We start from the raw sequence: 55,905 nt of genomic DNA, 5'->3' as shown, positions 1-55,905 counted from the left end.
GCCCGCATACATCACCAACACGTCATCAGCCACCTGACTGACCACACCTGCGGAATCCCCACCCGGCCCAACATGTCCACCGCCCGCGTCCGCGCCTCCCGCCGACCGGCCCTCGGATGATGCACCCGGTACGCCTCAGCGATCTGCCTACCCACCGAGTAGTACGGATGCAACGCCGACAACGGATCCTGGAAAACCATCGCCATGTCCCGGCCCCGCAGCCGCCGCACCTCCTCCTCACCCAACCCCACCAGCTGACGCCCACCGACGGAGATCTCCCCGGAGATGGTCGTCCGCTTCGCGTTGTGCAAACCCAGGATCGCCAGCGACGTCACGCTCTTACCGGAACCGGACTCCCCTACGATCCCGAGCGTGCGACCCCGCTCCACGGCGAACGACACACCGTCCACGGCCCGCACCACACCGTCCTCGGTGTCGAACCGCACCCGCAGGTCCCTGACCTGGAGATAGGGCCCGTCGCCGGAGCGCTGCTCCGGCACCTCCGGGCGGTCCGGCTCCCCGGACGGCACCGCCTCCGACCTGCCCATTGACCGCCTCCCCTTCGGTGATGAAGAGAACTTACAGGAAATCCCCAGAGGCGAAAATAAGCTACATCGAGCGGCCTGTCAGCGGCCTGAGCGTAACGACTGGGTTTCCGTCTCGCACCCCCGTCACCTGGGACATCCACGCCCGCGACTGGCCGTCGTCGCCTCGTCGCCGCACTTGTGGTGCGACGATGGTCCCGGCGACGAAGGGACGATTCCCGTCGGCACGAGGTGGAGGCGACGATGACCGCGGCGGTGTTCGGCCACGACGGCCCGTGGACCGAAGAGGAGTACCTCGCCCTCGGCGAGACGCGGCAACGCGTCGAACTCTTCGACGGGGGCCTGCACGTGACACCGGCACCGACCCCGCGGCACCAACGAATCCAGCGGAACCTCGGCAACCTGCTGGAGGCCGCGGCCCGGCACGTCGGCCTGGAACTGCTGGAGACGGTGAACGTCCGGCTCCGGCCAGGCCGCATACCGATTCCCGACCTGGTCGTCACCGAGCCGATCGACTTCGACCAGCCGATGATCGAGGCGCGGGACGTGCGGCTCGTGTGTGAGGTCATCTCACCGGGCAACGCGGCAACCGACAAGGTGCTCAAGATGCACTACTACGCCGCCGCGGGGATCGAGTGGTACCTGCTGGTGGAGCAGGAAACCGGCACGCTGCACCTGCACCGGCGGCAGGGTCGGCACTACCGCGAGGTGTCGGTGACCAAGCCCGGTTCCGCGCTGGAGCTGACCGAGCCCGTCCGGGCCACGATCCGGCCGGCGGATCTCGTCCCCTGACGGATGTCGGTGCGCTCGCCTAGGGTCGGGCGCATGAGCGAGCGTCGAGCGACCCATCAGGACAGCGCATGAGCGAGTTCGACGCGGCGACCGCCGCCGTCCAGGCCGCTCTCGACGCGGGCGCCCGCTACGCCGACGCCCGGGTCATGCACCGCCGCTACGAGTCGATGTCGGCCCGCAACGGCGACATCGAGGAGCTGAGCCAGGACGAGAGCATCGGGCTGGGCGTACGCGCGCTCGTCGGATCGGGGTGGGGCTTCCACGCCGTACCCGACCTGTCCGACGCCGCGGTCCGCGACGCCGGCCGGCGCGCCGCGGCGATCGCCACCGCGAGCGCGCGGGTTCCCGGTCCGCCGATCGACCTGGTGCCGGCCGAGGCGGCGGTGGCGAGCTGGGCCTCGGAGTGCGCCGTCGACCCGCTCGGGGTGCCACTGTCGGACAAGGGCGACCTGCTGGTCCGCGCCACGGCGACGATGCGCGAGCACGGCGCCGACCTGGCCGAGGGGCTCTACCAGATCTGGGACACCTCGAAGTGGTTCGTCTCCAGCGAGGGCCACCGGATCGACCAGCGCATCCGGGAGTGCGGCGGCGGCATCTCGGCCACCTCGATCGGTGACGGCGAGACCCAGCGGCGGTCCTACCCGAGCTACCGCGGGCAGTACGGCACCACCGGCTGGGAGCTGGTCACCTCGCTCGACCTGGCCGCGCACGCCGCGCGGATCGCCGAGGAGTCCCGCGAGCTGCTCACCGCGCCGCTCTGCCCAGCCGGCGAGACCGATCTGATCCTCGGCGGTGAGCAGCTCGCGTTGCAGATCCACGAGTCGGTCGGGCACGCCATCGAGCTGGACCGCATCCTCGGCTGGGAGGCGGCGTTCGCCGGCACGTCCTGGCTCGACCTGGCCCGCCTCGGCTCGCTGCACTACGGCTCCGAGCTGATGAACGTGACCATCGACCCGACCATCCCTGGCGCGCTGGGCAGCTTCGGCTACGACGACGAGGGCTCCCCGGCGGTCGCCCGGGACGCGGTCCGCGAGGGGCGGTGGGTCGGGGTGCTCGCCGGCCGGGACTCGGCCGCCGTCGCGGGCCTTGACTACGGCGGCAGCGTACGGGCCGACGGCTGGGCCCGGCTGCCGATGGTGCGGATGACGAACGTGGGCCTGGAACCCGGCCCGCACACGCTCGACGAGATCATCGCGGCCACCGACGACGGGGTGCTGATGGACATCAACCGGTCCTGGTCGATCGACGACAAGCGGCTCAACTTCCAGTTCGGCTGCGAGGTCGGCTGGGAGGTGAAGAAGGGCCGCCGGGGGCGGATGCTGCGCAACCCCACCTACACCGGCATCGGGCCGGTCTTCTGGCGCTCGATGGACATGCTCTCCTCGGAGACGGTCGCCTGGGGCACGCCCAACTGCGGGAAGGGGCAGCCCGGCCAGGTCGGGCACACCGGCCACCCGGCCGCGCCGGCCCGGTTCCGCGGCGTCCGGGTGGGGGTGCGGGCATGAGCGAGCGCGGCATGAACGCCGAGCTGGAGATCGCCGCCGGGGTGGTGGACCTGGTCCGGCACACGGCCGGTCCGGCCGCCGAGGCCGAGGTGCTGGTGACCCGCTCCGACCTGGCGCTGACCCGGTTCGCCAACTCGTTCATCCACCAGAACGTGTCCGAGACCGGTGTCGCCGTACACCTGCGGTTGCACGTGGACGGGCGGACCGCTACCGGCAGCGGCAGCCGGGTCGACGCCGACGGGCTGGCCGCCCTGGTCGAGCGGACCCGGGCCGCGGCCCGGCTCGCGCCGCCCGACCCGGCCTGGCCGGGACTCACCGCCCCGACGCCTGTGCCGTCCGGCCCGGCCGTCGACGAGGACACCGCGTTCGCCTCGCCCGACGAGCGGGCCGAGCGGGTACGCGCGTTCGTGGACGCGGTCGAAGGGCTGGAGGCGGCCGGCTACTGCCGGACCTCGTACCGGTCGGGGGCGTTCGCCAACTCGGCCGGGCACACGGCTGTGGGCCGGGCGGCCGAGGCGGCGATGGACGGCATCGCCCGCGCCGGCGGCGCCGACGGGGTGGCGCGGCTCTGCGCCGACCGGCTGGCCGATCTCGACGGCGCGGCGCTCGGCGCCCGCGCGGCGGCCAAGGCGCGCGCCGCTGCCGACCCGGTCGAGCTGCCGCCCGGGCACTACGAGGTGGTGCTCGAACCGGCGGCCGTCGCCGACCTGCTCCAGAACCTGGCCTGGTACGGCTTCAACGGCAAGCGGTACGCCGAACGGCAGTCCTTCGCCGAGCCGGGCACCGCCCAGTTCGACCCGGCGGTGACGGTGGTGGACGACCCGCTGCACGCCGGCACGCTGCCGTTCGACCTGGAGGGCACGCCCCGGCGGGCGTTGCCGCTGGTGGAGCACGGCACCACAGGAGCGGTGGCGTACGACAGGCGCGGCGGCGCCGAGGCGGGCGCCGGGTCCACCGGGCACGGCATGCCGGGTAGCGCGACCTTCGGCCCGATCCCGCACAACGTCCGCCTGCTGACGGGCACCGCGGGCGTGGCAGGCGCGGCCGTCGCCGCCGGACCGGTGAGCGCGGGCGTGACCGGGGCGGTGGGCGACCCGGACACCGCCGCGCTGGTGGCCGGGATGCGGCGCGGGCTGCTGGTCAGCGACTTCTGGTACACCCGCGTGCTGGACCCGAAGCAGCTGGTGGTCACCGGGTTGACCCGCAACGGGGTGTGGCTGGTCGAGGACGGCGTGCCGACCCGCGCGGTGCGCGACTTCCGGTTCACCGAGTCGTACCCCCGGGCGCTGGGGCCGGGCCGGGTGCTCGGCCTGGGCCGGACGGCGGTCCGCCAGCCTGCCCGCGTCGACGGCTCCTGGTACGAGACACCGGCGCTGCGGCTGTCCTCGTGGCACTTCACCGGCGGCGCGTCCGGGTGACCCGGCGCGCCGCCGGGCGCACCACGCCACCGGTCGGCGCACCGTTCGGCCGACCCGCCACATTGATCATGAACTGACTCTTTCCAAGCTGCGGGACACACGGGACACTGCGTTGCGCGGCCGGGCCGTGAAGATCGGCGTAACGTGTGTCACTTAGCCGCACCGGTTCGCCGGTGTGGCCTCGCGCGTGCGCAGGACGTGACAGTGACGTCAGGGAGATGACTCAGATGACAACTACGTCGGCCAGGACGCCGAGACCGCAGCCGCGGGGAGGGCGGGCACGCGCCGCCATCGCGGCGAAGACGTTGCGGACCGACAGATGGTGGATCGCCCCGCTGATCACAGTGGTGGGGCTCAGCGCGTGGGTCATCTACGCGACGGTCCGGGTCTTCATGCACAAGTGGTACTGGGTGGAGCAGTACCACTACCTGACGCCGTTCTACTCCCCCTGCGTCACCGACCGCTGTGTCGAGGGCTCCTCGCACTTCGGCCAGTTCCTGCCCGGCTGGTGGATCATCCCGGACGCGGCGCTCACCCTGCCGTTCCTGCTGCTGTTCCGGCTGACCTGCTACTACTACCGCAAGGCGTACTACCGGTCGTTCTGGCTGTCGCCGCCGGCCTGCGCGGTGCCGGACGGGCACCAGTCGTACAGCGGCGAGACGCGGTTCCCGCTGCTCGGGCAGAACCTGCACCGCTACTTCTTCTACGCCGCCGCGATCATCTCGCTGATCAACACCTGGGACGCGATCCTGGCCTTCCACTCCCCCGAGGGCTTCGGCTTCGGCCTGGGCAACATCATCCTGATCGGCAACGTGGTGATGCTGTGGGCGTACACGATCTCCTGCCACTCCTGCCGGCACATCATCGGCGGGCGGCTCAAGCACTTCTCCAAGCACCCGATGCGCTACAAGGCGTGGACCGGGGTGTCCTGGTTGAACGTCCGGCACATGCAGCTCGCCTGGATCACCCTCGGCACCCTGGCACTCACCGACTTCTACGTGATGGCGGTCGCCGCCGGCTGGATCAACGACCTGCGGTTCATCAACTGAGAGCCTGGACATGACTGAGACGCGAATCGAACGACACCACTACGACGTCGTCGTGATCGGGGCCGGTGGCGCCGGCCTGCGCGCGGCGATCGAGGCCCGGCTGGCCGGCAAGAAGACCGCGATCATCTCGAAGTCGCTGTTCGGCAAGGCGCACACGGTGATGGCCGAGGGCGGCGCCGCCGCCGCGATGGGCAACGTGAACTCGCGCGACAACTGGCAGGTGCACTTCCGGGACACCATGCGCGGCGGCAAGTTCCTCAACAACTTCCGGATGGCCGAGCTGCACGCCAAGGAGGCGCCGCAGCGGATCTGGGAGCTGGAGACGTACGGCGCGCTGTTCGACCGCACCAAGGACGGGAAGATCTCGCAGCGCAACTTCGGCGGCCACGAGTACCCGCGCCTGGCGCACGTCGGCGACCGGACCGGCCTGGAGCTGATCCGTACGCTTCAGCAGAAGATCGTCTCGCTCCAGCAGGAGGACAAGCAGGAGTTCGGCAGCTACGACGCGCGGATCCGGGTCTTCTCCGAGACCACGATCACCGAGCTGCTGCTCGACGGCGACCGCGTCGCCGGGGCGTTCGGCTACTACCGCGAGTCCGGCGAGTTCGTCCTGTTCGAGGCGCCCGCGGTGGTCCTGGCCACCGGCGGCGTCGGACGCTCCTACAAGGTCACCTCGAACTCGTGGGAGTACACCGGCGACGGCCACGCGCTGGCGCTGCGCGCCGGGGCCACGCTGATCAACATGGAGTTCCTCCAGTTCCACCCGACCGGCATGGTCTGGCCGCCCTCGGTGAAGGGCATCCTGGTCACCGAGTCGGTACGCGGCGACGGCGGCGTGCTGAAGAACTCCGAGGGCAAGCGGTTCATGTTCGACTACGTCCCCGACGTGTTCCGCAAGCAGTACGCGGAGACCGAGGAGGAGGCGGACCGCTGGTACACCGACCCGGACAACAACCGGCGTCCGCCGGAGCTGCTGCCCCGCGACGAGGTCGCACGCGCGATCAACAGCGAGGTCAAGGAGGGCCGGGGTACGCCGGCCGGGGGCGTCTACCTGGACATCGCCTCCCGCAAGTCGGCCGAGGAGATCCGCCGCCGCCTCCCGTCGATGTACCACCAGTTCAAGGAACTGGCCGACGTCGACATCACCAAGGAGCCGATGGAGGTCGGCCCGACCTGTCACTACGTGATGGGCGGCGTCGAGGTGGACCCGGACTCCGGCGCGGCGTACGGCACCGTGCGCGGGCTCTACGCCGCCGGTGAGGTGTCCGGCGGCATGCACGGCTCCAACCGGCTCGGCGGCAACTCCCTGTCCGACCTGCTGGTCTTCGGCAAGCGCGCGGGCGGGCACGCGGCCACGTACACCGATCAGCTCACCACCCGCCCGGCGGTGTCGGTGGCGGCGGTGGAGGCCGCCGTGGAGACGGCGCTGGCGCCGTTGCAGCGGGACACCGGTGAGAGCCCGTACCAGCTCCAGCAGGACCTCCAGGTGGTGATGGGCGACCTGGTCGGCATCATCCGGCGCGAGGGTGAGCTGGCCGACGCGCTCGCCCGGCTGGCCGAGCTGCGGGAGCGGGTGGCGAAGGTCAGCGCGGTCGGCGGCCGGCGCTACAACCCGGGCTGGCACCTGGCGCTGGACCTGCGCAACATGCTCGTGGTCTCGGAGTGCACCGCGAAGGCGGCGCTGGAGCGGCAGGAGTCGCGCGGCGGGCACACCCGGGAGGACTACCCGGCGATGGACCCGAAGTGGCGGAGCGTCAACCTGGTCTGCTCGCTGGACGGCGACACGGTCCGGCTGACCCACAAGCCGCTGCCGAAGATGCGGCCGGAGCTGATCGGACTGTTCGACCGGGCCGAGCTGGCCAAGTACCTGACCGACGAGGAACTCGCCGAGTTCGACGCCCTCACCGAGGAGGCGAACAACTGATGGGAAGTAAGCGCCAGTTCCGCATCTGGCGGGGCGACGAGACCGGCGGCGACCTGAAGGACTACACCGTCGAGGTGAACGAGGGCGAGGTGGTCCTCGACGTGATCCACCGGCTCCAGGCCACCGAGGCGCCGGACCTGGCGTGCCGGTGGAACTGCAAGGCCGGCAAGTGCGGCTCGTGCTCGATGGAGATCAACGGCAAGCCGCGGCTGGGCTGCATGACGCGGATGTCGACGTTCGAGGAGTCCGAGACCGTCACCGTCACCCCGCTGCGCACCTTCCCGGTGATCCGGGACCTGGTCACCGACGTCTCGTTCAACTACGAGAAGGCGCGGGAGACCCCGGCGTTCGCGCCGCCGTCCGACGTGGCGCCCGGTGACTACCGGATGCAGCAGGTCGACGTCGAGCGCTCGCAGGAGTTCCGCAAGTGCATCGAGTGCTTCCTGTGCCAGAACGTCTGCCACGTGATCCGTGACCACGAGGAGAACAAGCCGGCGTTCTCCGGTCCCCGGTTCTTCATCCGGGCGGCCGAGCTGGACATGCACCCGCTCGACGCGCGCACCGACCGCCGGGAGTACGCGCAGTCGGACATGGGACTCGGCTTCTGCAACATCACCAAGTGCTGCACCGAGGTCTGCCCCGAGCACATCAAGATCACCGACAACGGGATCATCCCCATGAAGGAACGGGTCGTCGACCGCAGGTACGATCCCCTTGTGTGGCTCGGTAACAAGATCTTCCGGAGGGGTCAGGTGCCTCAGACCAGCGCGACCAGCGGGCATTCGAGCGGTGCCGTCACGTCCGGAGGGGCGCAGGGCGGGGCGCACGCGCACGGCGGCGGTTCGCACGCCGGCGGGGTGCACTCGCACGCGGGCGGCTCGCACGACAGCGCCGCCGAGCGTCAGGCCCAGCAGGGCGTCAACTGGCACCGCGAGGTGCCGCACCCGACCGCCCCGGCGGTGGACGCCAACGGCAGGCTGCCGCTGACCGAACTGACGTTCAACAAGGCCGCCGCGCCGTCGCCGTTCGGCGACGACGTGACGTTCCCGCTGCCGCCGGAGCACCTCAACTTCGCTCACCCGCAGCAGGACGAGCCGAAGCACTGAACAGCAGCGCGACGATGACGGGGGCCGGCGGCACGAGCCGCGGGCCCTCGTCCCGTTTCCGGCCGGCTGTCCGGTTCACCGGACGGCCCGGCTCGCGCCGCCGTCGTTCAGGGGGCGTCGAGCAGCGGGCGCAGCGCGGCCACGATCGGCACATCGGCCGGCAGCCAGTCGACGCTGTCCAGCTCGGCGGCGGAGAGCCAGCGCAGCTCGGCGTGCTCCAGGGCCTCGGGCTCATCGCCGTGCAGCAGGCGGGCGGCGTAGACGCGCAGCACGGACCGGCCGTGCGCCATCCGTACGTCCCGGCCGACACGCGCGCCGACGGCCACCCGTACGCCCAGCTCCTCGGCACACTCCCGGGCCAGCGCGTCGGTCTCGGCCTCGCCCGGCTCGACCTTTCCGCCCGGGAACTCCCATCGCCCCGCCACCTCGGGGGGCGCGGAGCGCTCGCATGCCAGCACCCGGCCACCCTCGATGATCGCCGCCCCGACGACCACCCTCGGCTCCCGCCGGTCGGCCTGCCCGCTTCCGCTAACCCGTTCGGTCCGCACGGGCCACCAGCGTGCCAGATCAATCGGCGGTTTGGGTAGCTGCGTCGGCCGTCAGGTCAGCAGAACACGGAAGTGTGGGCGTGGACACACCATCTGAGCGGCGAGAGACTAGAGGGCGTCGACTGGGACACGGGATGGCGACGATTTGGCCACAAGCCGGCAACGACGCCTGGGAGGTGCGGTGATGCGCGTGCTGTTCAGCGGCCGGGCGAAGCACGACTACCTCAGCGACGCGCTAGCCCTGCTGTCCGGATGGACGCGCGAGGGCGAACAGATCCGCCGCACGATCGTCCTCGACGACACCCAGCACGCCGCGCTCACCGAGCGGGTGGCGGTGGTCGCCGACGCGCTGCGGCTGCGCCCCGAGATCAGCCGCCGGGCCGACCGTACCCAGATCAGACTCGGGCACGACGACGGCGAGCCACTCACCGAGGGTGAGGTTCTGCTCGCGGCGCGCATCGAGGACGCGGTCCGCGCGGTCACCGAGCCCTGATCGGCTGGCACGCCCCGCCTACCCTCGGGTGCATGTCTGGCCCCACGTACGACCGCAAGGAACAGTTCCAGCAGATCCAGAGCGGGTTGCTGCCCGGTGAGCAGATCATCGCCGTCTACGACGCGGTCGGCACCGGCACCGGCTTCATCGGCCTGACCGACCGGCGCGTGATCATCCAGGACCGCTCCTTCGTCGGCAAGCGGTACGCGATCACCAGCATCCCGTACTCGAAGATCACCAGCGTGAGCGTGGTGAGCAACAAGTCCTGGGGTGGTTCGTTCTTCTCCACCGGGTCCATCGCGGTGCACGTCGGCACGCACACCTACGAGGTCGAGTTCCGGGGCGCGCAGAAGAGCCACCACGTGCACAACGTGATCCTGCACCACATCTCCTGACCCGCCTGGCACAATCGCCGCCATGCGGGGGCTGAGGGCGCGATGGCGGGCCTGGCGGGGCGAGCATCGGCGGGCCGTACGCCTGCTCCGCCGCCTCCTGGTGCTCGCCACCGCCGCCGTGATGCTGCTCGGCGCCGCCACGGTCGCCAGCGCGACCTGGGTCCGCGGCGCCGCCGAGGGCCGCCTGTTCGACGCCGCGGACGTGCCGGACACACCGGTGGCCCTGGTGCTGGGCACCAAGGTGGAGCCGGACGGCACGCCGGCGCCGTTCCTCGCCGCCCGGCTGGAGATCGCCCGCCAGTTGTACGCCGCCGGCAAGGTCCAAGTGCTCCTGCTCTCCGGCGACCACATGGACTGGGACTACGACGAGCCGGACGCGATGCGGCGCTGGCTCGTCGAGCGTGGCGTCCCGGCGGAGAAGACGGTGCTGGACCACGCCGGATTCGACACGTACGACTCGTGCGTCCGCGCGCACCGCGTCTTCGGGGTCCGGCGGGCCACAGTGGTCACCCAGTCGTTCCACCTGCCGCGCGCGGTGGCGCTCTGCCGGGACGCCGGCATCGAGGCCGTCGGCGTCGGCGACGACACCGCCCGCCGGTACGCCGACCAGTGGCGGATCAGCTCCACCCGGGAGTACGGCGCGTGCGTGAAGGCCGCCGTGGACGTGCTCACCGGGCGTGACCCGGTGCACCTCGGCCGCCGGGAGACCGGAGTGGACGACGCGCTGCGGGCTTAATCGGGTTGTCTGCTCGGCACGGCTGCTGATCTGCTGAACCCCTCGAAGCCGACCGGAGGGAGCACCGCCATGCCGAACGCTGCGAAGCCCAGCCGACCCGTCGTCACCTCATCCGAATCGAGGCTTCGTCTTGTCGTACCCCATTCCGGCGGAGGTCACTGACCTCTCGCCGCGTCGCGTCCCTTCCGCCCGGCGGGAGGGCGCGTGATGTCCGTCTTCGACGACCCCGGCCTGTTCGGCCGGCTCTGGGCCGCCACCTACGACGGCCCCGGCAATCCCGACCCGGCCCCGGCCGTCGACTTCCTCGCGCCGCTGGCCGAGGGCGGCCCGGTGCTCGAACTGGCTGTGGGCACCGGCCGGGTGGCCCTGCCGCTGGCCGCCCGCGGCCTCGCCGTGGAGGGTGTCGAGGCGTCCCCGGAGATGGTGGCGCACCTGCGCGCCAAGCCGGGCGGCGCGGACATGCCCGTCACCATCGGCGACATGTCGGACGTCCCGGTCGCCGGGCCGTACCGTCTGGTCTTCCTGGTGTTCAACACGCTGTTCAACCTGGTCTCGGAGGAGCGCCAGGCGGCGTGCTTCCGCAACGTCGCCCGGGTGCTCGCGCCCGGCGGGGCGTTCGTCATCGAGACCTTCGTGCCCGACCCGGCGGACTTCGACCGGGACGAGCAGGTCCAGGTGCGGGAGGTGACCGAGGACTCGGCCACCATCCGCCTGCACCGGTACGACCGGGCGGCGCAGACGTTCGTGCGGCAGACCGTCACCTTCGACGCCTCCGGCGTGCACCTGAAGCCGTTCGCCATGCGGTACGCCTGGCCGGAACAGATCGACGAACTGGCGGAGCGGGCCGGGCTGCGGCTCACCGAGCGGTACGCCGACTGGGACCGGACGCCGTTCGAGGCGGACAGCCGCGCGCACATCTCCGTCTACCGGCGGCGGTAGCGCTCACGCCGAGGGGCCGGGCATCACGTCCCGGCCTCTCGGCGCGCGACTACGCTGACGACCGCCGGGCCCGGACAGGAGAGGCCGATGACAGTCACCGTCGCCGCCATGGACGACTCGCACGCCGACGCCGTACTGGAGATCTACCGCCTCGGCATCGCCGAGGGTAACGCCACGTTCGAGACCGAGCCGCCGGACTGGACGCGCTTCACCGCCGCTCGGCTGCCCGGCCACCGCTGGGTGGCGCTCGACGAGGCGGGCGCGGTGCTCGGCTGGGTGGCCTGCTCGGCGGTCTCCGACCGCTGCGTCTACACCGGGGTGGTCGAGCACTCCGTCTACGTGCACCCGAAGGGGCGGGGTCGCGGCGTCGGGCGGGCCCTGCTGGAGGCGCTGATCGCCTCCACCGAGGCGGCCGGGATCTGGACCATCCAGTCCGGCGTGTTCCCGGAGAACACCGCGAGTCTCGCGCTGCACGCGACGTGCGGATTCCGCGTCGTCGGCACCCGCGAGCGGGTAGGCCGCCACCACGGCACCTGGCGAGACGTGACCTTGATCGAACGCCGCAGCCCTAGGATCTGACCCCTCCCTCCTCCCGCGCCCTCGCCCCGGTGATCAAGGATTTTGTGTCCGGTCGGCGCGTTCCGGGTGACGTAAACCCGTTGATCACCGGGTTGGTCAGGTGCCGACCAGGTGGCGGCGTACCAGGGCGTCCCGCTCCAGGATCAGGTCGACCATCTGCCAGAACTCGGCGAGCCGGGGATGGGTCAGGCCCTCCTCGCGGCTGAGCTTGCGGCCGAAGATCGGGCTGTCCCCCGCGACCTCACCACCGTTGACGAGCGTCGCGGCCGGCCCCGGCGAGCCGCCCACCGGCCCGACCCGGCAGCCGAAGGTGACGTGGTCGTCGAAGTCGTCGCGGCCCCAGCTGCCCAGGATCGCGTCGATCCAGACCTCGTGCACGCCGTCGTGGTGGTAGCAGCCACGGCGCGAACCCTAGCGAGCCCGCGTGCCGGCGCGCGTACCCGAAGGCACTTGACGGTTCCGGCGCCCAGGTGCGACGGTTAGCTACATGAGTAATGAACCGAAGAACCGGGATGGATGACGGGCGGCCGATCTTCGTCCAGATCGCGGAGCTGATCGAAAACTCGATCATCGACGGGACGCTCGCGGAGGAGACCCAGGTGCCGTCGACGAACGAGCTGGCGGCGTTCCACCGGATCAACGCGGCGACCGCCGCCAAGGGGATCAACCGCCTGGTCGATGACGGGATTCTCTACAAACGCAGGGGGATCGGAATGTTCGTGGCAACGGGGGCCGTCGAAACACTCCGGGAACGCCGCCGGCGCGAGTTCTCCGACCAGTACGTGCGGCCCCTCATCGAGGAGGCACGCAAGTTGGGCATCGGCACCGAGGAGCTGAAGAAGCTCATCGAGACAGGGGAGGAACAGCGATGAGCGTCGTGGCGGCAGCCGGCCTCACGAAGCGGTTCGGTGAGGTGACCGCTCTCGACGACGTCACCTTCACGTTGACGGGCAACAAGATCTACGGCCTCCTCGGACGCAACGGCGCCGGCAAGACGACGCTGATGCAGCTGATCACCGGCCAGGACAACGGCATCAGCGGGGACCTCACGCTCTTCGGCGAGCGCCCGTACGAGAACGAGCGGGCACTGTCGCGGGTGGTCTTCATCAAGGAGAGCCAGACGTACCCCACGACCTACCAGGTCCGGCACGTCCTGAGCCTGGCCAGGCGGCTGTTCCCCAACTGGGACGAGGACTTCGCGCAGTCCCTCGTGGACGACTTCGACCTGCCGCGCAAGCGCAACGTGCGCAAGCTGTCCCGCGGCATGCTGTCCGCGCTGGGCGTGACGATCGGACTGGCCGCACGGGCGCCGCTGACCTTCTTCGACGAGCCGTACCTCGGTCTCGACGCGGTCGCCCGGCAGCTCTTCTACGACCGGCTCCTCGCCGACTACGCCGAGAATCCGCGCACTGTCGTGCTCTCCACACACCTCATCGACGAGGTGGCCGACCTGATCGAGCACGTGCTGCTGCTCGACCGCGGCAAGCTGCTGCTCGACGCGCCCAGCGACGAGTTGCGCGGCGAGGTGATGGAGGCGTCCGGCCCGGCCGGGGCGGTGGACGAGTTCGCCGCCGCACACCGGGTGCTGCACCGCGGGCAGCTCGGCGGCGCGGTCCGCGCGTCGCTGCGCGGGTCGTTCGACAACGCCGAACGGATGCGCGCCAGGAAGCTCGGCATCGACCTGGCACCGTTGTCGCTCCAGCAGGCCGTGGTGCGCCTGACGACGGAAAGGACGAACACCCGATGACCCGCATCCTCGACGTCGCCCGGATGCACACCATCGCCCGGGTCGGCCAGCTGGACTGGCCGTGGGGCATCATGGCCATCTCGCTCGGCGTCAACCTGCTGATCTTCGCCTCGGTCGACGAGGCGGCGCCGGGCAAGAACACCACAGGCGGTCTGCTCAGCCTCTACATCGTCTGCGCGATCATCGCCGCCGCCTCGATCAGCCAGGTGTTCCCGTTCGCGCTCGGCATGGGCGTCACCCGGCGCACCTTCTACCTCGCCACAGTGCTCGTCAACGTGGTGCAGGCGGTCGTCTACGGCGTCCTGCTCTACCTGCTCAACCTGATCGAGGGCGCCACCGGCGGCTTCGGGATCGAGCTCCGGTTCTTCCGGATCCCGTACATCGACGTCGACAACGGGCTGTTGCAGATCGCCGTCTACGCGGTGCCGTTCCTGTTCCTGAACTTCCTCTCCGTCTTCGTATCCGTCTGGTACGTCCGGTTCGGCATGAACGGCCTGCTCGGCGCCGGTGCGGCGCTGATCCTGGTGACCGGCCTGCTCGTCGCGTTGATCACCTGGCAGGGCTGGTTCGGCGCCATCTGGCAGTGGCTGAGCAGCCAGCACCAGATCAGCCTGCTGGTGGGATGGCCCGCCCTGGTGGCGGCGGCGGCCGCACTCGGGGGCATGGCGGCCATCCGCCGGGCCAACGCCTGACGGTTACGCACACGGCGACCGCCGGTCCGCAGGACGCGGGCCGGCGGTCGTTTGCGCATCGGTTGTCGACCTGCCCTGGTGGAGCGTCACCTCAGCGCCTGGTCTCGTACCTCGTCAGGGGCACACCACCCGGGAACGTCCGGGTCTCCATCAGGGCCAGGTTCACCCAGTTGTCCAGGGCCGTGAAGAACGGCTTGCCGTCACCCACCAGGACCGGGTGGGTGACGAGCACGTACTCGTCGATCAGCCCGCCCCGCATGGCCGCAGCGGCGAGTGTGGCGCCGCCGATGTCCATCGGGCCGCCGTCCTCGGCCTTGAGCCGGGTGATCTCGGTGACCGCGTCGCCGGTGACCAGGCGGGTGTTCCAGTCGACCGGCCTGGTCGTCGAGGAGAACACCACCTTCGGCATGTCCCGCCAGCGGCCGGCGAACTCGACCTGGGCCGGTGTGACGCCCGGCTGCTGGTCGGCGGTCGGCCAGTGGGAGCTCATCGCCTCCCACAGTCGCCGCCCGTAGAGCGCCGTGCCTGTCGCCCCCACCCGGTCGGACCACCACTGGAACAACTCGTCGCTCGGCGCACCCCAGCCGAGGTCGTCGCCGGGCGCGGCGACGTAGCCGTCCAGGCTCACGTTCATGCCGAAGGTCAGTTTGCGCATCGTGCCAGCCTCCCGTGGGTCGGTACTCGGCGTACAGACCAGCACGGCGCCGGCAAGACATCGGTCAGGCCACACCGAGGGCCGGCCCACGGGTGTTCCCGCGTCCGGGTGCGGGACCATGACCCCGTGGACGAGGAGACTGCGGGAGCGCCGTCGCGGTGCCTCGCCGGCACTGCTGTGGTGGCCGGGTAATTCCGATGACGGCCTTCGGGCGGGCAGCAAGGATGGTGCGTCGAGGGGGTGCGACCACGAAATGTCTCTTACGGACGGCAGGGACCAACAGCATCGACCCGTCGCCCTGGTGACCGGTGCCGGCCGCAGCGCCGGCATCGCTGCATCGGTGGTGGTGACGCTGGCTCGGACCGGCTGGGATGTCGGCTTCACCTACTGGACCCCGTACGACGAGCGGATGCCCTGGGGAGCCGATCCCGAGGCCATGACGCAGCTCAGCGGCCAGGCCGCCGAGCATGGGGCAAGAACTGTCGCAGTCGAGGCGAACCTCGCTGATCCTCACACCACGGCTGACATCTTCGAGGCCGTGGAGCGAGAGCTGGGCTCGGTCAGCGCGCTCGTCCTCGCCCACTGCGAGAGCGTGAAATCAGGCCTGCTCGACACCAGCATCGAGAGCTTCGACCGTCACTTCGCGGTCAACACCCGGGCGAGCTGGCTCCTGATTCGCGAGTACGCCCGACGGTTCCGAGGGTCACATGGCACGGGACGCATCGTCAGCCTCACCAGTGACGCTACCGTCGGCAACCTTCCCTACGGAGCCAGCAAAGGCGCTCTCGATCGGATCACCCTGGCCGCTGCTCAAGAACTGGCCCACCTCGGCGTGACCGCCAACGCCATCGATCCGGGTCCAACCGACACCGGCTGGATGACCGCAGAGATCAAGGATGCCATCCTACGGGCCACGCCGCTCGGTCGCCTCGGACGCCCGCGGGATTGTGCGAACCTCGTCGCGTTCCTGTGCTCACCCGACGGAGGCTGGATCAACGGCCAACTGTTACGCAGCGACGGCGGCATCTCCTGACCTGTGACAACAGACCGAACTCAGACGTTGAAGCGGAACTCCACCACGTCGCCGTCCTGCATGACGTACTCCTTGCCCTCGATCCGGACCTTGCCGGCGGCCTTGGCCGCCGCCATCGATCCGGCCTCGACCAGGTCGTTGTAGGAGACCACCTCGGCCTTGATGAAGCCGCGCTGGAAGTCGCTGTGGATCACCCCGGCGGCCTCCGGCGCGGTCGCGCCGACCGGGACGGTCCAGGCCCGCGCCTCCTTGGGGCCGGCCGTCAGGTACGTCTGGAGCCCGAGCGTCCGGAAGCCCACCCGGACGAGCTGGTTCAGGCCGGGCTCGGACTGCCCGATCGACTCCAGCAGCTCGCGGGCCTCGTCCTCGGGCAGGTCCACCAGCTCGGACTCGATCTTGGCGTCCATGAAGATCGCCTCGGCGGGGGCGACCAGGCCGCGCAGCTCGTCGAGGAACTCGTCGTTGCCCAGCTCGGCCTCGTCGACGTTGAAGACGTAGAGGAACGGCTTGGTGGTGAGCAGGTGCAGCTCACGCAGGTGTTCCAGCTCGACCTTCGCGGCGGCGGCGCCCGCGTACAGCGTCACGCCGTTGTCGAGGACCTCGACCGCCTTCTTCGCTGCCTCGACCGCGGCGGCCCGGTCCTTGCGGAGCTTGGCCTCCTTCTCCAGCCGGGGCAGCGCCTTCTCCAGCGTCTGGATGTCCGCGAGGATCAGCTCGGTGTTGATCGTCTCGATGTCGTCGGCCGGGGAGACCTTGCCGTCGACGTGCACCACGTTCGGGTCGGAGAAGGCGCGCACCACCTGGCAGATCGCCGAGGCGTCCCGGATGTTGGCGAGGAACGCGTTGCCCCGGCCCTGCCCCTTGGAGGCACCCCGGACCAGGCCGGCGATGTCGACGAACGAGACCGGCGCCGGCAGCACCTTCTGCGAGGAGAAGATCTCGGCCAGCTTGGCCAGCCGCTCGTCGGGCAGCCCGACCACGCCGACGTTCGGCTCGATGGTGGCGAACGGGTAGTTCGCGGCGAGCACGTCGTTCTTGGTCAGCGCGTTGAACAGGGTGCTCTTGCCCACGTTGGGCAGGCCGACGATGCCGATGGTGAGACTCACGACGAACCAGCTTACGCGCTTCGCCGGCCGCGCCGGGCAGGCAGGTCCGCGAAGCCTGTCACTCCGGCTCGGCGGACAGCAGGCGCGGCTCGATCCGGGTCTCCCGGGCGGTGCCGTCCTCGGCGCGGACCAGCTCGTACGCGGCCACGCCGGGACGGTCCGCCACCGCCTCGGCCAGCCGGGTGCCCCGGTAGATCAGCCCCACGCCGTCGTCGGTGCAGTGGCTCGCCGGCAGCGTGCCGTCGGCGACCAGCCGGTGCATCAGCGGGCGGCGCTGCTCCTCGCTGTCGTAGTGCACGCCGTTGCCGTACGGGAGCCAGCCCAGCCCTTCGGTGAAGGGCCGCAGCGTCGGACCGTAGCTGTCGGTGGCGCCGCCGGTGTGCCAGCAGATCGAGCCAGCGGAGACCCCGCCGAGCACCACTCCGGCCTGCCAGCACTCGTGCAGGATCTCCGGCAGGCCGTGCACCCGCCAGACCGCGCAGAGGTTCGCCACGCTGCCGCCGCCGACCCAGATGACGTCCTGCGCGAGCAGGTGCGCCCGGATGTCCTCGACGTTGGGCATCGGGTAGAGCGCCAGGTGGGAGGCGCGGAACCGGGTGCCGGCGAAGGCGCCGTAGAAGACGGTGAAGCCGGTCGGCTGGTCGCCGGTGGCCTGGCCGAGGTAGCAGACGCGCGGCGCGTCACCGGCCCCGGCCAGGTCGGCCATCAGGTCGAACAGGGCGCTGGGCCGGGCGTCCCACGGGCCGCGGCGACGGCCGGCGAAACCCATGCTGGTGGCGACGATCGTCGGTTCGGTGGCGGGCACTGTTGTCCTCCCGGGCGGTGACGGCGCCGATCATTGTGCCGGATCCGCGGGGCCGGTCTCGGCCGCCGCGAGCAACGCGCGCAGCAGGTCGGCCAGCCGGTCCTGGTCGGCGGGCGGCAGCGCGTCGAGGATCCGCCGCTGCACCGCGAGGCCGGCCTCGGCCGACTCCTCGACCACCCGCCGACCGGTGTCGGTGAGCGTGACCCGCAGCGCCCGCCGGTCGGCCGGGTCCGGCGAGCGCCGTACCAGGCCCGCCCGTTCGAGACGGTCGAGCCGCCCGGTCATGCCGCCGGAGGTGAGCATCAGGGAGGCGGCGAGCGCCTTCGGCGCCAGCGTGTACGGCGAACCGGAGCGCCGCAGCGCTGCGAGCACGTCGAACTCGCCCCGGCCGATGCCCCAGCCCGCGTACACCTTCTCCTGGCCGTCGCCGACCAGCCGGGCCAGCCGGTAGATGCGGCCGAACACGGCCATCGGCTCGGGCCGCATACCTGGTCGTTCCCGCCGCCACTGCTCGACGATCGCGTCCACCTCGTCGCCTGTCACGGCTGCCGATTGTGCCGCACGTCCCACTTCCCCTTTTCGCTCGGGCCTGATTAGCTTAGCGCTAAGATACTTAGAGCCGAGAGAGGCCGACATGAACCGCCGCTGGACCGACGTCGCGCTCACCGCCGCCGCCCCGATCACCTGGGGGACCACCTACCTGGTCACCGCCGAACTCCTTCCCCCGGACCGGCCGCTCTGGGCCGGGGCGATCCGCGCCCTCCCGGCCGGTCTGCTGCTGCTCGCCCTGACCCGCCGACGACCACACGGTCTCTGGTGGGGGCGAGCCGCAGTGCTCGGCGCGCTGAACATCGGGGTGTTCTTCCCGCTGCTGTTCCTCGCCGCGTACCGGCTGCCCGGCGGCACCGCCGCCGTCCTCGGCGCCGCGCAGCCACTGCTGGTGGCGGTGCTGACAGTCGCGCTGCTCCGTGACCGCCCCACCCGGCCGGCGCTGGTCGCCGCCGCGGTCGCCCCGCTCGGCGTCGCCCTCGTGGTGCTGCGCCCGGGCGCCGGCCTCGACCCGCTCGGCGTCACCGCCGGACTGGCCGGCGCCGTGGCGATGGCCGCCGGACTTGTGCTCACCCGCCGCTGGGGCCGGCCGCCCGGAACGGGCGTCCTCGCCGCGACGAGCTGGCAGCTCGTCGCCGGTGGCCTGATGATCGTGCCGGTCGCCGCCGCCGTCGAGGGCGCGCCGCCCGTGCCCGACGGGCCGGCCCTTCTCGGGTACGCGTGGCTCGGGCTGGCCGGCACCGCGCTGGCGTACGCGCTGTGGTTCCGGGGCGCGGCGCGACTGCCGGTGTCCCGCGTGTCGGTGCTCGGCGCGCTGAGCCCGCTCACCGCGGCGGCGCTCGGCTGGGCGGTGCTCGGTGAGGCGCTGGACCCGGTCCAGCTCACCGGTTTCGCGGTGGCCGTGGCGGCGATGGTGCTCGCGCAGATGCCCGGTCGATCGCCGCGCCCGCAGCCGGGCGGCGGCGCGGACAGCCCGACAACGACGCCGGCCGGCCTTCGGGCAGGCGGCGGGACGGCGGCCCGGTGGCGGCGCGGTCAGCCGGCCCGCAGCCGACGCCAGTCGTCCGGCCACGCCTCGGCGGTGACGCCCTCGGGCAGCACACCGGCCGGTAGCTGCGCCGCGGCCGCGAGCGGCAGCGTGAACCGGTGCGCGGCGGCGGGACCGGCCGCGTACGACCGGTCGAGCAGCCACCGCACCTCGTCGGCGGTCCAGCCCAGGCCGGAGCGGGCGGCGATCTCGCGGACCAGCCGCAGGCCGACCCGGGTGTCGTCGTCGTAGAAGCGCATGCACCAGTGGTGCGCCCACATGCCGAGCGCGCGCAGCCCGTCCGGGTCGAGGGAGCCGGCCAGCCGCCCGCAGGCGGTGTCCGCGAAGGGGCGACCGGGGTCACCGGCCCGGTCGCGCTCGATCGCGCCGTACGCGGCCGGCGCCACCACCCGCATCCGCTCGTAGAAGCCCTCCACCACCGCGGCGTCCAACGGTGCTCGCCCCGATCGCATCAGCGGACACCCCGCCCGGCCACGCTCGCCATGCCCCGCACCTCTTCTTGAGTTGGTGGCGGGACGCTACCGACCACTTACGACACTTTCTCGGGTCCGCTGGTCATGATCCACGCCACCTCGGCGGAGTGGCGGTGTCCCGGGGCTCGGGATACCGCCACTTCCCCGAGCGGGCGCGACTGCCGCACGTCATGTCTGAATCCCGCCAGCCGAGCGTCGGAGCTGCGAGGCAGGATCGTGGCATGGAACTGGACTTCGAGCGGTGCTACCGAGCCGTCGACAGCCGCGACCCGCGGTTCGACGGCTGGTTCTACACCGGCGTGACGTCGACCGGGATCTACTGCCGGCCGTCCTGTCCGGCGATGACGCCGAAGCGGCAGAACGTCCGGTTCTTCCCGTCCGCCGCCGCCGCGCAGGGGGCCGGGCTGCGGGCGTGCCGCCGGTGCCGGCCGGACGCGGCACCGGGCTCGCCCCAGTGGGACGTCCGGGCCGACCTGGTCGGTCGCGCCATGCGGCTGATCGCCGACGGCGTGGTGGACCGGGACGGGGTGCCCGGGCTGGCCACCCGGCTGGGCTACACCGAGCGGCACCTGCACCGGATGCTCCGGGCCGAGCTGGGCGCCGGCCCGCTGGCGCTGGCCCGGGCCCAGCGCGCGCAGACCGCCCGGATCCTGATCGAGACCACCGGCCTCGGCCTGGCCGAGGTGGCCTTCGCCGCCGGGTTCGGCAGCGTCCGGCAGTTCAACGACACGGTCCGCGAGGTCTACGGCGGCACGCCGTCCGAGCTGCGGGCCGGCCGACGTGGCCCGGCGGCGACCACCGGGGCGGGCACGCTCTCGCTACGGCTGGCGTACCGGCCCCCGCTGCACGCGGGCGCGCTGCTGGACTTCCTCGCGCTGCGCGCGCTACCCGGCGTCGAGGTGGTCCGCGACGGCACCTACCACCGAGGGCTGCGACTGCCGCACGGGCCCGCCACGGTGGCGCTGGCCCCTGCCGACGGCCACATCGACGCGACGCTGCGGCTGGCCGACATGCGTGACCTGGCCCCCGCGGTGGCCCGCTGCCGCCGTCTGCTCGACCTGGACGCCGACCCGGTAGCGGTGGACGCCACACTGGCCGCCGACCCGGCGCTGGCCCCGGCCGTCGCGGCCGAGCCCGGCGTCCGGCTGCCGCACGCGGTCGACGGTTTCGAGCTGGCCGTCCGCGCCGTCGCCACCCAGCAGGTCTCGCTGGCCTCGGCGCGGACCACGCTCACCCGCCTGCTCTCCGCCACCCGGGCAGCGAGCGGGGCGGCTGCCGAATACCCGGCGGACGGCCTGGTGGCGTTCCCCGGTCCGGCGGAGGTGCTCGCGGCGCCGGACACGGCGTTCCGGATGCCGGCGGCCCGCCGGGAGACGCTCCGTGCGCTGGCCCGCGCGGTCGCCGACGGCGAACTCGACCTGGAACCCGGAGGCGACCGGGAGGAGTCGGTCCGGCTCCTGGCCGCAGTGCCCGGTATCGGCCCGTGGACCACCGGCTACCTGGCCATGCGCGCACTCGGCGACCCGGATGTCGCGCTCACCACCGACCTGGGCGTACGCCGTGGCGCAGCGGCGCTCGGCCTGTCCGACGACCCGAAGACCCTGTCCGCGTACGCCGACCGCTGGCGCCCCTGGCGGTCGTACGCGACCATCCGACTCTGGAGAGCAGCATGAGCACTGTGGACAGCACCGTCATCGACACCCCCGCCGGCCCGTTGAGCGTGCTCGCCGGCCCGACCGGGGCGGTACGCGCGGCGGGCTTCACCGCCGACCCGGCGGCCCTGCTGCCGTTGATCCACCCGAGCCTGCGCGGCGAGCTGCGGGAACGGGCCGACCTCGGTCCGGTGACCGCCGCCGTGCGGGCCTACCTGGACGGTGAACTCACCGCGATCGACGCGGTAGCGGTGGAGCAGCACACCGGCGGCGCATTCCTGACGCACGCCTGGCAGGTGCTGCGCGACGTGAAGCCCGGCGACCCCGTCACCTACACCGGGTTCGCCGCGCTGGCCGGGCGACCGGCGGCGATCCGGGCCGCCGCAGCGGCCTGCGCGCGCAACTCCGCCGCGCTGTTCGTGCCCTGCCATCGGGTGCTGCGCACCGACGGCACGCTGGGTGGATACCGCTGGGGGCTGGACGTGAAGAAGTGGCTTCTCGGGCATGAGGGACGGGTGACGGCTAGCTGACAGCCGGACTGCCACCCCCGGCGGCTACCGTCGGGTAGTGCCCGCGTCCAGCGACGGCAACCCCGCGGCGCATTCCGGCGCCCGGTCCCAGCCGCTGCGCAACCTCTGGCGGCTGCGGCCCTACCTGCGCCCGTACGCGACGGAGTTCGCCTGGCTGCTGGTCGCGGCGCTTGCCGCCACCGCGGCGAGCCTGGCCGTTCCGCTCGTGGTGCAGCGGGTGGTCGACGGGCCGGTGGCCCGGCACGACGAGGCGGGGCTGCTCCGGCTCGGCGCCCTCGCGCTGCTGCTCGGCGTGGCCGAGGCGGTCCTCATCTTCATCCGCCGCTGGACGCAGTCGTCGTCCTCGGTGGGCATGGAGGCCGCCATCCGCGCCGACATCTACGCCCACCTGCAACGGCTTCCGGCCGGCTTCCACGACCGCTGGCAGTCCGGCCAGTTGTTGTCCCGGATCACCAGCGACCTCTCGGTGATCCGGCGGTTCCTCTCCTTCGGGCTGCTGTTCCTGGTCCTCAACCTGGTCACCTACGCGGCGGTGGTGGCGCTGCTGATCCGGCTGCACCAGTGGCTGGGGCTGCTGGTCGCGGCGAGCGCCGTACCGCTGTTCCTGATCAGCCGCCGCTTCGCGCGCCACTACCACGCGGCGTCACGGCGCATGCAGGACCAGCAGGGCGACGTCGCCACGCTGGTCGAGGAGACCGCGCTGGGGTTGCGCACCATGCGGGCGTACGGGCGTGGGCCGGAACTGGCGGCCCGGTTCGCTGTCGGCGCGCGCCGGCTGCACGACACCGGGATCGGCAAGGCCCGGCTGCTGGCCCGTACCTCCGCGTTGTTCGACCTGGTGCCCAACCTGACCCTCGGCGCGGTCCTGGTGGCAGGCGCCGCGGCGGTCGCCGACGGCGTGCTGTCCATCGGGGAGCTGGTCGCGTTCGTCAGTCTCCAGCTCATGCTGATCTGGCCGGTGCAGTCGCTGGGCTGGATCATCGCCAACGGCCAGGAGGCCGCGACCGCCGCCGACCGGATCCAGGAGGTCCTGGACACGCCGCCGACCATCGTGGACGCACCGCACGCCCGGCCGCTCGACCGGGGCGAGGTGCGCGGCCGGCTCCGCTTCGAGGGGGTCGGCTTCCGCTACCCCGGCACGTCCGCGCCGGTGCTGCGCGATCTGGACCTGACAGTCGAGCCGGGCGAGACGATGGCGCTCGTCGGCGCCACCGGCTGCGGCAAGAGCACGCTGCTGTCGCTCGTCCCCCGGCTGCACGAGGTCACCCGCGGCCGGATCACGCTCGACGGGTACGACGTGCGTGACCTGCGGCTGGAGTCGTTACGGCGGCTGGTCGCCGTCGCGTTCGAGGAGCCGACGCTGTTCTCCATGTCGGTCTGGGAGAACCTCACACTGGGCCGCCCGGACGCGAGCGAGGACGAGGTCCGGGCCGCGCTGACGCTGGCCCAGGCGGAGTTCGCGTACGAGCTGCCCTGGGGGCTTTCGACCCGGGTCGGTGAGCAGGGGCTGTCGCTGTCCGGCGGGCAGCGGCAGCGTCTCGCGCTGGCGCGTGCGGTGCTCGGCCGGCCCGCGGTGCTGGTGCTCGACGACCCGCTCTCCGCACTCGACGTGCACACCGAGGCGCTCGTCGAGGCGGCCCTGCGCCGCGTGCTGCGGGACACCGCCACCACGACCCTGCTGGTGGCGCACCGCCCCTCGACCGTGGCACTGGCGGACCGGGTGGCGTTGCTCGACGACGGCCGGATCGTCGCCGTCGGCACCCACTCGGAGCTGCTGGCCCGCGTACCCGCCTACCGGGCGGTGCTGTCCGCCGAGCCGGAGCGCCGGAGCGACGGCGTCGGCCTGGTGCGCTCGTGACCGGCCGCGCGCCGCGGGTGCCCCGGCCCCGCGACGCGCCGAACGGTAACGGGACGACCGGCGCGCGCCACGGCGACGGTGAAGACCTGTCCCGCTGGCGAGGGCGGGCCACCGATCCGGACGCCGACCGCAGCCGGGCCGAGGACTCGTCCCCGGAGGCGGTGACCCGGCTGCGTGCCCGCAGCCGGCTGCTGCTGCGCCGGCTGCTGCGCCCGCACCGGCGGGCCCTCGGGCTGGCGGTGGCGTTGCTGCTGGCCCAGAACGCCGCCGCGATGTCCGGGCCGTACCTGGTCATGCTCGGCATCGACAGGGGTATCGAGCCGCTGCGGGCCGGCGATCCCGGCCCGCTGATCGCGGTCGCCGCCGCGTTCGTGGTCGCGACCGCTGTCGAGTACGCGGCCCGGCGCGCATTCCTCACCCTCGCCGCCCGGATCGGCCAGGCCGTCCTGCTGGACCTGCGCCGCCGGGTGTACGGGCACTTCCTCCGCCTCGACGTCGGGTTCCATGAGCGCTACACGTCCGGGCGGATGGTGTCCCGGCTGACCAGCGACCTGGAGTCGATCGCCGAGCTGGTCGACGGCGGCATCGACAAGCTGGTGATGGCCGGGCTCTCCGTGCTGTCGGTGGCGGGCATCCTGCTCTGGCTGGACCTGCCACTGGCGGCGGTGACGCTGCTCGCCTTCCCGTTCCTGTTCGTGCTGTCACGCTGGTTCGCCCGCGCCTCGGCCGGGGCGTACCGGCGCACCCGGGAGGCGGTGGCGCTGGTCATCGTGCACTTCGTCGAGTCGCTGCGCGGCATCCGGGCCGTCCAGGCGTACCGGCGGGAGGACCGCAACGACCGCATCTTCGCCACTGTGAACGACGACTACCGGCGCTCCAGCCTGCGCGCGTTCCGGCTGATCGCGATCTACTCGCCGGGCATCCGGCTGATCGGCAACCTGACCGCTGCGGTGGTGCTCGGGTACGGCGGCTGGCGGGTGCTGGGCGGCGGCGTGGAGGTGGGCGTGCTCGCCGCGTTCCTGCTCTACCTGCGCCGGTTCTTCGAGCCGATGGAGGAGCTGAGCCAGTTCTACAACTCGCTCCAGTCGGCGACCGCCGCGCTGGAGAAGCTGGCCGGCGTGCTGGACGAGCGCCCGGCGGTGGCCGAACCGGCGCGGCCGGTGCCGCTGCCCGCCGGGCCGCCGCGCGGGGCCGTCACCTTCCGCGCCGTCGACTTCGGCTACCGCCGCCGGGCGCCGATCCTGTCCGGCCTGGACCTGACCGTGCCGCCCGGGCAGACAGTGGCGTTGATCGGGCCGACCGGCGCCGGGAAGTCCACTGTCGCGAAGCTGGTGGCCCGCTTCCACGACCCGGATGCGGGCGTGATCCGGCTGGACGGGGTGGACCTGCGCGACCTGGCCGACGCCGAGCTGCGCCGGGCGGTGGTGCTGGTGACCCAGGAGACGCACCTGTTCAGCGGTTCCGTGGCCGACAACATCAGGTTCGGCCGCCCCGACGCCGACGACGAGGCGGTGGTCGCGGCCGCGCGGGCGATCGGCGCACACGACTTCATCGCCGCGCTGCCCGACGGGTACGCCACCGACGTGCACCGGCGTGGTGGCCGACTCTCCGCCGGGCAGCGGCAGCTCGTCGCGTTCGCCCGGGCGTTCCTCGCCGACCCCCGGGTGCTGATCCTCGACGAGGCGACCTCGTCACTCGACGTGCCGACCGAGCGGCTGGTGCAGCGGGCCCTGCACAGCGTGCTGCGCGACCGTACCGCCCTGGTGATCGCCCACCGGCTCTCCACGGTGGAGACAGCGGACCGGGTGCTGGTGCTCGACGACGGCCGGATCGTGGAGGACGGCCCGCCGGCCGAGCTGATCGCCGCCGACGGCCGCTACGCCGCCCTGCACCGCCAGTGGCGCGACTCCCTCCTCTAGCCCTCGCCCAGGTCCCCGTCGATCTTGCACTTGCGGCCCGCTAGATGCCCGATCAGTGGCTTGTGCCGGGGCGGCAAGTGCAAGATCGACGAGGACGCGCGGGGTGGGGAAAGTCGTGGAGTGCGGCAGGGTGGCTGCCTACCATCGGCTGATGACCGACACGACGATCAGCCCTCGCGGCGGCGTCCCCGAGCGTCCGAGCCTGGACGGCCTCGAGGAAACCTGGGCCCGCCGCTGGCAGGAGGACGGCACGTACGCGTTCGACCGCACGAAGGAGCGGTCGGACGTATACGCGATCGACACTCCCCCGCCGACCGTGTCGGGCGAGCTGCACATGGGTCACGTCTTCTCGTACACGCACACCGACACGGTGGCCCGGTTCCAGCGGATGCGCGGGCGCACCGTCTTCTACCCGATGGGCTGGGACGACAACGGGCTGCCCACCGAACGCCGGGTGCAGAACGTGTACGGCGTGCGTCCCGACCCGTCGTTGCCGTACGACAAGGACTGGCGCCCGCCGGCCGCACCGGTGGACGACGCTGCCCGGAAGAACCCGACAGCGATCTCCCGGCGCAACTTCATCGAGCTGTGCGAGCTGCTCACTGTGGAGGACGAGAAGGCGTTCGAGGCGCTGTGGCGGCGGCTCGGGCTGTCGGTGGACTGGTCGCTGACGTACACCACGATCGGGTCAGCGGCCCGCGCGGCGAGCCAGCGGGCGTTCCTGCGCAACCTGGCGCGGGGCGAGGCGTACCAGGCCGAGGCGCCGACGCTGTGGGACGTCGGGTACGGCACCGCCGTCGCGCAGGCGGAACTGGAGGACCGGGAGCGGCCCGGCGCGTACCACCGGCTGCGGTTCACCGGGCCGGACGGCCGCGAGGTGCTGATCGACACCACCCGGCCGGAGCTGCTGCCGGCGTGCGTGGCGCTCGTCTGCCACCCCGACGACGAGCGGTACGCGAACCTGGTCGGCGCGGCTGCGCGTACCCCTGTGTTCGGGGTCGAGGTGCCGGTGCGCGCGCACCCGCTGGCGGACCCGGCCAAGGGCACGGGCATCGCGATGGTCTGCACGTTCGGTGACCTGACCGACGTGACCTGGTGGCGGGAACTGCGGCTGGACACCCGCGTGGTGATCGGCCGGGACGGGCGCCTGCTGCCGGAGCCGCCGGCCGGCGTGCCGGCGGAGCCCTACGCGGCACTGGCCGGGCAGACCGTGAACGGCGCCCGGCGGACGCTCGTGGAGCTGCTCGCCGACGCGGGCGACCTGGTCGGCGAGCCGCGGCCGATCACCCACCCGGTGAAGTTCTACGAGCGCGGCGACCGGCCGCTGGAGATCGTCTCGACCCGGCAGTGGTATCTGCGCAACGGCGGCCGGGACGCCGGCCTGCGCGAGGAGCTGCTGGCCCGGGGGCGGGAACTGCGCTGGGTGCCGGAGCACATGCGGCACCGGTACGAGCACTGGGTGGGCGGACTCACCGGTGACTGGCTGGTCAGCCGGCAGCGGTTCTTCGGCGTGCCGGTGCCGGTGTGGTACCGGCTCGACGACGCTGGCGAGCCGGACTGGTCCCACCCTCTCACACCGGACGAGGCGATGCTCCCGATCGATCCGACGAGCGAGCCGCCGCCCGGATACGAGGAGACGCAGCGCGGCGAGCCGGGCGGTTTCACAGGCGACCCGGACGTACTGGACACCTGGGCCACCTCGTCGCTGACCCCGCAGATCGTCGGCGGCTGGGAGACCGACCCGGACCTGTTCGCCCGGGTCTTCCCGATGGACCTGCGCCCGCAGGGGCACGACATCATCCGGACCTGGCTGTTCGCCACTGTGGCCCGGTCCCACCTGGAACACGGCGCGCTGCCGTGGCACACAGCGGTGCTCTCCGGCTGGATCCTCGACCCGGACCGCAAGAAGATGTCGAAGTCCAAGGGCAACGTGGTCACGCCGATGGCGCTGCTGGAGCGCAACGGGTCCGACGCGGTCCGCTACTGGGCCGCCAACGGCAAGCCGGGCATGGACCTCGCCTTCGACCCGGCCCAGGTCAAGGTGGGGCGCCGCCTGGCCACCAAGCTGCTCAACGCGTCGCGGTTCGCGCTCGGGCTGGGCGCCGCCGACGCGCTGCGGGCCGCGGCGACCCAACCGCTGGACACCGCGATGCTCGCCGAACTGTCCGGCGTGGTCGCGACCGCGACCACCGCCTTCGACGGGTACGACCACACGGCCGCCCTGATGGCCACCGAGGCGTTCTTCTGGCGGTTCTGCGACGACTACATCGAGCTGGTGAAGGAGCGCGCCTACGGCACCGGGCCGGCCGCCGACTCGGCCCGGGCGGCGCTGGCGACCGCGCTGTCGGTGCAGTTGCGCCTGTTCGCGCCGGTGCTGCCGTTCGTGACCGAGGAGGTCTGGTCGTGGTGGCGGTACGGGTCGGTGCACCGCTCACCGTGGCCGACCACGTACGAGGTGGGCCGCGCCATGGAGGCGCCGGGTGACCCGGAGCTGCTGCGGCTGGCCGCTGACGCGCTGGGCCAGGTGCGCCGCGCCAAGTCGGAGCGGAAGCTGTCGATGAAGGCGGACGTGCCGCTGGCCGAGGCGCTCGGACCGGCGGCGGTGCTCGACCAGCTCGGCGCCGTCGCCGACGACCTGCGCGCGGCGGGCCGGATCGCGAAGCTGGACCTGCTGCCGGACCGCACCACGGAACTGGTCATCGCCTGCGCGTTCTGAACCGCCGCACGGCGGCCGGATGCAAGGAAGGGCCCCTTCTTAACGCCTGGCGTTGTAGAAGGGGCCCTTCTTAACACCCCGGAGGGCCGACCGGGCCGGCCCCTCGGCGGTGCATGCCTCACTCGGCCGCGCAGGCCGCCTTGAGCTTGTCCCGGGCGGTGGTCAGATCCGCCTTGCTCGGCGCCTTGCCCGGCGCCTTGGCCCAGGTGTCGGCGAGGTCGGTCATGGCGGTGGCGACCCCCTTCACCGCGGCGTTCACCTCGTCGCTGCTGGTGAAGGCGTGCGTGTAGAGCGTGGCCGCGCCCGCCGAGTACTGGGCGCTGACCGCCGAGTGGCCGGCTGGCGGGCCGATCTTCTCCGCCTCGGCCACCTCCTTCAGGGCGGCCGTGATGTCCTTCTCCGCCGTCGCGCAGGTCTTCCGGGTGGCCTCGTCGAGGCCCACCGGCGCCGGGGTCACCGGCGGCACGGAGGTGGCGGCGGGGGCGGAGGGCGCCGCCGGCCCGGCCGAGGGCTTGTCGTCATCGCAGCCGGACATGACGATCATCGCGACCGCGGCCGGAGCCAGCAGGGCGAGGCGAGCTGAACGCAAGGTGTTCTCCCCGTGTCGGTGTGCGTAGCCGCCGCAAACTAACAGACCGGACACGGCAGGGCAGAACCCGTTTTCCGGCGCTCGTGCCGGAAAACGGGTTCCGCCCCGGGGTTCAGCTCGTCTCGCCGGCCACGCTGAACGAGCGCAGGCGGTCGATCGCCAGCACTGTGAACCCGACCGCCACCAGGGCGGTGAGCACCGCCGCGACCGGCACCGAGACGGTGGTGCCGAGCAGCGGCGTCGGCGCCATCCGGTCGGCCAGGGCGATCACCCACTGCTGGATCGACAGCACCCGGGTGCCGCCGACGAACCGGCCCAGCAGCCCTTCCCAGATCAGCACGTAGACCAGGCCGAGCAGCACCGGCCGCCGGGTCACCAGGCTCAGCGCGAGGAACAGCGCCGAGTACGCCAGCGCGCCCGCCGCCGAGGCGGCGACCAGTGCGAGTCCGAGGCGTACCGAATCGGCGAGCACGCCCGCGACGTAGATCGGGACGCCGACGGTGACCGCTGTGACGCCGGCCGCGACCGCCAGCTTCGGCAGCACGATCTGCCAGCGCGGCAGCGGCTTGGTGAGGATGTGCACGACGGTGCCGTCGTCGATCTCCGCGCCGAGCACGCCGGTGCCCACGATCAGCGCCACCACCGGCAGCACCACCGCGAGGCCGAGGCCGACGAGCACCGGCGGTCCCCACTGGCCCGGGTCGACGCCGAGCGACCGGCAGAGCACCGCCAGGCCGATCAGGACCAGCGGCAACGGCAGCAGCATGAGGAACCGGCTCCGGCCGAACAGGCCGCGCGCGGTGATCCAGGTGACTGTCGACATCATGCCTCCACCAGATACGAGAAGACGCTCTCCAGCGACTCGTCCTCCGGCAGGAGCTGCCGGACCCGGATGCCGTGCCGGAGCGCGATCCGGGGCAGTGCCCGGGTGAACGCGCCGTAGTCGCCGGCCTTGACCGTCAGGCCGGTTCGGTCCAGCTCGACGCCGGAGACCGACGCCTCGGCCATCAGCGCCACCGCCAGCGCCCGGTCGTCGGTGGAACGCACCCCGAACACGTGCGGCCGGTTGGTCATCAGGCGGCGGATGGTCCGGTAGTCGCCGGAGGCGGCGAGCCGGCCGGCCACCATCACCTGGACCGTGCCGGAGACCTGCTCGACCTCCTCCAGGATGTGCGAGCTGAACAGGATGGTCCGCCCCGCGTCGCCGAGCCGGTGCAGCAGCGCCATCATGTGCAGCCGCTGGCGCGGGTCCATCCCGTTGAACGGCTCGTCGAGCAGCAGCACCTGCGGGTCGTGCACGAGCGCGGCGGCGACCCGGGTGCGCTGCCGCATGCCCTTGGAGTAGGTGCCGATCCGGCGGGTCTGCGCGTCCTCCATCTCGACCAGCTCGATCGCCCGCCGGGTGGCGGCCTCCGGATCGGGCAGCCGGTGCAGCTTGGCGCTGGCGAGCACGAACTCGTACGCGCTGAGGAACGTGTGCACCGCCTCGCGCTCGCTGACCAGGCCGAGCCGCCGGTAGACGGCGGGGTTGCGCCAGGTCGGCTCCCCGTCCAGCGTCACGGTGCCGCGCGACGGGGACAGGAAGCCCGCCATCATGTGCAGCAGCGTGGTCTTCCCGGCGCCGTTGGGGCCGAGCAGGCCGGTCACGCCGGGGCCGAGCCGCATGGTGACGTCGTTGACCGCCACCACGTTGCCGTACCAGCGGGAGACGCCCGCCAGGTCGAGCGTGCTCGTCGCGGCGGCGGGCGCGCCGGCCGTCGACTGGGTGCTGATCGCCGTCATCGGGCGGCCACCTTCCGGTATCGCAGGAGCAGCAGGCTGACGCAGGCGGCGACCAGCAGCACGGCGGCCACGGCGTAGACCGGCCCGAAGTCGCCGATCGGCATGCCGCCCCGTCCCTGGGTCAGCCGGTCGCCGAGCGCCCAGTTGCCCACGCCGCCGACGAGCGTCGGCGGAGAAGCCACGAAGGCCAGCTCGTTGATCGTCCGCGAGGGCAGGATGGACAGCACGCCCACGACCGGCGTGGTCATCAGGAAGACCGCCACGATGCCGCCGGCGGCGAACGCGCGCTTGCCGGTGAGCGAGGCGACGAGCAGGGCGATCGAGGCGAACACCACCGCCCACAGCCCGGCGTAGAGCAGCCCGGGCAGCAGGTCGAGCAGCTCGTCCCACACCCCGCGTACGCCCCGGTTCGTGGTGAACGCGGCACCGAGGAACATCACCAGCTGCGGGCCGCCGAGCAGCAGCCACAGCGCGGTCACCAGCGCCAGCAGCTTGGACAGGGCGTAGTCGCCGCGCGGCAGCGGCCGGGAGAAGTACAGCGGCAGCACGCCGCTGCGCAGGTCGCGGGAGACCAGCTCGGGCGCGGCCACCGCGGCGAAGAAGATGACCAGCCAGCTCATCGCGTCGGCGAACTGGGCGTACGTCATCACCACCTCGCCGATCTGGCTGCGCACCGCGGTGACGCCGGCGGCCACCACTGTGACCACGGAGACGACCAGCCACGGGAAGATCTTGGCCTTGGCGCTGCGGCCCAGCCCGAAGACGGTACGCACGCCGTGCAGGTAGAGCGCGCCGAAGACCTGCCGGCGGCCGAGCCGCGGACCGGTGTAGCGCTGGTAGCCGATGTCGTGGATGACCCCGGTCGCGTCAGACATGGCTGGGCTCCCTCGCGGCGAAGAGTTCGGCCACCCGGTGCCGCCGCTGGTCCAGCCGGTGCAGCGGCAGGTCCAGCTCGGCGACCGCGCCGAGGATCTGGTCGTAGGTGGCGTCGTCGGCGAGCGGGACGAGCAGCAGCCGCCCGTCGCGGGTCACCGGCAGGTCGAGCGCGGTGAGCCGGGCGGCCAGTTCCTCCGTGCCCTCGCTCACCTCGACCGCGAGCACGTCGGTGGCGGTGGTCATGGCGGACACCCGGTCCGCGCGCAGCAGCCGGCCGCCGTCGATGGCGACGAGCGTGTCGCAGATCCGCTCCACCTCGCCGAGCAGGTGCGAGCAGACCACCACCGAGATGCCGAACTCGGTGCCGATCCGGTGGATCAGCGCGAGCATGGCGTCCCGGCCGGCCGGGTCGAGGCCGTTGGTCGGCTCGTCGAGCAGCAGCAGGTCGGGATCGTGCACGAGCGCCTGGGCGAGCTTGACCCGCTGCTTCATGCCGGTGGAGTAGCCACCGACGGCCCGGTGCCGCTCCTCGTGCAGACCGACGTGGCGCAGCGCCTCGGAGGCCCGCTCGCGGGCGACTGTGCGCGGCAGCCCGCTGATCCGGCCCAGATGGGTGACCAGCTCGGCGGCGGACAGGTCGGGCGGGAGGGCGTCGTGCTCGGGCATGTAGCCGACCCGGGCGCGGACCGCGGCGGGGTCGGTGGTGGGGTCGAGGCCGAGCACCTGCACCCGGCCGCTGGTCGGCGGGAGCAGACCCAGCAGGATCTTGATCAGAGTGGACTTGCCGGCGCCGTTCGCGCCCACCAGCCCGATGATCCCCGGCTCGACCGACACGGTGAGGTCGGCCAACGCGGTGACCCGGCCTCCGTACGTCTTGGTCAGCGACTCGGTCGCGAGCAGTGTCACGCCGTTCAGCGTAGAACTCCGGTGCCTCGCCAGAGCCTCTCCTGACCCCTGCGATCCCCTGATCCTCGGCCTCCGCGGCCCTTAGGTGGCGGGAACGGCGGCGCGCCTCGGGTGGAGGACTCGCGCCGGCTCCGGTCCCGTCTCCGCCGAGCGGTCCGGCGGATACGGGACCGCGCGCTCGGCCGGTCGGCGCGCGCAGGCAGCCGTTCGCACGATCGACCGGCCGCGGCCCGCCGGTAAGGATTCGGTGACCCCGACTCGTCCTCGGCACGGTCGCCGGAACAGGCGATCACCGGGAGGCCGGGTGGCGCTCTCGACCGATCGCCGGTGGGCTGCGAAACTGTGTGCCGGCCGGTGAGTTGGGGGTTCGATGAGCAACGGGTGGCTGCTGCCCGAGGACGTTCTGCGGGATGCGCCGTCGTACGCGCCCAGACCCGCTGAGCTGGCCGATCTCCAGTTGTTGCTGAGCGGGGCGTACGCACCGCTCACCGGTTTCATGAGCCGGGCCGACCTGGCCTCGCTGAACCGGCGCGGCCGGCTGGCCGACGGCACGCCGTGGCCGGTGCCGGTGACACTCCAGGTGCCGGCGGCGCTCGCCGACGGGCTGGACCCGGCCGACCCGGCCCGCCGGGCGGTGGTGCTCACCGACGGCGAGGGCGCGCCGGTGGCGGCGATGGACGTGACCGACGTCTGGCCGGGCCGCGAGGGCATGGTGGGTGTCGGCGGCACGGTGCGCCGCCTGGGCGACGGCGGCCACGGGCCGTTCCAGCGGCTGCGGCGCGGCCCCGACGAGGTACGCGGGCTGCTGCCGCCGGGCCGGGTGCTCGGCGTGTTCGCCGACCGTCCCCTGCACCGGCCGCAGCTGGCGCAGATCGCGCACGCGGCCCGTACGCTCGGCGCGCACCTGCTGGTGATGATCCCGGTGGGCGAGGAGTCGATCGGCGGCCTGCCGGCCGAGTCGCTGGTGCGCAGCGTGTTCGCCGCCCGCGACCGGATGCCCCCGGCGACGCTGGTGGCGGTGCCGCTGGCCCGGCGGCGCGACGAGATCAGCGACGCGCTGCTGCGGGCCCGGGTCGCCGCCGCGTACGGCGTGACCCACCTGCTCTCCACCGAGGGCATGCTCTCCGGCGCCGGTCTGCGCGTGCTGGTCCCCCGCGAGCTGGCCTACGACAACCGGGACGGGCAGTGGCGCTGGCGCGAGGACATCCCGCCGCGCAACCGGCGGCTGGCGCTGAGCGCGCGCGAGATCGACGACCTGCTGGACCGGGGCTTCCCGCTGCCCGAGTGGCACACCCCGCCGGCGGTGGCGAAGGAACTGGCCCGGGCACGCCCGCCGCGGCGGCACCGAGGGCTGGTGATCTTCCTGACCGGCCTGTCCGGCTCGGGCAAGTCGACGATCGCCCGAGGGCTGGCCGACGTGCTCCGCGAGCAGGGCGACCGCACCATCACGCTGCTCGACGGCGACGTGGTGCGGCGGGAACTCTCCGCCGGGCTGGGGTTCAGCAAGGCCGACCGGGATCTCAACGTACGCCGGATCGGCTGGGTGGCCGCCGAGATCGCCCGGCACCGGGGCGTCGGCATCTGCTGCCCGATCGCGCCGTACGCGGCGGCCCGCGCCACCGCCCGGGAGATGGCGGAGACGGCCGGGGCGGGCTTCCTGCTGGTCCACGTGGCGACGCCGCTGGCGGTGTGTGAGCAGCGCGACCGCAAGGGCCTGTACGCCCGCGCCCGGGCCGGCCTGATCACCGGGATGACCGGCATCGACGACCCGTACGAGGAGCCCACCGACGCCGACCTGGTGGTGGACACCTCGGATCTGAGCGTCGAGGAGGCCATCGGGAAGGTGATGGAGCACCTGACCGAGACCGGCTGGGTGGAGCCCCGCCTCCAGCCCGCGTGACCGCCTGACCGCCGGCCGAGTCCCGGCACTCCAGCACCCTCGACCGCCGTCGTCCGGCTTCCGGACGGCGGCGGTCTCGCATCACCCCTCGTTGCGCGGTAGTGTTCGTCTTTGTTGGAACACGTTCGACCGCGTGGAGCGCCCGCGTGGGTCGGTGAGGCGCGGAGGTGAGCCGGGGATGCTGGCGCGGCAGCGGCAGACGGCCATCCTGGAACGACTGCGCCGCGCCGGCGGCGTCCGGGTCACCGAGCTGGCGGCCGAGTTCGGCGTCTCCGACATGACCATCCGGCGCGACCTGGACACGCTGCACGAGCAGGGCCTGCTCGCCAAGGTGCACGGGGGCGCGACGCCGGCCGGTCCGGGCTCGACCGACGAGCCCGGCTTCCACGCCAAGTCCGTCCGCCAGTCGGCGGAGAAGGCCGCCATCGCCGAGCATGCCGCAGGGCTGGTCCGGCCCGGCGCCGCGATCGCGCTCTCCGCCGGCACCACCACCGCCGAGCTGGCCCGGCGGCTGGTGGACGTGCCCGGCCTCACAGTGGTCACCAACTCGCTGCCGGTGGCGGAGGCCCTGCACGTCGGCGGCCGGCCGGACCAGACCGTGGTGCTCACCGGCGGCGTACGCACACCGTCGGACGCGCTCGTCGGCCCGCTCGCCGTGGCCGCGATCGCCGCGCTCCACCTGGACCTGCTCTTCCTGGGCGTGCACGGGATCAGCGAACGGGCCGGTTTCACCACCCCCAATCTGATGGAGGCGGACACGAACCGGGCGCTCGTGGCAGCGGCGGACCGGCTCGTGGTGCTCGCCGACCACACCAAGTGGGGCACCGTCGGCATCTCGTCGATCGTGCCGCTGGAGGCGGCGGACGTGCTGGTCACCGACGACCGGTTGGCACCCGAGGCCCGACGGGTACTCGACGACAGGGTGGGTGAGCTGGTGACGGTGCCCACGACGAGGGGGGCGGAGTGAAGCGTACGCAGATCGCGCTGGCCGACGGCCGCGAGCTGATCTACTTCGACGAGCGGGACGACGCGGTCCGCGACCAGCCGGACCGGCGGGACCTGCCCCCTCCCCCGCCCGCCTCGCAGCTGCGGTACGACCCGCTGACCGACGAGTGGGTGGCGGTGGCGGTGCACCGGCAGACCCGCACGTTCCTGCCCCCGGCCGACCAGTGCCCGCTGTGCCCGTCCCGCGGTGAGCGGCACAGTGAGATCCCCGCGCCCGACTACGACGTGGTGGTCTTCGAGAACCGGTTCCCATCGCTGAGCCAGCGGGTGGCCGACGAGCCGGCCGAGATCACGCCGTTCACCCCGGTACGCCCCGGACGTGGAAAGTGCGAGGTGGTCTGCTTCACCGACGACCACAACGCCTCCTTCGCCCGCCTCTCCCCGCGCCGGGTGCGGACGGTGCTGGACGCGCTCGCCGACCGCACCACCGCACTGAGCGCGCTACCCGGCGTCGAGCAGGTCTTCCCGTTCGAGAACCGGGGCGTGGAGATCGGGGTGACCCTGCACCACCCGCACGGGCAGATCTACGCGTACCCGTTCGTCACGCCGCGCACCCGGACGATGCTGGCCGCCGCCCGGCGGTACGCCGACCGCACCGGGGGCAACCTCTACGCCGACGTGCTGGCCACCGAACGCGCCTCCGGGGACCGGGTGGTGACGAGCAACGAGCACTGGACCGCGTACGTCCCGGCGGCGGCGCGCTGGCCGTTCGAGGTGCACGTGGCACCGCACCGGCCGGTGCCGGACATCCCGGCGCTGAACGACGCCGAGCGGGACGCCTTCGGGCCGCTCTACCTGGACCTGCTGCGCCGCTTCGACGGGCTGTTCGACCTGCCGATGCCGTACATCGCGGCCTGGCACCAGGCGCCGGTGCGGATCGACAGGGAGCTGGGCCACCTGCACCTTCAGCTGTTCAGCATCCGGCGGGCCAAGGACAAGCTGAAGTACCTCGCCGGGTCGGAGTCCGGCATGGGCGTGTTCATCAACGACATCGCCCCGGAACGCGCCGCCGAACTGCTCCGCGCCGCATGAAAGGAAGGGCCCCTTGTTAACGCCTGCGGTAGAGGAAGGGCCCCTTCTTAACAGCCGCGGTCCGAGCATGGGCGCGGGGGGCCCGGGACAGGACCCCCCGCAGGGAAGGGACGGCTGGCTGCGCTCAGCAGCCTCGAAGGTCGGCCGGCCGGCGCGCGGCCACGGCCCACCTTCATGGACGCGACTGGCATCTCGTCCACCCTGTGCAACGAGGGCGCACCGAACGAGGTCACGCCGTCCCGGCGAGCCTGAGGTGTTAAAAAGGGCCCCTTCTACAACGCGAGGCGTTAAGAAGGGGCCCTTCCTTGCACGTCAGGCGGCGAGCTTGCGCGCCAGGTTCTCGTCGAGCGCGTTCATGAACTCGTCGGTGGTCAGCCACGGGGCGTCCCGCGAGATGAGCAGCGCGAGGTCCTTGGTCATCTGGCCACCCTCGACGGTGTCCACGATGACCTTCTCCAGCGTGTCGGCGAACTCGGTGACCGCCGGGGTGCCGTCCAGCTTGCCCCGGTGGGCCAGGCCCCGGGTCCAGGCGTAGATCGAGGCGATCGGGTTGGTCGAGGTCTTCTCGCCCTTCTGGTACTGCCGGTAGTGCCGCGTGACGGTGCCGTGGGCGGCCTCGGCCTCGACGGTGCGGCCGTCCGGGGACAGCAGCACCGAGGTCATCAGGCCGAGCGAGCCGAAGCCCTGCGCGACGGTGTCGGACTGCACGTCACCGTCGTAGTTCTTGCAGGCCCAGACGTATCCGCCCTCCCACTTGAGCGCGGCGGCGACCATGTCGTCGATCAGCCGGTGCTCGTAGGTGAGGCCGGCGGCCTCGAACTCGGCCTTGAACTCGTTCTCGAACACCTCGGCGAAGATGTCCTTGAACCGGCCGTCGTACGCCTTGAGGATGGTGTTCTTGGTCGACATGTAGACCGGGTAGCCGCGGTCCAGGCCGTACCGGAACGAGGCGCGGGCGAAGTCCCGGATCGACTCGTCGTAGTTGTACATGCCCATGGCGATGCCGCCGCCGGGGAAGTTGGCGACCTCCATCTCCATCGGGGTGCCGCCGTCGGCCGGGGTGTAGGTGATCGTCACCGTGCCCGGGCCGGGGACGACGAAGTCGGTGGCCTTGTACTGGTCGCCGTGCGCGTGCCGGCCGATGATGATCGGCTTGGTCCAGCCCGGGACGAGCCGCGGCACGTTCGACATGATGATCGGCTCGCGGAAGACCACGCCGCCGAGGATGTTGCGGATGGTGCCGTTCGGCGACCGCCACATCTTCTTCAGGCCGAACTCCTCCACCCGGGCCTCGTCCGGGGTGATGGTGGCGCACTTGACGCCGACGCCGTGCTCCTTGATGGCGTTGGCGGCGTCGACCGTGACCTGGTCGTCGGTGGCGTCACGGTGCTGGATCGACAGGTCGTAGTAGTGCAGGTCGACGTCGAGGTAGGGCAGGATCAGCTGCTCCCGGATCTGCTTCCAGATGATCCGGGTCATCTCGTCGCCGTCGATCTCCACGACCGGGTTGTTTACCTTGATCTTCGCCATCGGCCGGCGCTCCTCTCGGGGGACACGTGCTCAAGCAGTACGAGCGTACTGGAAACTGACCGGCAGTCCCCAGGCGGCCCGGGTGGACCGCCGGAAAAGCGGGCTGCGCCGCGCCTCGGCCCGCTGGCATCATCGTCCGATGCCGCGCAGCCGCACCCTCGGGTCTATCACGGTCACCGCGCTCTCCGACGGCGAGGGGCCCTTCTTCCAGCCCCGCGGCGAGGCGTTTCCCGACGCCACGGAAGCGCACTGGCAGGCGGCCGACCGGCTCGATCCGGGCGCCGTCACCGACGACGGCCGGTGGTGGCTGCGGTTCCGCGCGTTCGCGGTGCGGGCCGGCGACGGGCCGGTCACGCTCGTCGACGCCGGCATCGGCCCGGCCGACTCCCTCGCCGCGAGCTGGGCGCCGGTGCCGGGCCGGCTGCCGGCCGAGCTGGCCGCCGCCGGGATCGACCCGGCCGACGTCCGCACCGTGGTCCTCACCCATCTGCACACCGATCACGTGGGCTGGGCCGGCGCGCTGTTCCCGAACGCGGACCACCTGATCCAGCGCGCCGAGGTGGACGCGCTGGAGCTGTTCCACCCGGAACTGCCGGCCCGGCTGCTGACGCCGTTGCGCGCCGCCGGCCGGCTGCGGGTGGTCGACGGCGAGACGCCCCTCACCCCGGGGGTACGACTGCTGCACACGCCCGGCCACACGCCGGGTCACCAGTCGGTGCTGGTCGAGGCGGACGACGACCGCCTCCTGATCACCGGCGACCTGCTCGTGCACGCGATCCAGTTGGTCGACCCGGAGCTGGCGTACGCCCACGAGGAGGACCAGCCCACGGCCCGCCATTCCCGGCAGCACCTGCTCACGTCCCTCTCCCCCACCGTCCTGGCCACTCCCCACCTGACCGCCCCCTTCACCACCCATCCCCCACCCCGTCGATCATGAAGTTGACGGCGGAATTGGAGATCGACTACGCCGTCAACCTCATGATCGACGGGGAGAACCGCGGGTGGGACGGCAGAAGGCCCGCCGGCGGAGCCGACGGGCCTTCGATGCGGTGGGACGGGCGTCACATGCTGGCGACGTCGCCCTGCTTGGCGCGGACCGCCTCGGCGGCCTCCTTCAGCGCGGCCAGCTCGTCGGCGTCCAGGTCGGTCTCGACGACCCGCTTCACGCCCTCGGCGCCGATCTCGGCCTCGACGCCCAGGTAGACGCCGGAGATGCCGTACTCGCCGTCGACCCAGGCGCAGACCGGCATGACCGCGCCGGAGTCCTCGGCCACTGCCCTCGCCATCCGGGCCGCGGCGGCGGACGGGGCGTAGTACGCGGAACCGGTCTTGAGCAGCGCGACGACCTCGGCGCCACCGTTGCGGGTCTTGACGACCAGCTCCTCGATCTGCTCGGCCGGCATGACGTCACGCAGCGGCTTGCCGTTCACGGTGCTCTTGGACGGCACCGGGACCATCGTGTCGCCGTGCGAGCCGAGCGTCAGGGTCCGTACCGACTTCACCGGCACGCTCAGCGCCTCGGCGACGAAGTTGGTGAAGCGGGCGGTGTCCAGCATGCCGGCCTGGCCGAGCACCCGGTTCTTGGGGAACTGGGTGGCGAGCTGGGCCAGCGCGGTCATCTCGTCGAGCGGGTTGGACACCACGATGACGACGGCGTTCGGGGCGTACTTGGCGACGTTCTCGGCGACCTGCCGGACGATCTTGGCGTTGGTCTCCAGCAGGTCCATCCGGCTCATGCCCGGCTTGCGCGGCAGGCCGGCGGTGATGACGACGACGTCCGAGCCCTCGATGGCCTCGTAGCCCTCGCCGTTCGGGCCGGTGGTGACGCCGACGACCTTGGTCTCGAAGCCCTCGACCGCGCGGGACTGGTTGAGGTCGAGCGCGAGACCCGCCGGCTTGCCCTCCACGATGTCGGTGATCACGACGGTGTCGAAGACGTCGTACTCGGCCAGGCGCTGTGCGGTGGTCGAGCCGTAGAAGCCGGCGCCGACGACAGTGACCTTCTTACCCATGGTCGTCCCACTCCCTGATACCAGTCGGTTTTCCGGACCGTATCAGCCATCCTGGCACCGATCGGGTCAGGGGCGGACGGTTATGACCTGGGTGGGTGTCAGGCGGTCCGCTCGGCCCGTTCGACCACGTTCGTCAGCAGCATCGCCCGGGTCATCGGGCCGACGCCGCCGGGCATCGGCACCAGCTTGCCGGCGACCTCGGCCACCTCCGGGTCCACGTCGCCGGTGTAGCGGCCCTTGCCGTCCTCACCGATCACCCGCGTGATGCCGACGTCCACCACCGTCGCGCCCGGGTTGATCATGTCGGCGGTCAGCAGGCCGGGCACGCCCGCGGCGACGATGACGACGTCGGCTGCGCGGGTGTGCGCGGCCAGGTCGAGCGTGCCGGTGTGGCAGAGCGTCACTGTGGCGTTCTCGCTGCGCCGGGTCAGCAGCAGGCCCAGCGGGCGGCCGACCGTGTTGCCCCGGCCGACGACAGCCACGTTCGCGCCGCGCAGCGGCACGTCGTGCCGGCGCAGCAGCTCCACGATGCCGCGCGGGGTGCAGGGCAGCGGCGCGTCGTACCCGAGGACGAGCCGGCCCAGGTTGACCGGGTGCAGCCCGTCGGCGTCCTTGTCCGGGTCAATCGACTCCAGCGCGCGCTGGGTGTCGAGGTGCCCGGGGAGCGGGAGCTGGACGATGTAGCCGTGGCAGGCCGGGTCGGCGTTCAGCTCGGCCAGCGCCGCGTCGAGCTGCTCCTGGCTGGCGTCGGCCGGCAGTGCGACCCGCAGCGAGGCGATGCCGACCTCGGCGCAGTCACGGTGCTTGCCGTTGACGTACGCCTGGGAGCCGGGGTCCTCCCCGACCAGCACGGTGCCGAGGCCGGGGGTGATGCCGCGTTCCGCGAGCGCCTTCACCCGGGCCCGTAGCTCGTCCTTGATCTCCGCCGCGGTGGCCTTGCCGTCCAGGATCGTCGCCGTCACGTCGTGATCGTCTCACGGCTGCGGGCGGGCCCGGACGACGACGGCCGACGATCACGCTGCGCAACGTGCCCTAACTCACGGAGAGTGACCAGTCACCGTGACGCGGCGGCCCTGACACGCCCGGACGGGCAGGGACCGGACAGGCGGGCCGGACGTCGCAGACGCGCTTGACCGACTTCGAACGGACCACCAGGGGCGAATAAAAGGCCAGTTAGAGGCGGGGTTTAGCACGCGCGGACGACAGCGGCAAGGCCCGCCGAACACGATCCGTCATCAGTTGACCACGCACTAGTTGTCGACGGGCCGGATCGCGACCTACCGTTACCGCTCGTTGCGCAGAGTCACCCAGCGCCGGGACGACCGCGCAGCGTGAGGAGATGAGGAGACTCCATGCGTGTTCGTAGGCTCGCGGCCTGGGCCGCGCTCCCGCTCGCGGTGACGCTCGGCCTGACGGCCTGCGGCTCGGGCGGTGGCGGCGGCGGTGCCGGCGACTCCGATGCGGCCGTGCGGATCGAGATCGCCGAGCCGCAGCACCTCGTGCCGACAAACACCAACGAGACGAGCGGCTCCCAGGTCCTGTCGGCCCTGTTCAGCCCGCTCGTCGACTACGACGAGGCGAACAAGCCGCACGAGGTGGCGGCCGATTCGGTGACGACGTCCGACAACAAGGTCTGGACGGTCAAGCTGAAGCCCGGCTACACGTTCCACAACGGCGAGAAGGTCACCGCCGACAACTACATCGACGCCTGGAACTATGGCGCATACGCGCCGAACGGTCAGAACTCCAGCTACTTCTTCGAGAAGGTGGCCGGCTACGACGACCTCCAGGGCGAGAGCCCGAAGGCGACGACGATGAGCGGCCTGAAGAAGGTCGACGACCTGACCTTCACCGTGACGCTCAGCCAGCCGTACGTGGACTTCAAGTCCATGCTCGGCTACACCGCCTTCTACCCGCTGCCCAAGGCGGCCTTCTCCGCCCCGGGCGTGCTCGCCGAGGGCTACGAGCAGGCGCCGATCGGCCAGGGCCCGTTCAAGATGAAGGGCAGCTGGCAGCACGACGCCAAGGTCGAGGTGGAGCGCTACGACGCGTTCCCGGGCCAGCAGCCCAAGGTCGGCGGCGTCGAGTTCCGCATCTACCAGCAGCCGACCGCGGCGTACGCGGACGTGCTGTCGGACAACCTCGACGTGATCAAGACGATCCCGACCGAGAACCTGTCGACCGCCGCGACCGACCTGGGCGACCGCTTCCAGCAGAGCCCGGCCTCGTCGCTGCAGGTGCTGGCCTTCCCGACGTTCCAGGAGGAGTTCAGCAAGCCCGAGGTGCGCAAGGCGATCTCGATGGCGATCGACCGGGACGAGATCACCAAGTCGATCTTCAAGGACTCGCAGCAGCCGGCTCGCTCGTTCGTCTCGCCGGTGGTCGCCGGTTACCGGGAGAACACCATCGGCACGGCGGGCGCGTTCGACCCGGTCAAGGCCAAGGCCATGTACGAGGCCGCGGGCGGCCCGAAGAAGATCGAGCTGTCCTACAACGGCGACGGCGGCCACAAGGACTGGATCGACGCCACGTGCAACCAGCTCAAGGCCAACCTGGGTGTGGAGTGCGTGGGCACCGCCGAGCCGAAGTTCGCGGACCTGCTGACCAAGCTCAAGCAGAAGCAGCCGGTCGGCCTGTTCCGGATGGGCTGGGTCATGGACTACCCGTCCATGGAGAACTACCTCGGCCCGCTGTACAGCACCACCGGCTCGTCGAACTACTACGGCTACAGCAACCCGGAGTTCGACAAGCTGCTCGCCGAGGGCGCCCGCGCGGCGACCGAGGACGAGGCGATCAAGAAGTACCAGGCGGCGGAGGACCTGCTCGCGCAGGACATGCCGGTGATCCCGCTGCGGTACGGGCAGAACAACTTCGGCCACTCGACCAAGGTCAAGAACGTCCACGTGGACCTCTTCGACCGGGTGGATCTGCTGAAGATCGAACGCGCCTGACACCCTGCTGACGGGCCGGGCCACCCCCACCGGGTGGCCCGGCCCTCGCATTGGCACGTATTTAGCCTGGTTTCGGCAGACTTGCCAGCATGCTCCGGTTCATCCTGCGGCGACTGCTCCAGATGGTCCTCGCCTTCTTCGGGACCACGCTGATCGTCTACGCGTTGATGTTCGCCGGGCAGGGCGACCCGATCCAGGCCCTCGCCGGGGAGCGGCCGGTGACCGCCGCGCAGCGGGCCTACCTGACCGAGAAGTACCACCTGGACGCGACGGGTGTCGGCGGCTTCTTCTACCGCTACTTCGACTACCTGGGCGGCCTGGTCCAGGGTGACCTCGGGCAGTCGCTGACCGGGCGGCAGATCAGCGACATCCTCGCCGCCGCCTGGCCGGTCACCCTGAAGCTCGCGGTGATCGCGATGGCCGTGACGGTGATCTTCGGGGTCACCGCCGGCGTGATCGCGGCCATCCGGCGCTCCGGCGTGTTCGACCACGCCACGCTCGTGCTCACGCTGCTGGTGCTCGGCATCCCCACCATCGTGCTGGCCCCGCTGGCGCAGTACTTCCTCGGCGTACGCTGGCCGATCTTCCCGCCCACCGCCGGAGCGCAACCCTCCTTCTACGCGTTGCTGCTGCCCGGCATCGTGCTCGGCTCGTTGTCGCTGGCCACCGCGCTGCGGCTGACCCGGACCTCGGTGACCGAGAACCTGCGCGCCGACTACGTCCGCACCGCCCGGTCCAAGGGCCTGCGGCGACGCCGCATCGTCGGCGTGCACGTGCTGCGCAACTCGCTCATCCCGGTGGTCACCTTCCTCGGCGTCGAGCTGGGCAACCTGATGGGCGGCGCGATCATCACCGAGGGCGTGTTCAACGTCCCGGGCGTCGGCTTCAACCTGTTCCGCGGCATCCGCACCGAGGACGGCCCGCTTGTCGTCGGCATCGTCAGCGTGCTCGTCGTGGTCTACCTGCTGTCCAACCTGGTGGTGGACGTGCTCTACGCCGTCCTCGACCCGAGGATCCGCTATGAGTGAGCACAGCGAGGTGCCGCAGTGAGCGACTTCGAGACGGTGGCGGCTACCGAGAACCAGGCCGCGCGGCGCGGCGTGTCAGGCGAACCGGGCACGCCCGGGCGGGCCGGGCGGCCGGACCGGGCCCGCAGCCTGGCCGGTGACGCCTGGCGGGACCTGCGCCGCAACCCGGTCTTCTGGATCAGCCTGCTCCTGGTGGTGCTGGTCGCCGCGATGGCCGTGGCGCCGGGGCTGTTCGCCGCCAACGACCCGCGCGACTGCGTGCTGTCGCGGCAGCACGCCGGGCCGTCCGGCGGGGCGATCTTCGGGTACGACTTCCAGGGCTGCGACACGTTCGCCCGGGCGGTCTACGGCGCCCGCGCCTCGCTGCTCGTGGGCGCGTTCTCCGCGCTGATCACCGGCGTGATCGCGCTCGTCGTCGGCATGCTCGCCGGCTACTTCGGCGGGTGGGTCGACGCGGTGCTGTCCCGGGTGATCGACATCGTGCTCGGCATCCCGCTGCTGCTCGCCGCGATCGTGCTGCTCAAGCGCGTGAGCACGAGCGGCGAGACGGTACGCCTGTTCGCGGTGATCCTCGTCCTGGCGCTGCTCGGATGGACCACCGCGGCCCGGGTGGTCCGTTCCTCGGTGATCACCGCCCGGGAGCAGGACTACGTGGCCGCAGCCCGGATGCTCGGGGCCGGCAACGGCCGGATCATGTGGCGGCACATCCTGCCGAACGCGCTCGCCCCGGCCATCGTGGTGCTCACCATCGCGCTCGGGTCGTTCATCGCGGCCGAGGCGACGCTGAGCTTCCTCGGCATCGGCCTGAAGGCGCCGACCATCTCCTGGGGCATCGACATCGACGCCGGCCGGGTGCACATGCGCGAGTCGGCGACACCGCTGATCGTGCCGTCGACGTTCCTCGCCCTGACCGTGCTCGCCTTCATCATGCTCGGCGACGCGATCCGCGACGCCTTCGACCCGAAGCTGCGGTGACTTCCTCATGACGCAGAACGCGGTCCGGCCCACGCCGGCCTCACCCACGCCGCCCGGCGGGCACCTGCTGGAGGTACGGGACCTGCACGTCGAGTTCCGTACCCGGGAGGGCGTGGCCCGGGTGATCAACGGGGTGACGTACCACCTGGACGCCGGTGAGACGCTCGCGGTGCTGGGCGAGTCCGGCTCCGGCAAGTCCGTCACCGCCCAGGCGATCATGGGCATCCTGGACACCCCGCCCGCGTACGTGCGCGCCGGGCAGATCCTCTACCAGGGGCGGGACCTGCTCACCCGCCCGGAGGAGGAGCGCCGGCAGATTCGCGGCGCCGAGATCGCGATGATCTTCCAGGACGCGTTGTCGGCGTTGAACCCGGTCTTCCCGGTCGGCTGGCAGATCGGCGAGTCGCTGCGCGAGCGGGCCGGGATGTCGCGGGCCGACGCGCGCAGGCGCACCGTCGAACTGATGGATCTGGTCCGGATCCCGGCCGCGGCGAAGCGGCTCGGCGACTACCCGCACCAGTTCTCCGGCGGCATGCGGCAACGCGTCATGATCGCGATGGCGCTGGCGCTGGACCCGAAGGTGCTGATCGCCGACGAGCCGACCACCGCGCTGGACGTCACGGTGCAGGCGCAGATCATGGACCTCCTGGCCGACCTGCGCCGGGATCTCGGCATGGCGCTCGTCCTGATCACCCACGACCTGGGCGTGGTCGCCGGTGTGGCGGACCGGATCGCGGTCATGTACGCGGGCCGCATCGTCGAGCACGCCGACGTGCATGCGCTGTACCGGGCGCCGGCCCACCCGTACACGAAGGGGTTGCTGGAGTCGATCCCGCGCCTGGACGTGCGCGGCCAGGCGCTGTCCAGCATCCGCGGGCTGCCGCCGAACCTGATGGCGATCCCGTCCGGCTGCCCGTTCCACCCCCGGTGCCCGTACGTCCAGCCGGTCTGTGTGGACGAGGTGCCGCACGACCTGGTGCTCGGCGACGGGCGGACCAGCGCGTGCCACTTCGCCCAGGAGGTGCACGATGACCGCGACGGCTGAACCCGCCAAGGTGCGCGGCGAGACGATCCTCGCCGTCGACCAGCTGGTCAAGCACTTCCCGATCAGCCAGGGCGTGCTGTTCAAGAAGACCATCGGCCAGGTCAAGGCGGTCGACGGCGTCTCGTTCGAGCTGCGGCGCGGTGAGACGCTCGGCGTGGTCGGCGAGTCCGGGTGCGGCAAGTCCACGCTGGCCCGGCTGCTCATGCGCCTGGAGACGCCGACCGCCGGGCGGGTCACGCTGGAGGGGCGCGACCTGCTCCGGGCGGCAGGGGCGGACCTGCGCCGGCTGCGGCGGAACATGCAGATGGTGATGCAGGACCCGTACACCTCGCTGAACCCGCGCATGACTGTCGGCGACATCATCGGCGAGCCGTTCGAGATCCACCCGGAGGCGGCACCGAAGCGCAGCCGGCGGCAGCGGGTGCAGGAGCTGCTGGACGTGGTCGGGCTCAACCCGGAGCACGTCAACCGCTACCCGCACCAGTTCTCCGGCGGTCAGCGGCAGCGCATCGGCATCGCCCGGGCGCTCGCGCTGCGGCCCGAGATCATCGTCTGCGACGAGCCGGTGTCGGCCCTGGACGTCTCCATCCAGGCCCAGGTGATCAACCTGCTGGAGCAGCTCCAGGACGAGCTGGGGCTGTCGTACATCTTCATCGCCCATGACCTGTCGGTGGTCCGGCACATCTCCGACCGGGTGGCGGTGATGTACCTGGGCCGGATCGTGGAGATCGGCACCGAGGAGCAGATCTACCAGCGCGCGACCCACCCGTACACCCAGGCGCTGCTGTCGGCGGTGCCGGTGCCCGACCCGGAGGCCCGCGACCGGCGGACCATCATCCGGCTCACCGGCGACGTGCCGAGCCCGGCCGAGCCGCCGTCCGGCTGCCACTTCCGGACCCGCTGCTGGAAGGCCGAGGAGGTCTGCGCGACGCAGGACCCGCAGGCGGTACCGCGCGCGGCGGACCCGCACCCCAGCGCCTGCCACTTCGCCGAGGTACGCACCGAGGCGTGACGACGAAGGCCCCGTCCCCCGGAGGAAGAGGGGGCGGGGCCTCCGATGCGGGCACGCGTGCGGAAGGCGGACCCGGGACGAACCCGAGGCGGCCCGGCGGCGTGAGGCGCGCCGCCGTACCGGTGGACGGCAGCTCGCGGCGGAGACCGCCGGGTCGACGCGGCGGTGTCCGGTGCGGCGCGAGCGCGCGTCCCGGTGCGGGCTGCGGGTTCGGTGCGGCTCAGGCGGCCGGCGGGGCGCGCGCGGCGAGCGGGCCGCGCGGCGGCAGCGGCACGACAGGCGGCCGGGGCGCGGGCACGACCGGCTCCGGCACCGCCGGACCGGCCATGCGCGGGAGCGCGGCCGGGGCCAGGTCGTCCGGTCCGTCGGCGTAGCCGAGACCGCCGCCGTGGTCGTGCCACGGCCCGGCGGCAAGCTCCGACCAGGAGGTTCGGGGGTACGCGGCACGCAGCGCGGCCGGGCTCGTTCCGCTCGCCGAGGCGGCGGCCGGCTCGGCGGCGAGCGCTTCGACGGGTGGTGCGACGTCGGGAGCGGGCCGCGCGGCGGCGAGCGCTTCGACGATCGGGGCGACGGCCGGTGCGGTGACGGCGGGTGCGGCTGCCGCTCCCAGTCCGGCCAGGACGAACGCCAGCGTGACGACGACGGCGGTCAACCGGTCGCGAACGCGCATGGCACACCTGCCGGGCTCACAGACAGCGGAGACGCTCGATCGTCGCCGCGCACACGCTAGCAACCGCCTCCCGCGGCGGGCAACGGCACGACGTCCGGGTGCGTCAGTCGTCGGACGGACGACCGACGCACCCGGAGGCCGGACTCGTCAGTGGAAGAAGTGCCGGGTGCCGGTGAGGTACATGGTCACGCCGGCCGCCTTGCAGGCCGCGATGGTCTCCTCGTCCCGGATCGATCCGCCCGGCTGGACGATCGCCCGCACCCCGGCGTCGATGAGGATCTGCGGACCGTCGGCGAACGGGAAGAACGCGTCCGAGGCGCAGACCGATCCGCGGGCCCGCTCGTCACCGGCCCGGCTGACCGCCAGCCGTGCCGAGTCCACCCGGTTGACCTGGCCCATGCCGACACCGACGGTGGCGCCGTCGCGGGCCAGCAGGATCGCGTTGCTCTTGACCGCGCGGACCGCCCGCCAGGCGAACGCCAGGTCGCGCAGCGTCGCCTCGTCGGCCGGGTCGCCGGTCGCGAGCGTCCAGCCGGACGGGTCGTCGCCGGGCGCGTCGACGGCGTCCCGCGTCTGCACCAGCACGCCACCGCTGACCTGCCGCCACTCCGCGGGCCGCACGGCGAACTCGGGCGCCCGCAGCAGGCGGAGGTTCTTCTTGGCCCGCAGCAGCTCCAGCGCGTCCGCGTCGAAGCCGGGCGCCACGAGCACCTCGGTGAAGATCTCCGCGACCTGGCCGGCCATCGCCGCGTCGACCGGCCGGTTCACCGCGATCACGCCGCCGAACGCGGAGACCGGGTCGCAGGCGTGCGCCTTTCGGTGCGCCTCGGCCACGTCCGCACCGACGGCGATGCCGCACGGGTTGGCGTGCTTGATGATCGCCACCGCCGGCTGGTCCGCGAAGTCGTTGGCGGCCCGCCAGGCGGCGTCCGCGTCGACGTAGTTGTTGTAGGACATCTCCTTGCCGTGCAGCTGCTCGGCCTGGGCCAGCCCGGCCGGCGCGCCCGGGTCGGTGTAGAGCGCCGCCGCCTGGTGCGGGTTCTCGCCGTACCGCAGCACCGCCTGACGGCGCAGTGCCAGCCCGGCGAACTCCGGCCAGCCGTCCTCGGCCGGCGACACGGTGGTGGCGAACCAGTCGGCCACCGCGACGTCGTAGTCGGCGATGTCGGCGAACGCGCGGGCCGCCAGCGCCCGGCGCCGGGCCGGCGTGAAGCCGCCCTCGGCGAGCGCGGCCACCACCGCCGGGTACGCGGCCGGGTCGGTCACCACCGCCACCGAGGCGTGGTTCTTCGCCGCGGCCCGCACCATCGCCGGACCGCCGATGTCGATCTGCTCGACGCACTCGTCGGTGTCGGCGCCGGAGGCGACGGTGGCCTGGAACGGGTACAGGTTGGAGACCAGCAGGTCGATGCCGGCGATGCCGTGCTCGTCGAGCTGCGCGGCGTGCGCGTCCTTGCGCAGGTCGGCGAGGAGGCCGCCGTGGATCTTCGGGTGCAGCGTCTTGACCCGCCCGTCGAGGATCTCCGGGAAGCCGGTGACCTGCTCGACCGGCGTCACCGGCACCCCGGCGCCGGAGATCGTCGACGCGGTGCTCCCGGTCGACACGATCTCCACGCCGGCCTCGTGCAGGGCGCGGGCCAGCTCGGCCAGGCCGGTCTTGTCGTAGACGCTGACCAGCGCGCGCCGGATCGGGCGGCGGCCGGCGTCCTCAGTGGCGTTCACGGGATGGTGACCTTTCTGCCGGTGATCGTCCAACCTTCACGGACCAGGCGGCCGACCTGCTCGACGAGCTGGCGCCGCTCGGCGGACTTGATGCGCTCGGTGAGCGTGTCCTCGTCGTCGTCGTCCTGCACCGGCACCGCGACCTGGGCCACGATCGGGCCGGTGTCCATGCCGGCGTCGACGAAGAACAGGGTGGCCCCGGTGACCTTGACGCCGTACGCCAGCGCGTCGCGGGGGCCGTGGATGCCGGGGAACGCCGGCAGCAGCGTGTTGTGCGTGTTGAGGTAGCGGTCGCCGAACGCGGCCAGGAACTCCGGACCGACCAGCTTGAGGAACCCGGCGCTGATGACCAGGTCGGGCCGGTGCTCGGCGACCCGCGCGGCGAGCGCCTTGTCCCAGTCGGCGCGGGTGGGGTGGTCCTTGACGCGCTCGACGAAGGACGGCACACCGGCTGCGGCGGCGCGGTCCAGGCCGGCGATCCCGTCCCGGTCGGCACCGACGGCGACCACCCGGGCGCCGTACCCGGGGTCGGCGGTGGCGTCCAGCAGCGCCTGGAGGTTGCTGCCGGAACCGGAGACGAGGACGACGAGGCGGGCGACGGACGCGGGCTCGGTCACCGGGCAACCCTATCGGGCAGGTCAGGCGGCCCGGCCGCGGGGCGGCGGCTCATCGGGTGACCTCCCCGGTGGCGTGATCGCGGTACGCTGCCGGTCGCCCGGTGTCCGGCCCCGTGCCCGGCCCGCACCCCCAGTGAACCCGGCACGCCGCGTGCCACCGGACCGAGGAGTACTTCGAATGCAGCCCGGATACCCCCCGCAGCAGCCGCAGCAGATCGACAACAACATGACGATGTCCATCGTCGCGATCTTCCTGTTCTGGCCGCTCGCGATCCCGGCCATCATCAACGCGTCGAAGGTCAACCCGCTGATCCAGCAGGGTGACTACGCGGGCGCCCAAGCCGCCGCCGCCGAGTCCAAGAAGTGGTCCAAGTGGGCCCTCATCGTCGGCCTGATCTGGATCGGCATCATCGTGGTGGGATGTTGCCTCCTCGGCGGCCTTGCTGGTCTCGCCGGCAACAGCGGCAGCAACTGACCGACAACCCGAACCGATCTGAGGAGCACCAGACATGCAGCCCGGTTACCCCGGACAGGACCCGTACGGCCAGCAGCCGAACCAGGACCCGAACGCGCAGCCGCACGACCCGTACGCGCAGCCGCCGCAGGCCCCGCAGTACGGCCAGCAGCCCCCGTACGGGCAGCAGCCGCAGTACGGCCAGCAGCCGACCTCGGGCCAGCCGTACGGCCAGCCCACGTCGGGTCAGCCCGCCTACGGCCAGGACCCGTACGCGCAGCAGCAGCCGTACGGCGCCGCGCCGCAGTACCCGGCCGCCGGCTACCCCAGCGGCCCGGGGCAGGGTCAGAACAACACCATGGGCCTGGCCGGCATGATCGTCGGCATCGCGTCGATCGTGCTCGGCCTGTGCTGCCCGCTGCTGGGCGTCCCGGCCGGCATCGTCGCCGTCGTCCTCGGCGTGCTGGGCCAGAAGAAGGTCCAGGCCGGTGAGGCCAGCAACGCCGGCCAGGCCCGGGCCGCCCTGATCTGCGGTGCCGTCGGCGTGGTCGTCGGCATCGTCAGCGCCATCGCGGGCGCGGCGATCAACATGAACAACTTCGGCGCCTGACCGGCGTCCGACGAGGGGCGTCCACCATCCGGTGGGCGCCCCTCTCGCGTTCCCGAGCCGCGCCGCGAGGTCAGCGGGGAGCCGGGGTGGCGCGGGGCGGAGGGGTCGGGCGGGTCAGCGTGCGGGTGGCGGCGGCGCCGAGCGCCGCGCCCACCCCGATCACGAGCGTGGCCACCGCGGCCACCGCCCACGGTGACGGCCCGACCTCGGCCAGCCGGCCACCGCCGAGCGACCCGCCGGAGGCCGCCGCGAACAGCCCCAGCAGCGCGCCCGCGACCGGTCCGGCGAGCGCGGCCGGCAGCAGCAGCGCCGGCCAGCCCGCCTCGGTGCGTTCCTCGGCCGCCACGCGCAGCAGCCGCCGGGCCAGCAGCCAGCCGGCCGCCATGGCGGCCAGCACCGGCACGGCCAGCAGCGCGCCACCGAGCCCGTCCATCGGGCCGCGCGGCAGGCCCGCCAGCAGCGGTACGGCCGGCAGCGCGCCCACGGAGACCTCACTCGTGCGGACGGCGGTGTCGGTGCCGACCGCGAACCCGGGGCCGAGCAGGTAGCTCGCCGACCAGGCGGTCGCGTTCGGCGCGTAGGCGAGGCTGACCAGTGTGATGCCCGCCTGACCGGCCACCCCGGTCCGGTACGCCCCGATCATGTCGGCCGCGTCGCCGCCACCGGTGGCCACCGCCAGCCCGGCCGCACCGGCACCCGCGCCGCACAGCAGCAGCGCCGCCACCAGTCCGGTACGCAGACCGTCGCGCACCGGCGGTGGGCAGCGCTCGGCCAGCAGCGCCCAGACACCTGTGGTGCGCAGCGCGCCGACCAGGGCGGCGGGTACGCCGAACGCGGCGAACGTGAGCGCGGCGGTGACCGGGGAGACCCGCAGGCCGCCCGCGTCGACAGCGAACGCGGCGAGCGCGCCGAGCAGCGCGTACCCGATGCCGACGGCGACCGCGACGGTGAGCGCCTGGCGGGGTGACCCGGCCCCGCGCGCGCCGACGGCCCGGCTGACGTGCACCCCGGCGCGGGTGAGCCGCCAGACGACGAGCGCGCTCAGCGCGAGCGGCGCCAGGCCGAGCGGCCCGGCGGTGGTCTGCAACGGCACCCCGTGCCCGAGCAGCCAGCCGGCCAGGCCGGCGCGCAACGCGCCGCCGAACGATCCGGCGTCCTCGCTGAGCTGGGCGAGGCCCAGCACGGCGGACACCGGCAGCCAGGAGGTCAGCGCCGCCCAGAGCGCGGCCACCCCGGCGGCGACCGGCAGCGGGGCCCGGCTGCGGGGCTCCTCACCCGATCGGGGTGCGGGCACCCGCGCGGCCGGGCGGGCACGGCCGGGCGGCCGGGCGCCGGCGGGGGGACCGGTGGCCGGACGGCGGGGCTGGTCAGGGGTGACGCGTGACATCGTGTCTACTCTGGCACGCCGCGGGAAGGACGGCAGTCCGATACCGGGTCGGCAGCGTGGCGAGTTCGCCGAACCCCGGTCCCGCGGTGGTGATCCGGTCTAGCCTCGGCCTCAGACGCGACCGTTCCCGTCGCGGCGCCGACCGCTCGGAGGAAGCCGTGCACGCTCCGTATCCGCCGCCCCCGCCGCCACCGGCCGTCGGCCGGGACCGGACCACGCTCTGGGGCGTCCTCGGCATCGTCTTCGGCCTGCTCTGCTGCGGGATCCTGGGCATCGTCTTCGGCGCGCTGTCGATCCGCGACGCCCGGCGCAACGGCCGGTCGCAGTTGCTCGGCTGGCTGGCCATCGCGTTCGGCGTGATCAACATCGTCGCCAGCGCCATCGTGCGCGCCCGGGGCAACTCGTACTACCCGTACTGGTATCGCTGAACGCGAGGGGGCCGACCGGTTCCCCGGTCGACCCCCTCGACACGTCGCTCGACCGCTCAGCGGCCGGACATGATCTCCCGCATCAGGTTGGCGGTCTCGGTCGGGGTCTTGCCGACCTTGACGCCCACCGCCTCCAGCGCCGCCTTCTTGGCGTCGGCGGTGCCCGCCGAGCCCGAGATGATCGCGCCGGCGTGGCCCATGGTCTTGCCGGGCGGGGCGGTGAAGCCGGCGATGTAGCCGACCACCGGCTTGGTGACGTTGGCCTTGATGAACTCGGCCGCCCGCTCCTCGGCGTCGCCACCGATCTCACCGATCATGACGATCGCGTCGGTCTCCGGGTCCGCCTCGAAGGCGGCCAGGGCGTCGATGTGGGTGGTGCCGATGATCGGGTCACCGCCGATGCCGACGCAGGTGGAGAAGCCGATGTCGCGCAGCTCGTACATCATCTGGTAGGTCAGCGTGCCGCTCTTGCTGACCAGGCCGATCCGGCCGGAGCCGGTGATGTCGGCCGGGATGATGCCGGCGTTCGACGCGCCCGGCGAGGCGATGCCCGGGCAGTTCGGGCCGATGATCCGGGTGCGCTCGCCCTGGGCCCGGTTGTACGCCCAGAACGCGGCGGTGTCGTGCACCGGCACGCCCTCGGTGATCACCACGGCCAGGTCGATACCGGCGTCGATCGCCTCGACCACGGCGGCCTTGGTGAACTGCGGCGGCACGAAGATGACGGTGACGTCCGCGCCGGTCTCCTTCATCGCGTCCGCGACGGAGGCGAAGACGGGCAGCTCGGTGCCGTCGAAGTCGACGGTCGTGCCGGCCTTGCGCGGGTTCACGCCGCCGACCACGTTGGTGCCGGCGGCGAGCATCCGCCGGGTGTGCTTGGAGCCCTCGGAACCGGTCATCCCCTGCACGATGACCTTGGAGTCCTTGGTCAGCCAGATAGCCATTGTCAGACCCCCGCAGCTGCCAGCTCGGCGGCCCGCTCGGCCGCGCCGTCCATGGTGTCGACCCGCTGGATCAGCGGGTTGGCCGCGCCGTCGAGGATCGCCCGGCCGGCCTCGGCGTTGTTGCCGTCGAGGCGCACGACGAGCGGCTTGGTGGCCTTCTCGCCGCGCTGCTCCAGCAGCGCCAGCGCCTGCACGATGCCGTTGGCGACCGCGTCACAGGCGGTGATGCCGCCGAAGACGTTGACGAAGACGCTCTTGACCGACGGGTCGGACAGGACGATCTCCAGGCCGTTCGCCATCACCTCGGCGCTCGCGCCGCCGCCGATGTCGAGGAAGTTGGCCGGCTTGACGCCGCCGTGCCGCTCGCCCGCGTACGCGACCACGTCGAGCGTGGACATGACCAGGCCCGCGCCGTTACCGATGATGCCGACCTCGCCGTCGAGCTTGACGTAGTTGAGGTCCTTGGCCTTCGCGGCCTGCTCCAGCGGGTCCACCGACGCCTGGTCGACCAGGGCCTCGTGGTCCGGGTGCCGGAACCCGGCGTTCTCGTCCAGGGTGACCTTGGCGTCCAGGAGCAGCAGCTTGCCGTCCTTGGTCGTGGCCAGCGGGTTCACCTCGACGAGCGTGGCGTCCTCGGCCACGAACGCCTGCCACAGCTTGACCGCGACCTCGACCACCTGGTCGGCGATCTCGGCCGGGAAGCCGGCCGCGGTGACGATCTCGCGCGCCTTGGCCTCGTCCACGCCGGTGTTGGCGTCGATCGGCGCCTTCACGACCCGCTCCGGGGTCTCGGCCGCGACCTGCTCGATGTCCATACCGCCGGCCACGCTGGCGATGCAGAGGAAGGTGCGGTTCGCCCGGTCGAGCAGGTACGAGAAGTAGTACTCCTCGGCCACGTCCGCGGTCACGGTGATCATGACCTTGTGGACGGTGTGACCCTTGATGTCCATGCCGAGGATGTCGGTGGCCCGGGCCACCGTCTCCTCCGCGCCCTCGGCCAGCTTCACGCCGCCGGCCTTGCCGCGGCCACCGACCTTCACCTGCGCCTTGACGACCACCCGGCCGCCGAGGCGTTCGGCGATCGCGCGGGCCTCCTCCGGGGTAGTGGCGACGCCGCCGGCGAGCACGGGCAAGCCGTGCCGCTCGAACAGGTCCCGCCCCTGGTACTCGTACAGGTCCACGATTGCGCGTCCCGTCCCGTCTCCGCGGCGCGCCGTCGCGCCGCCACCAGCTTCGGAAAATCAGTTTGACGCCTGTCATCAGATGAGACAGGCCATTTGCCGCAGCCTAACGAGATGGGAACGGGCGGCAACCGAGCGGGTGCGGGGTGTGCGGTAATGCACAGACCGGGCTCGGCCGGGCCGATCACTGCGGCCCCGGCGCACGGGGGCGTCAGCCGTCCGGGGGATCTCCGGGCCCGGGCGTAACCGCCCGTCGGGGGCGTCGTTGAGTGTGATGTCGGCGCGCTGGTCAAGCGCGGCGACGGGAGCGGCCGATGCCCTGTCGGTCGAGGGGTGGCGGCGGGGCATCGTGCATAGAGGGGCCGGGCGTGTGAGGGGTGCGTCCGGCCCCTCCCCCGTGCCCGGAGCCGGAAACGCGGGGGCCGGGCACGCAGGAG

The 55,905-nt window shown here is 72.3% G+C and carries 53 protein-coding genes and 2 pseudogenes; 33 read left to right on the top strand and 22 right to left on the bottom strand.

Features of this window, described 5'->3' with window-relative positions:
• Positions 1-47 precede the first annotated feature (47 nt).
• Positions 48-548: pseudogene (locus IF06_RS0106040) on the bottom strand (ATP-binding cassette domain-containing protein); the annotation flags it as partial.
• A 240-nt stretch (positions 549-788) separates the two neighbouring features.
• Between IF06_RS0106040 and IF06_RS0106035 the strand changes: the two are divergent.
• The 6 genes from IF06_RS0106035 (at position 789) to IF06_RS0106010 (ending at position 8,339) form a co-directional block, all read left to right on the top strand.
• Entirely contained in the window at positions 789-1,337 is a 549-nt protein-coding gene (locus IF06_RS0106035; protein WP_030269477.1) for a Uma2 family endonuclease, read from the top strand.
• Between the two features lie 68 nt (positions 1,338-1,405).
• Positions 1,406-2,842: a TldD/PmbA family protein gene (locus tag IF06_RS0106030; protein ID WP_030269475.1), complete on the top strand. Its 1,437-nt coding sequence runs from the start codon at positions 1,406-1,408 to the stop codon at positions 2,840-2,842.
• Positions 2,839-4,260 carry a TldD/PmbA family protein gene (locus IF06_RS0106025; RefSeq protein ID WP_030269473.1) on the top strand — a complete coding sequence of 474 codons (1,422 nt, stop codon included), beginning with the start codon at positions 2,839-2,841 and terminating at the stop codon, positions 4,258-4,260. Before IF06_RS0106030 ends, IF06_RS0106025 begins: the two co-directional genes overlap by 4 nt.
• 227 nt (positions 4,261-4,487) lie before the next feature.
• A complete protein-coding gene (locus tag IF06_RS0106020) occupies positions 4,488-5,309 on the top strand; it encodes a hypothetical protein (RefSeq protein ID WP_013288449.1) in 822 nt (273 codons plus the stop codon).
• A gap of 10 nt (positions 5,310-5,319) precedes the next feature.
• Entirely contained in the window at positions 5,320-7,233 is a 1,914-nt protein-coding gene (locus IF06_RS0106015; protein ID WP_013475225.1) for a fumarate reductase/succinate dehydrogenase flavoprotein subunit, read from the top strand.
• Positions 7,233-8,339: a succinate dehydrogenase/fumarate reductase iron-sulfur subunit gene (locus IF06_RS0106010; RefSeq protein WP_030269471.1), complete on the top strand. Its 1,107-nt coding sequence runs from the start codon at positions 7,233-7,235 to the stop codon at positions 8,337-8,339. Before IF06_RS0106015 ends, IF06_RS0106010 begins: the two co-directional genes overlap by 1 nt.
• 107 nt (positions 8,340-8,446) lie before the next feature.
• Here IF06_RS0106010 and IF06_RS0106005 read toward each other — a convergent pair whose 3' ends face one another.
• Positions 8,447-8,833 carry a (deoxy)nucleoside triphosphate pyrophosphohydrolase gene (locus tag IF06_RS0106005; protein ID WP_013288452.1) on the bottom strand — a complete coding sequence of 129 codons (387 nt, stop codon included), beginning with the start codon at positions 8,831-8,833 and terminating at the stop codon, positions 8,447-8,449.
• A gap of 238 nt (positions 8,834-9,071) precedes the next feature.
• Here IF06_RS0106005 and IF06_RS0106000 point away from each other — a divergent pair, with 238 nt between their 5' ends.
• The 5 genes from IF06_RS0106000 (at position 9,072) to IF06_RS0105980 (ending at position 12,029) form a co-directional block, all read left to right on the top strand.
• Positions 9,072-9,380 carry a 4a-hydroxytetrahydrobiopterin dehydratase gene (locus IF06_RS0106000; protein ID WP_013288453.1) on the top strand — a complete coding sequence of 103 codons (309 nt, stop codon included), beginning with the start codon at positions 9,072-9,074 and terminating at the stop codon, positions 9,378-9,380.
• A 32-nt stretch (positions 9,381-9,412) separates the two neighbouring features.
• The gene (locus tag IF06_RS0105995) at positions 9,413-9,775 is read left to right on the top strand and encodes a PH domain-containing protein (RefSeq protein ID WP_013288454.1); all 363 of its coding nucleotides are present in this window, start codon (positions 9,413-9,415) and stop codon (positions 9,773-9,775) included.
• A gap of 22 nt (positions 9,776-9,797) precedes the next feature.
• Positions 9,798-10,511 carry a SanA/YdcF family protein gene (locus IF06_RS0105990; protein WP_013288455.1) on the top strand — a complete coding sequence of 238 codons (714 nt, stop codon included), beginning with the start codon at positions 9,798-9,800 and terminating at the stop codon, positions 10,509-10,511.
• Positions 10,512-10,718: 207 nt separating this feature from the next.
• Positions 10,719-11,450 carry a class I SAM-dependent methyltransferase gene (locus tag IF06_RS0105985; RefSeq protein WP_030269469.1) on the top strand — a complete coding sequence of 244 codons (732 nt, stop codon included), beginning with the start codon at positions 10,719-10,721 and terminating at the stop codon, positions 11,448-11,450.
• An 87-nt stretch (positions 11,451-11,537) separates the two neighbouring features.
• Positions 11,538-12,029, top strand: coding sequence for a GNAT family N-acetyltransferase (locus IF06_RS0105980; RefSeq protein ID WP_030269468.1), 492 nt, complete (start codon positions 11,538-11,540; stop codon positions 12,027-12,029).
• 96 nt (positions 12,030-12,125) lie between these two features.
• On the opposite strand, the gene IF06_RS31995 is transcribed toward IF06_RS0105980, so the two are convergent.
• The gene (locus tag IF06_RS31995; protein ID WP_052166130.1) at positions 12,126-12,407 is read right to left on the bottom strand and encodes a hypothetical protein; all 282 of its coding nucleotides are present in this window, start codon (positions 12,405-12,407) and stop codon (positions 12,126-12,128) included.
• A gap of 134 nt (positions 12,408-12,541) precedes the next feature.
• Here IF06_RS31995 and IF06_RS0105970 point away from each other — a divergent pair, with 134 nt between their 5' ends.
• Genes IF06_RS0105970 through IF06_RS0105960 form a run of 3 tightly spaced genes read left to right on the top strand, consistent with a single transcriptional unit; the run spans position 12,542 to position 14,468 of the window.
• Positions 12,542-12,901: a GntR family transcriptional regulator gene (locus IF06_RS0105970; RefSeq protein ID WP_013288459.1), complete on the top strand. Its 360-nt coding sequence runs from the start codon at positions 12,542-12,544 to the stop codon at positions 12,899-12,901.
• Complete coding sequence (locus IF06_RS0105965) at positions 12,898-13,776, top strand: ATP-binding cassette domain-containing protein (protein ID WP_013475219.1); 879 nt, start codon at positions 12,898-12,900, stop codon at positions 13,774-13,776. Before IF06_RS0105970 ends, IF06_RS0105965 begins: the two co-directional genes overlap by 4 nt.
• Positions 13,773-14,468 carry a hypothetical protein gene (locus IF06_RS0105960; RefSeq protein ID WP_013288461.1) on the top strand — a complete coding sequence of 232 codons (696 nt, stop codon included), beginning with the start codon at positions 13,773-13,775 and terminating at the stop codon, positions 14,466-14,468. The genes IF06_RS0105965 and IF06_RS0105960 overlap by 4 nt, the downstream gene beginning before the upstream one ends.
• Positions 14,469-14,559: 91 nt before the next feature.
• Here the strand turns inward: IF06_RS0105960 and IF06_RS0105955 are convergent, their stop codons facing one another.
• Positions 14,560-15,123, bottom strand: a complete 564-nt coding sequence (locus IF06_RS0105955; protein WP_030269463.1) for a dihydrofolate reductase family protein — start codon at positions 15,121-15,123, stop codon at positions 14,560-14,562.
• Positions 15,124-15,424: 301 nt separating this feature from the next.
• Between IF06_RS0105955 and IF06_RS0105950 the strand changes: the two genes are divergently transcribed.
• Positions 15,425-16,156 carry an SDR family oxidoreductase gene (locus IF06_RS0105950; protein ID WP_232236624.1) on the top strand — a complete coding sequence of 244 codons (732 nt, stop codon included), beginning with the start codon at positions 15,425-15,427 and terminating at the stop codon, positions 16,154-16,156.
• Positions 16,157-16,176: 20 nt separating this feature from the next.
• On the opposite strand, the gene ychF is transcribed toward IF06_RS0105950, so the two are convergent.
• The 3 genes from ychF to IF06_RS0105935 are packed head-to-tail and all read right to left on the bottom strand — an operon-like array spanning position 16,177 to position 18,610.
• Complete coding sequence (gene ychF / locus IF06_RS0105945; protein WP_013288480.1) at positions 16,177-17,262, bottom strand: redox-regulated ATPase YchF; 1,086 nt, start codon at positions 17,260-17,262, stop codon at positions 16,177-16,179.
• Positions 17,263-17,320: 58 nt separating this feature from the next.
• Positions 17,321-18,067, bottom strand: coding sequence for a peptidase E (locus IF06_RS0105940; protein WP_030269458.1), 747 nt, complete (start codon positions 18,065-18,067; stop codon positions 17,321-17,323).
• Positions 18,068-18,097: 30 nt separating this feature from the next.
• Positions 18,098-18,610 (bottom strand): MarR family winged helix-turn-helix transcriptional regulator, encoded by a 513-nt coding sequence (locus IF06_RS0105935; protein WP_030269457.1) that lies wholly within the window; start codon positions 18,608-18,610, stop codon positions 18,098-18,100.
• Between IF06_RS0105935 and IF06_RS34230 the strand changes: the two are divergent.
• Positions 18,519-19,475: pseudogene (locus tag IF06_RS34230) on the top strand (EamA family transporter); the annotation flags it as partial. The gene IF06_RS0105935 and the pseudogene IF06_RS34230 sit on opposite strands and share 92 nt — an antisense overlap.
• A 176-nt stretch (positions 19,476-19,651) precedes the next feature.
• On the opposite strand, the gene IF06_RS34225 reads toward IF06_RS34230, so the two are convergent.
• Complete coding sequence (locus IF06_RS34225; protein WP_225319535.1) at positions 19,652-20,116, bottom strand: hypothetical protein; 465 nt, start codon at positions 20,114-20,116, stop codon at positions 19,652-19,654.
• Between the two features lie 242 nt (positions 20,117-20,358).
• On the opposite strand from IF06_RS34225, the gene IF06_RS0105920 reads away from it, so the two are divergent.
• The 5 genes from IF06_RS0105920 (at position 20,359) to valS (ending at position 28,812) form a co-directional block, all read left to right on the top strand.
• Positions 20,359-21,810, top strand: a complete 1,452-nt coding sequence (locus tag IF06_RS0105920) for a DNA-3-methyladenine glycosylase 2 family protein (protein ID WP_030269451.1) — start codon at positions 20,359-20,361, stop codon at positions 21,808-21,810.
• Positions 21,807-22,319 (top strand): methylated-DNA--[protein]-cysteine S-methyltransferase, encoded by a 513-nt coding sequence (locus IF06_RS0105915; RefSeq protein WP_030269449.1) that lies wholly within the window; start codon positions 21,807-21,809, stop codon positions 22,317-22,319. The genes IF06_RS0105920 and IF06_RS0105915 overlap by 4 nt, the downstream gene beginning before the upstream one ends.
• Before the next feature lie 37 nt (positions 22,320-22,356).
• Positions 22,357-24,177, top strand: a complete 1,821-nt coding sequence (locus IF06_RS0105910) for an ABC transporter ATP-binding protein (RefSeq protein ID WP_030269447.1) — start codon at positions 22,357-22,359, stop codon at positions 24,175-24,177.
• An 86-nt stretch (positions 24,178-24,263) separates the two neighbouring features.
• A complete protein-coding gene (locus IF06_RS0105905) occupies positions 24,264-26,096 on the top strand; it encodes an ABC transporter ATP-binding protein (RefSeq protein ID WP_221488280.1) in 1,833 nt (610 codons plus the stop codon).
• Positions 26,097-26,247: 151 nt separating this feature from the next.
• Entirely contained in the window at positions 26,248-28,812 is a 2,565-nt protein-coding gene (gene valS / locus IF06_RS0105900; RefSeq protein WP_030269443.1) for a valine--tRNA ligase, read from the top strand.
• 118 nt (positions 28,813-28,930) lie between these two features.
• On the opposite strand, the gene IF06_RS0105895 is transcribed toward valS, so the two are convergent.
• The 5 genes from IF06_RS0105895 to IF06_RS0105875 form a co-directional block, all read right to left on the bottom strand.
• Complete coding sequence (locus IF06_RS0105895) at positions 28,931-29,356, bottom strand: hypothetical protein (protein WP_030269441.1); 426 nt, start codon at positions 29,354-29,356, stop codon at positions 28,931-28,933.
• 157 nt (positions 29,357-29,513) lie between these two features.
• Positions 29,514-30,224 (bottom strand): ABC transporter permease subunit, encoded by a 711-nt coding sequence (locus IF06_RS0105890; RefSeq protein ID WP_013288490.1) that lies wholly within the window; start codon positions 30,222-30,224, stop codon positions 29,514-29,516.
• Complete coding sequence (locus tag IF06_RS0105885) at positions 30,224-31,183, bottom strand: ABC transporter ATP-binding protein (protein WP_013288491.1); 960 nt, start codon at positions 31,181-31,183, stop codon at positions 30,224-30,226. Before IF06_RS0105885 ends, IF06_RS0105890 begins: the two co-directional genes overlap by 1 nt.
• Entirely contained in the window at positions 31,180-32,058 is an 879-nt protein-coding gene (locus IF06_RS0105880) for an ABC transporter permease (RefSeq protein ID WP_013288492.1), read from the bottom strand. Before IF06_RS0105880 ends, IF06_RS0105885 begins: the two co-directional genes overlap by 4 nt.
• Complete coding sequence (locus tag IF06_RS0105875) at positions 32,051-32,965, bottom strand: ABC transporter ATP-binding protein (RefSeq protein WP_013288493.1); 915 nt, start codon at positions 32,963-32,965, stop codon at positions 32,051-32,053. The genes IF06_RS0105880 and IF06_RS0105875 overlap by 8 nt, the downstream gene beginning before the upstream one ends.
• Before the next feature lie 370 nt (positions 32,966-33,335).
• On the opposite strand from IF06_RS0105875, the gene cysC reads away from it, so the two are divergent.
• From cysC to galT, 3 genes are all read left to right on the top strand, one after another.
• On the top strand, positions 33,336-34,865 hold the full coding sequence (gene cysC / locus IF06_RS0105870; RefSeq protein ID WP_030269439.1) for an adenylyl-sulfate kinase: 1,530 nt from the start codon (positions 33,336-33,338) through the stop codon (positions 34,863-34,865).
• A gap of 178 nt (positions 34,866-35,043) precedes the next feature.
• A complete protein-coding gene (locus tag IF06_RS0105865) occupies positions 35,044-35,832 on the top strand; it encodes a DeoR/GlpR family DNA-binding transcription regulator (RefSeq protein WP_013288495.1) in 789 nt (262 codons plus the stop codon).
• Complete coding sequence (gene galT, locus IF06_RS0105860) at positions 35,829-36,902, top strand: galactose-1-phosphate uridylyltransferase (RefSeq protein WP_030269437.1); 1,074 nt, start codon at positions 35,829-35,831, stop codon at positions 36,900-36,902. Before IF06_RS0105865 ends, galT begins: the two co-directional genes overlap by 4 nt.
• A gap of 312 nt (positions 36,903-37,214) precedes the next feature.
• On the opposite strand, the gene IF06_RS0105855 is transcribed toward galT, so the two are convergent.
• Positions 37,215-38,432 (bottom strand): NADP-dependent isocitrate dehydrogenase, encoded by a 1,218-nt coding sequence (locus tag IF06_RS0105855; RefSeq protein WP_013288497.1) that lies wholly within the window; start codon positions 38,430-38,432, stop codon positions 37,215-37,217.
• 139 nt (positions 38,433-38,571) lie between these two features.
• On the opposite strand from IF06_RS0105855, the gene IF06_RS0105850 reads away from it, so the two are divergent.
• Positions 38,572-39,369 carry an MBL fold metallo-hydrolase gene (locus IF06_RS0105850; RefSeq protein ID WP_030269436.1) on the top strand — a complete coding sequence of 266 codons (798 nt, stop codon included), beginning with the start codon at positions 38,572-38,574 and terminating at the stop codon, positions 39,367-39,369.
• 124 nt (positions 39,370-39,493) lie between these two features.
• On the opposite strand, the gene mdh is transcribed toward IF06_RS0105850, so the two are convergent.
• Entirely contained in the window at positions 39,494-40,444 is a 951-nt protein-coding gene (gene mdh / locus IF06_RS0105845) for a malate dehydrogenase (RefSeq protein ID WP_030269434.1), read from the bottom strand.
• A 98-nt stretch (positions 40,445-40,542) separates the two neighbouring features.
• A complete protein-coding gene (locus tag IF06_RS0105840) occupies positions 40,543-41,406 on the bottom strand; it encodes a bifunctional methylenetetrahydrofolate dehydrogenase/methenyltetrahydrofolate cyclohydrolase (protein ID WP_013288500.1) in 864 nt (287 codons plus the stop codon).
• A gap of 390 nt (positions 41,407-41,796) precedes the next feature.
• Here IF06_RS0105840 and IF06_RS0105835 point away from each other — a divergent pair, with 390 nt between their 5' ends.
• The 5 genes from IF06_RS0105835 (at position 41,797) to IF06_RS0105815 (ending at position 47,455) form a co-directional block, all read left to right on the top strand.
• Positions 41,797-43,395, top strand: a complete 1,599-nt coding sequence (locus tag IF06_RS0105835) for a peptide ABC transporter substrate-binding protein (RefSeq protein WP_013473619.1) — start codon at positions 41,797-41,799, stop codon at positions 43,393-43,395.
• A gap of 89 nt (positions 43,396-43,484) precedes the next feature.
• Positions 43,485-44,423 carry an ABC transporter permease gene (locus IF06_RS0105830; RefSeq protein WP_013473620.1) on the top strand — a complete coding sequence of 313 codons (939 nt, stop codon included), beginning with the start codon at positions 43,485-43,487 and terminating at the stop codon, positions 44,421-44,423.
• An 18-nt stretch (positions 44,424-44,441) separates the two neighbouring features.
• Positions 44,442-45,398: an ABC transporter permease gene (locus IF06_RS0105825; RefSeq protein WP_030269431.1), complete on the top strand. Its 957-nt coding sequence runs from the start codon at positions 44,442-44,444 to the stop codon at positions 45,396-45,398.
• Positions 45,399-45,405: 7 nt separating this feature from the next.
• Positions 45,406-46,443 carry an ABC transporter ATP-binding protein gene (locus tag IF06_RS0105820; protein ID WP_013288504.1) on the top strand — a complete coding sequence of 346 codons (1,038 nt, stop codon included), beginning with the start codon at positions 45,406-45,408 and terminating at the stop codon, positions 46,441-46,443.
• On the top strand, positions 46,427-47,455 hold the full coding sequence (locus IF06_RS0105815) for an ABC transporter ATP-binding protein (protein ID WP_013288505.1): 1,029 nt from the start codon (positions 46,427-46,429) through the stop codon (positions 47,453-47,455). The genes IF06_RS0105820 and IF06_RS0105815 overlap by 17 nt, the downstream gene beginning before the upstream one ends.
• Before the next feature lie 220 nt (positions 47,456-47,675).
• Here IF06_RS0105815 and IF06_RS0105810 read toward each other — a convergent pair whose 3' ends face one another.
• The 3 genes from IF06_RS0105810 to purN all read right to left on the bottom strand — a co-directional run bounded on the left by IF06_RS0105810 (position 47,676) and on the right by purN (position 50,464).
• Positions 47,676-48,125 carry a hypothetical protein gene (locus IF06_RS0105810; RefSeq protein ID WP_030269429.1) on the bottom strand — a complete coding sequence of 150 codons (450 nt, stop codon included), beginning with the start codon at positions 48,123-48,125 and terminating at the stop codon, positions 47,676-47,678.
• 147 nt (positions 48,126-48,272) lie between these two features.
• A complete protein-coding gene (gene purH / locus IF06_RS0105805; RefSeq protein ID WP_013288507.1) occupies positions 48,273-49,847 on the bottom strand; it encodes a bifunctional phosphoribosylaminoimidazolecarboxamide formyltransferase/IMP cyclohydrolase in 1,575 nt (524 codons plus the stop codon).
• Positions 49,844-50,464: a phosphoribosylglycinamide formyltransferase gene (purN, locus tag IF06_RS0105800; protein ID WP_013288508.1), complete on the bottom strand. Its 621-nt coding sequence runs from the start codon at positions 50,462-50,464 to the stop codon at positions 49,844-49,846. Before purN ends, purH begins: the two co-directional genes overlap by 4 nt.
• Positions 50,465-50,642: 178 nt before the next feature.
• Here purN and IF06_RS0105795 point away from each other — a divergent pair, with 178 nt between their 5' ends.
• Both IF06_RS0105795 and IF06_RS0105790 read left to right on the top strand, forming a co-directional pair.
• Positions 50,643-50,939: a CD225/dispanin family protein gene (locus tag IF06_RS0105795; protein WP_013288509.1), complete on the top strand. Its 297-nt coding sequence runs from the start codon at positions 50,643-50,645 to the stop codon at positions 50,937-50,939.
• A 34-nt stretch (positions 50,940-50,973) separates the two neighbouring features.
• Positions 50,974-51,528, top strand: a complete 555-nt coding sequence (locus IF06_RS0105790; RefSeq protein WP_013288510.1) for a DUF4190 domain-containing protein — start codon at positions 50,974-50,976, stop codon at positions 51,526-51,528.
• 70 nt (positions 51,529-51,598) lie between these two features.
• Here IF06_RS0105790 and IF06_RS0105785 read toward each other — a convergent pair whose 3' ends face one another.
• Entirely contained in the window at positions 51,599-52,915 is a 1,317-nt protein-coding gene (locus IF06_RS0105785) for a DUF6350 family protein (protein WP_030269427.1), read from the bottom strand.
• Between the two features lie 158 nt (positions 52,916-53,073).
• Between IF06_RS0105785 and IF06_RS0105780 the strand changes: the two genes are divergently transcribed.
• A complete protein-coding gene (locus tag IF06_RS0105780; protein ID WP_013288512.1) occupies positions 53,074-53,343 on the top strand; it encodes a hypothetical protein in 270 nt (89 codons plus the stop codon).
• A 56-nt stretch (positions 53,344-53,399) separates the two neighbouring features.
• Here IF06_RS0105780 and sucD read toward each other — a convergent pair whose 3' ends face one another.
• Both sucD and sucC read right to left on the bottom strand, forming a co-directional pair.
• Positions 53,400-54,287, bottom strand: a complete 888-nt coding sequence (gene sucD, locus IF06_RS0105775) for a succinate--CoA ligase subunit alpha (RefSeq protein ID WP_013288513.1) — start codon at positions 54,285-54,287, stop codon at positions 53,400-53,402.
• A gap of 2 nt (positions 54,288-54,289) precedes the next feature.
• Positions 54,290-55,468, bottom strand: coding sequence for an ADP-forming succinate--CoA ligase subunit beta (gene sucC, locus IF06_RS0105770; protein WP_013288514.1), 1,179 nt, complete (start codon positions 55,466-55,468; stop codon positions 54,290-54,292).
• Positions 55,469-55,905 lie beyond the last annotated feature (437 nt).

The organism is Micromonospora globosa (assembly GCF_000717585.1).
Lineage (GTDB): Bacteria > Actinomycetota > Actinomycetes > Mycobacteriales > Micromonosporaceae > Micromonospora > Micromonospora aurantiaca.
The sequence above is the reverse complement of the archived record's forward strand: the minus strand, read 5'-3'. Positions and strand labels throughout refer to the sequence as shown.

Excerpts from the sequence above, each read along its gene's own strand:
- IF06_RS0106035 (WP_030269477.1), top strand. The coding sequence starts at position 789 with ATGACCGCGGCGGTGTTCGGCCACGACGGCCCGTGGACCGAAGAGGAG.
- IF06_RS0106030 (WP_030269475.1), top strand. The coding sequence starts at position 1,406 with ATGAGCGAGTTCGACGCGGCGACCGCCGCCGTCCAGGCCGCTCTCGAC.
- IF06_RS0106025 (WP_030269473.1), top strand. The coding sequence starts at position 2,839 with ATGAGCGAGCGCGGCATGAACGCCGAGCTGGAGATCGCCGCCGGGGTG.
- IF06_RS0106020 (WP_013288449.1), top strand. The coding sequence starts at position 4,488 with ATGACAACTACGTCGGCCAGGACGCCGAGACCGCAGCCGCGGGGAGGG.
- IF06_RS0106015 (WP_013475225.1), top strand. The coding sequence starts at position 5,320 with ATGACTGAGACGCGAATCGAACGACACCACTACGACGTCGTCGTGATC.
- IF06_RS0106010 (WP_030269471.1), top strand. The coding sequence starts at position 7,233 with ATGGGAAGTAAGCGCCAGTTCCGCATCTGGCGGGGCGACGAGACCGGC.
- IF06_RS0106000 (WP_013288453.1), top strand. The coding sequence starts at position 9,072 with ATGCGCGTGCTGTTCAGCGGCCGGGCGAAGCACGACTACCTCAGCGAC.
- IF06_RS0105995 (WP_013288454.1), top strand. The coding sequence starts at position 9,413 with ATGTCTGGCCCCACGTACGACCGCAAGGAACAGTTCCAGCAGATCCAG.
- IF06_RS0105990 (WP_013288455.1), top strand. The coding sequence starts at position 9,798 with ATGCGGGGGCTGAGGGCGCGATGGCGGGCCTGGCGGGGCGAGCATCGG.
- IF06_RS0105985 (WP_030269469.1), top strand. The coding sequence starts at position 10,719 with ATGTCCGTCTTCGACGACCCCGGCCTGTTCGGCCGGCTCTGGGCCGCC.
- IF06_RS0105980 (WP_030269468.1), top strand. The coding sequence starts at position 11,538 with ATGACAGTCACCGTCGCCGCCATGGACGACTCGCACGCCGACGCCGTA.
- IF06_RS0105970 (WP_013288459.1), top strand. The coding sequence starts at position 12,542 with ATGGATGACGGGCGGCCGATCTTCGTCCAGATCGCGGAGCTGATCGAA.
- IF06_RS0105965 (WP_013475219.1), top strand. The coding sequence starts at position 12,898 with ATGAGCGTCGTGGCGGCAGCCGGCCTCACGAAGCGGTTCGGTGAGGTG.
- IF06_RS0105960 (WP_013288461.1), top strand. The coding sequence starts at position 13,773 with ATGACCCGCATCCTCGACGTCGCCCGGATGCACACCATCGCCCGGGTC.
- IF06_RS0105955 (WP_030269463.1), bottom strand. The coding sequence starts at position 15,123 with ATGCGCAAACTGACCTTCGGCATGAACGTGAGCCTGGACGGCTACGTC.
- IF06_RS34225 (WP_225319535.1), bottom strand. The coding sequence starts at position 20,116 with ATGCGATCGGGGCGAGCACCGTTGGACGCCGCGGTGGTGGAGGGCTTC.
- IF06_RS0105920 (WP_030269451.1), top strand. The coding sequence starts at position 20,359 with ATGGAACTGGACTTCGAGCGGTGCTACCGAGCCGTCGACAGCCGCGAC.
- IF06_RS0105915 (WP_030269449.1), top strand. The coding sequence starts at position 21,807 with ATGAGCACTGTGGACAGCACCGTCATCGACACCCCCGCCGGCCCGTTG.
- valS (WP_030269443.1), top strand. The coding sequence starts at position 26,248 with ATGACCGACACGACGATCAGCCCTCGCGGCGGCGTCCCCGAGCGTCCG.
- IF06_RS0105895 (WP_030269441.1), bottom strand. The coding sequence starts at position 29,356 with ATGATCGTCATGTCCGGCTGCGATGACGACAAGCCCTCGGCCGGGCCG.
- IF06_RS0105890 (WP_013288490.1), bottom strand. The coding sequence starts at position 30,224 with ATGTCGACAGTCACCTGGATCACCGCGCGCGGCCTGTTCGGCCGGAGC.
- IF06_RS0105885 (WP_013288491.1), bottom strand. The coding sequence starts at position 31,183 with ATGACGGCGATCAGCACCCAGTCGACGGCCGGCGCGCCCGCCGCCGCG.
- IF06_RS0105880 (WP_013288492.1), bottom strand. The coding sequence starts at position 32,058 with ATGTCTGACGCGACCGGGGTCATCCACGACATCGGCTACCAGCGCTAC.
- cysC (WP_030269439.1), top strand. The coding sequence starts at position 33,336 with ATGAGCAACGGGTGGCTGCTGCCCGAGGACGTTCTGCGGGATGCGCCG.
- IF06_RS0105865 (WP_013288495.1), top strand. The coding sequence starts at position 35,044 with ATGCTGGCGCGGCAGCGGCAGACGGCCATCCTGGAACGACTGCGCCGC.
- IF06_RS0105855 (WP_013288497.1), bottom strand. The coding sequence starts at position 38,432 with ATGGCGAAGATCAAGGTAAACAACCCGGTCGTGGAGATCGACGGCGAC.
- IF06_RS0105850 (WP_030269436.1), top strand. The coding sequence starts at position 38,572 with ATGCCGCGCAGCCGCACCCTCGGGTCTATCACGGTCACCGCGCTCTCC.
- mdh (WP_030269434.1), bottom strand. The coding sequence starts at position 40,444 with ATGGGTAAGAAGGTCACTGTCGTCGGCGCCGGCTTCTACGGCTCGACC.
- IF06_RS0105835 (WP_013473619.1), top strand. The coding sequence starts at position 41,797 with ATGCGTGTTCGTAGGCTCGCGGCCTGGGCCGCGCTCCCGCTCGCGGTG.
- IF06_RS0105830 (WP_013473620.1), top strand. The coding sequence starts at position 43,485 with ATGCTCCGGTTCATCCTGCGGCGACTGCTCCAGATGGTCCTCGCCTTC.
- IF06_RS0105820 (WP_013288504.1), top strand. The coding sequence starts at position 45,406 with ATGACGCAGAACGCGGTCCGGCCCACGCCGGCCTCACCCACGCCGCCC.
- IF06_RS0105815 (WP_013288505.1), top strand. The coding sequence starts at position 46,427 with ATGACCGCGACGGCTGAACCCGCCAAGGTGCGCGGCGAGACGATCCTC.
- IF06_RS0105810 (WP_030269429.1), bottom strand. The coding sequence starts at position 48,125 with ATGCGCGTTCGCGACCGGTTGACCGCCGTCGTCGTCACGCTGGCGTTC.
- IF06_RS0105795 (WP_013288509.1), top strand. The coding sequence starts at position 50,643 with ATGCAGCCCGGATACCCCCCGCAGCAGCCGCAGCAGATCGACAACAAC.
- IF06_RS0105790 (WP_013288510.1), top strand. The coding sequence starts at position 50,974 with ATGCAGCCCGGTTACCCCGGACAGGACCCGTACGGCCAGCAGCCGAAC.
- IF06_RS0105785 (WP_030269427.1), bottom strand. The coding sequence starts at position 52,915 with ATGTCACGCGTCACCCCTGACCAGCCCCGCCGTCCGGCCACCGGTCCC.
- sucD (WP_013288513.1), bottom strand. The coding sequence starts at position 54,287 with ATGGCTATCTGGCTGACCAAGGACTCCAAGGTCATCGTGCAGGGGATG.